The following is a 57,185-nucleotide window of genomic DNA, read 5'->3' on the forward strand; positions in this document are numbered from 1 at the left end:
CGGCAACGCGGTCGCCGCGCGCGTGGCCGCCTACGCGGCCGCCCACCGGGAGGACTACCGCCTGGTGGTCACCACCCAGGACTGGCACATCGACCCCGGCCCCCACTTCTCGGACACGCCGGACTTCGTCGACACCTGGCCGCCCCACGGCGTCGCCGGCACCGCCCAGGCCGAGCTCCACCCCGCGCTGGCCGGGCTCCATCCGGACGCGCGGGTCAAGAAGGGCCAGTACTCCGCCGCCTACTCGGGCTTCGAGGGCGTGACCGACGACGGTACCGACCTCGACCGGATCCTGGCCGGCGCCGGCATCGAGGCGCTCGACGTCGTCGGGCTTGCCGAGTCGCACTGCGTCAAGGACACCGCGCTGGACGGCCGGCGGCGCGGCTACGCCGTGCGCGTGCTCACCGACCTGACCGAGCCGGTGTCCCCCGAGCTGGGCGAGGCGGCGCGCGCCGAGATGCGCGCCGCCGGCGTCGAGCTGACCGCTTCGCGGTCGTGACCCGGGCGCGGGCCGCCGTCGGCCGGGTCCCCGGCGACGGCGGGCTCCTCAGGATCCGTCGGGCTCGCGGGGCGGCGGCATCGGGCGGTAGACGACCTGCTGGGGCGCCAGGCCGTAGGCGCCGGGCGTCGGCGGCGCGACAGGCGCGGCGCCGGGCTCGGCGGACGGCGCCGCACCGGCGGGACCCGGCGCGTCCGGCGGCCGAGGAGCGCCCGGCGCCGGACCGCTGACCGGGGCGCTCGGAGCAGGACGAGGCCGGCGCAGCCTGAGCACCAGGAGCCAGGGGGAGGCGACGATAATGAGCAGCACGGCGACGATGCCCGTGGCGCCCGCGGCCAGGGCAAGGTGGAAGGAGCGCCTGGACTCGGGGGACACCGTTGCGGTGTCGAAGATGATCTCGCCGGTGCCGCTGCACGAGACGCTGTAGAGGCCCGCCTGCGTGGAGCGGAAGCCGAGGACCTGGAGGGGGGAGTGGGCGGAGCTCCTCACCGTGCTCGACAGGGCCAGGGACTCGCCCGCCGGGTCCACCACCTCGCATGTGAGGCTGTAGTCGTCGGAGTAGAAGCCGTACGGGGTGTTCTTCAGGAGAGTGAAGCCCCGCGTGCTGCCGTCGCCGGGGACGGTGACGGGGGAGCTCGGCGGCGTCAGGCGCACGGCCATGATGAGCGTCACAATGGCGATCAGCAGCAGGCCGAGACCTGCGCGGAGCAGGTTCCACGGGAGCCGCCTGGCCCGACGGTAGGCGGTGAGCGGGGCGGTCAGGCCGCCGGGGCCGCTGGGAGGCGGCTCGGCGGCCGGGATCGCCGGCGCCGCCCCGCGGTCCTGCTCCTGCGGCCGGCCCCAGGCCGTCATGGCTGCCCGCCTCCGCTGTACTCGACGACGACCCGCTTCCGAAGAGCGACCTTGCCGCGCGGGCCGCGCGAGAGGAACCACACGAGGCCGATGATGAACAGGAGCACGCTGGCGATGAGGCCGAAGATGCCGGCGATGAAGCCGAGGATGGCGCCCACGAAGGAGCCCGCCTCGGCGTCGTCGCCGATGTAGGTGTCGGAGGAGGTGCAGGAGATCGTGTAGCTGCCCGAGGCGGTCGCGGTGAATATGCCGAACTCGTGCTCGTTGTTAATGGTGATATTCGAGGAGGGGCGCGTCACGGGGACGTCCCGGCCGTCGGGTCCCGTCACGGTGCACCTGGCGGAGTAGGAGCTGCTGTACAGCCCGTAGGCGGAACCGGCGGACAGCGTCCTGGTCGTGGCGCCGGTCGCGTCGATCGGGGACAGTGAGGAGTCGATGGTGGCGAACCGGCCTGCCGAGACGATCACGATGACCAGCGCCACCAGGCCGAGCACGAGGCCGCTGCCGAGCAGGATGGCCGGGGCCCTGCGGCTCTTGGCCTCGCGAGGCTGAGGACCGGGGAACGGTCCGGGCGCGCCGGTCTGGAAGCCGGGGCCGTAGCCGCCGGGACCCGCGCCGCCAGGGCCCGTGCCGGGACCCGCGCCGCCCGGGCCCGTGCCGGGCCCCGTGCTGCCGGGCCCCGTGTAGGAGCCGTAGCCGCCCGGGCCCGTGCCACCAGGATCCGCGCCCGCCGGGGCGCCGGGGCTGTAACCCCCCGACTGCGGGGCCGCGTCCGCACCCGCCGACCGGGACGGGTCGGTCGAGTACGGTGAACCTGAGGACGGCGGGTAGGTCATGGCAGAAAGCTCCTTAACGCAGAAGGTACGGCGAGCGGTGCGCTCCGCTCCCCTCCACCATACGGCGCCCGGGTCCGCGGGGCGCGGAGGAGCGGATAGGGTTGGGGCCATGAGCCACATCCTGTCCGCGGTCGCCTGGCCCTACGCCAACGGCCCCCGCCACATCGGTCACGTCGCCGGCTTCGGCGTCCCCTCCGACGTCTTCTCGCGCTACATGCGCATGGCCGGTCACGACGTCCTGATGGTCTCGGGCACCGACGAGCACGGCACCCCCATCCTGGTGGCCGCTGACGAGGAGGGTGTGACCGCCCGCGAGCTCGCCGACCGCAACAACCGGCTCATCGTCGAGGACCTGGTGGCTCTGGGCTTGTCCTACGACTTGTTCACCCGCACCACGGCCGGCAACCATTACCGCGTCGTGCAGGACATGTTCCGCACCGTGCGCGACAACGGCTACATGGTCCAGGAGATCACCCGCTCCGCGATCAGCCCGTCCACCGGCCGCACCCTGCCCGACCGCTACATCGAGGGCACCTGCCCCATCTGCGGCGCCCCCGGGGCGCGCGGCGACCAGTGCGACACCTGCGGCAACCAGCTCGACCCCACCGACCTCATCGACCCCCGCTCGCGCATCAACGGGGAGACCCCCGAGTTCGTGGAGTCCACCCACTGGTTCCTCGACCTGCCCGCGCTCGCCGGCGCGCTGGGCGCCTGGCTGGACGAGCGCGAGGCCTCGGGCACCTGGCGTCCCAACGTCATCCGCTTCTCCCAGAACATCCTGGAGGAGATCCGCCCCCGGGCCATGACGCGCGACATCGACTGGGGCATCCCCGTGCCCGGCTGGGAGGACCAGCCCACCAAGCGCCTCTACGTGTGGTTCGACGCCGTCATCGGCTACCTGTCGGCCTCCATCGAGTGGGCCCGGCGCACCGGGGACCCCGAGGCCTGGCGCGCCTGGTGGAACGATCCCGGCGCCCTGTCCTACTACTTCATGGGCAAGGACAACATCGTCTTCCACTCCCAGATCTGGCCCGCCGAGCTTCTGGGCTACGACGGCCGGGGCGAGCGGGGCGGTGCGCCCGGCGAGCTCGGCACCCTGAACCTGCCCACCGAGGTGGTCTCCAGCGAGTTCCTGACCATGGAGGGCAGGAAGTTCTCCTCCTCGCACGGCATCGTCATCTACGTGCGCGACTTCCTGGAGCGCTACCAGGCCGACGCCCTGCGCTACTTCATCTGCGCCGCCGGCCCCGAGACCGCGGACGCCGACTTCACCTGGGCGGAGTTCGTGCGCCGCACCAACGGCGAGCTCGTCGCCGGCTGGGGCAACCTCGTCAACCGCACCGCCACCATGATCCACAAGCGCTTCGGCGCCGTCCCCGCCCCCGGCGGGCTGGAGCCGATCGACGCCGCGCTGCTGGACTCGATCGAGGCGGGCTTCGACGCCGTCGGCGGCCTGATCGCCCGCCACCGGCAGAAGGCCGCGCTGGCGGAGGCCATGCGGCTGGTGGGCGAGGCCAACAAGTACATCGCCGACACCGAGCCCTTCAAGCTCAAGGGCCAGGACCCGGCCACCCAGGAGCGCCTGGCGACCATCCTGCACACCCTCGCCCAGGCGGTGGCCGACCTGAACCTTATGCTCTCCCCCTTCCTGCCGCACGCGGCCAACGACGTGGACCGGGCCATGGGGGGAGCGGGCGCCATCGCCCCCATGCCCGAGGTCCGCGAGGCCCGCGAGCTCGACCCGCAGGTCCTCCCCGAGGCCTTCGCCTCCCGCACCGGCTACCCGATCATCGCCGGGGACTACACCACCGCCCCCGCATGGGGCCGCCACGACGTCGTCATCGGCACGCCCGTGGCCAGGCCCGCCCCCGTGTTCGTCAAGCTCGACGAGGCGATCGTGGACCAGGAGCTCGCGCGCTACGCGGACCGCCTGCCCGACGACGTCACCGGGGCATGAGCCGCAGGCACCGCGACCGCTCCTGGCCTCCCGCCGACGCCGTCGCGCCGCTGGCCGGACCGGTGATCGACAACCACACCCACCTGCCCGTGCCCGGGCTGCCGGCCGAGGGCCCCGGCTCCGAGGCGCCGCTGGACGCCGCCGAGCTGGTCGCACGGGCCGCCGCCGCGGGAGTGAGCGGCATCATCACCTCGGCGTGCGAGACCCCCGCCTGGCGGGGCAGCCTCGAGCTCGCCCGCACCCTGCCGGGCGTGCGCGCGGCCCTGGCCCTCCACCCCAACGAGGCCGTCCTGCACGCCGGGGTGCGCGAGGTCGGCCCGGACGGTCTCGCCCCGGCCGTCCGCCCCCACCACGACGAGCCCGTCGATGCGGCCATGGCCCGGCTCGAGGACCTCGTGCGCGCGCACCGCGGCGCCGTCGTCGCCATCGGCGAGACCGGGCTCGACTTCTTCCGCACCGGGGAGCGCGGCGCCGCCGCCCAGCGCGAGGCATTCCGGGCCCACATCGCCCTGGCCAAGGAGACGGGGCTGCCGCTGCAGATCCACGACCGCGACGCCCACGAGGACTGCGTGCGGGTGCTGCTCGCCGACGGCGCCCCCGAGCGCACCGTGTTCCACTGCTTCAGCGGCGGGGCGGAGCTGGCCCGGGCCTGCGCCGAGCACGGCTGGTACGCCTCGGTCGCCGGCCCTGTGACGTATTCCTCCAATGACGCGCTCCGGGCGGCGCTGGCGCTCATCCCCGACGAGCTGCTGCTGGTGGAGACCGACGCCCCCTACCTGCCGCCCGGGGCCTGGCGGGGACGGCCCAATGCCTCCTATCTCATGGGGGAGACGGTGCGCTTCCTCGCCGGGCTGCGGGGGCTGGGCGAGGCGGATGCGTGCGCGCTCCTGACCCATACCACCCGATCCGTCTACGGGGCGTTCGACGGGCCGGACGTGATACGGATGTGACCTTTCGGTGTTGCTCGAATGGGGGTTCGTCGGCTAGCGTTTCAGACAGTCATCAACCACAAGGAGTTCTATCGTGGGTCGACACTCGCAGACCAGCTCGTGGAGCACGACGCTGGTCGAGCTCGGGGCACTGGCCTCCAAGAGCCTGCCCGGCTCCAACAACACCGGTGCTCGTGGCCGTCGTCGTGCTCAGGGTGCAGCCAAGACGTCCGTGGCCCCCATGATGTATCGGGCCGGAGGACTCGCCGCCGCCCTGTCCCTGGCGGTCTCGGGCGGCGCGTACGCCGCCACCCAGGTCGGCGGCGACAACAGCAGGCCCGTCAGCGAGACCGAGGCCAACCTCGCCGCCATCGGCAGCGGGCAGGTCTCCAGCCAGGCGTCCGGTCTGACCATTGAGGGGCAGTCCGACTCCGTCTACACCGTCACCGAGGAGACCACCGAGGCGCACGGCCGGGTCGAGAAGGAGACCGACTCCCTGCCCAAGGGCGAGACCAAGGTCGAGACCGAGGGCGTCGACGGCGTCGTGCGGACCACCTACGAGGTCAAGGCGAAGGGCGGCACCGAGGTCTCGCGCACGCCCCTGTCCAGCACGACGGTCACCGAGAAGGTCGACGAGGTCGTCCTGGTCGGCACGGGCACCGACTCCGGCTCCGGTTCGGACGCGCAGGCCTCCGGGGAGTCCGGCGGCGGTGGCGGCGAGGCCGCGCCGCCTGCGGCCAGCGCCTCGGGTGACGGCACCACTCCTGAGGGGGCGCAGGCCATCGCTCGCGGAATGATGGCCTCCTACGGCTGGGGGGACGACGAGTTCTCCTGCCTGCAGAGCCTGTGGAACCGTGAGTCGGGCTGGAACTACCAGGCCGAGAACGCCTCCTCCGGCGCCTACGGAATCCCCCAGGCGCTGCCCGGCTCCAAGATGAGCTCGGTGGCCGGCGACTGGGCGACCAACCCCGCCACCCAGATCACCTGGGGCCTGGGCTACATCCAGGGGCGCTACGGCACCCCGTGCAGCGCCTGGGCCCACTCCGAGTCCGTCGGCTGGTACTGATCGTCCGGCCTGGCGGCGGCCCGGACCGGGCGGCGGCTGCTGCTACGAGCGCGACCCGCGTTCTGTGAGGGCGCTCGCGCGTCCGTCGGCGCTGCCCGTTATTCTGGACCCCATGTCTCAGACTCTCGGCGCCGCCGGCGCCGTCGCGGCCGTGTGCGGCGCCGATGTGCCCGCGTCGGCCCCCGGGGGCCACCCGTCCGACGCAGTCGGGGGCGGCCTGCTCGGCCCTGCCCGGGTTCGGGGCCTCACCACGGCCCTCGGCCTGCGGCCCACCAAGACTCTCGGGCAGAACTTCGTCCACGACGCCGGGACCGTGCGGCGCATCGCCCGTCGGGCGGGCGTGCGCCCCGGTGAGACCGTCCTGGAGATCGGCCCGGGACTCGGCTCCCTCACCCTGGCGCTCCTGGAAGCGGGCGCGCGCGTGATCGCCGTCGAGATCGACCCGGTTCTGGCGCGTGCCCTGCCCGTCACCGTGGCCGATCGCATGCCCGGGGCCGCAGGCCGCCTGCGCGTCGTCCAGGCCGACGCCCTGACCCTCGACGGCCCCGGCGCGCTGGGCCTGGCGCCCGCCGACCCCGCCCCCACCCGGCTGGTTGCCAACCTGCCCTACAACGTCGCCGTGCCGGTGCTGCTGACCCTGCTCGCCTCCCTGCCGAGCCTGAAGACGATCACCGTCATGGTCCAGGCCGAGGTCGCCGACCGCCTCGCCGCGCCTCCCGGGTCGAGGACCTACGGCGTCCCCAGTGTCAAGGTCGCCTGGTACGCCTCCGCGCGCCGCACCATCACCATCGGGCGCAGCGTCTTCTGGCCGGCTCCCAATGTCGACTCCGCCCTGGTCGAGCTCGTCCGCCGCGAACCCCCGGCGACATCCGCCGGCCGCAGCCGGGTCTTCGCCGTTGTCGACGCCGCCTTCTCCCAGCGCCGCAAGACCCTGCGCCGGACCCTCGCGCCCCTCGCCGGGGGGCCGCAGGGGGCCGAGGCCGCCATCCGCGCCGCGGGCATCGACCCGGCCGAGCGCGGCGAGAAGCTCGACGTGACCGCCTTCGCCTCCCTGGCCGAGGCCCTCGCGGCCGACGGCGCCCCGACCGCTCCCGCAGCACAGGAGAACCGATGACCCACCTGCGAGCCGTTCCCGGCGCCGACAGCAGCGGGCCGTGCCCCACGCGCAGCTGCGGCGGAGCGACGACCGTGCGGGTCGAGGCGCCCGGGAAGATCAACCTCTTCCTGTCCGCCGGCGCCCCCGGAGCGGACGGCTACCACCCGCTGACCACGGTCTTCCAGGCCGTGCGGCTCATTGAGACCGTCACCGCCCGCAGCCAGTCCCGCGCGGCCCGCGGCAGCATCACGCTGACCCTGGAGAACGGCCCGCAGGAAGACGCCGCCGTCCCCACCGACTCCTCCAACCTCGCTGTGCGCGCCGCACGCCTGCTGGCCGAGACCACCGGCGTCACCGACGGCGTCGACCTGACCATCCGCAAGCGCGTGCCCGTGGCCGGGGGCATGGCGGGGGGCTCCGCCGACGCCGCGGCGACACTGACGGCCTGCAACATCCTGTGGGGCGCCGACCTGGGCCCGGACGAGCTGGGGGACCTGGCGGCCCGGCTCGGCGCCGACGTCCCCTTCCCCCTCCTGGGGGCCACCGCCGTCGGGCACGGGCGCGGGGACCGGCTCACCCCGCTCATGACCCGCGGCAGGTACCTGTGGGTCCTCGCCTTCGCCGCCCGGGGCGGCCTGTCCACCCCCGCCGTCTTCAGCCGCTTCGACGAGCTCGCCGCCGCCTCGTCCGGGGGCGGGGCCGCGCCCGCCGACGTGCCCGAGGAGATGACCGCCGCGCTGCGCGCCGGCAACGCCCGCGCCCTGGCGGCGGCGCTGCACAACGACCTCCAGGGGGCGGCCGTCTCCCTGCGCCCCGAGCTCGCCGAGGTCATCGGCATCGCCGAGGCCTCCGGGGCGCTGCGTGCCATCGTCTCCGGCTCCGGCCCGACGGTGGCGGCCCTCGTGCCCGATGCGGCCAGCGCCACGCGGGTGACCCGCGCCCTGACGGCGTCCGCCCTGGTGGGAGGAACGGCGCGCGTGGACGCCCCCGTGGCCGGGGCCCGGGCGGTGGGCTGATGGCGCACCTGCTCGGGGCGGAGTCCATCCGCATCTCGGTGGGCTCGCGCCTCCTGCTCGACGACGTCACCCTCGGCATCGACGACGGCAGCCGCGTGGGGGTCCTGGGCCCCAACGGTGCGGGCAAGTCGACCCTGCTCGCGGCCCTGGCGGGCGCGCGCGAGGTCGACGGCGGCCGCGTCACCCGCTCGGGGGGCACGCGCGTGGCCATGCTGCTCCAGTCCGACGGCTTCGCGCCCGGCGACACCGTGCGCACCGCCGTCCACGGCCGGGCCCCCGAGCACGAGTGGGCCTCGCGCGCCCAGGTGCGGGACATCCACGCCGGGCTGCTGGCCGACCTGGACCTCGACAGGCCGGTCTCCGCGCTGTCGGGCGGCCAGCGCCGCCGGGTCGCCCTGGCGGCGGTCCTGACCGCGCCGGCTGACGTCGTCATCCTCGACGAGCCCACCAACCACCTCGATGTCGAGGGCGTGGACTGGCTCGCCCGCCACCTCGGTGCGCGTTTCGCCGGGCGGCGGGCCTCCACCGGGGCGCTGGTCACCGTCACCCACGACCGCTGGTTCCTCGACGCCGTGTGCACCAACGTGTGGGAGGTCGTCCCCGGCGCGGACCCGGGCGGCGGGCGGCCCCAGGTCGCCGGGAGGGTCGAGGCCTACGACGGCGGTTACGCCGCCTACGTGCTGGCCCGGGCCGAGCGGGCCAGGCGGGCCGCCGTCGCCGCCGCCAAGCGCGAGAACCTGCTGCGCAAGGAGCTCGCCTGGCTGCGCCGCGGGGCGCCGGCGCGCACCTCCAAGCCGCGCTTCCGCATCGACGCCGCGGAGGCCCTCATCGCCGACGTGCCGCCGCCGCGCGACACCGTCGAGCTCGTGGCCATGGCCACTGCCCGCCTGGGCAAGAGGGTCATCGACCTGGAGGACGTCACGGCCGGCTACCCCGGGCCCGCCGGCGCGGCGGGCGGCGGGGACTGCGGGCGCGCCGAGGTGCTGCGCCGCGTCACCTGGCGCCTGGCGCCGGGCGAGCGCGTCGGCGTCGTCGGCGTCAACGGCGCGGGCAAGACCACTCTCCTGCGGCTGCTCGAGGGCTCGCTCGCACCCGCTCGGGGGCGCGTCGTGCGCGGCAGGACGGTCCAGGTGGCCGCCCTGTCCCAGTCCACCCGCGAGCTGGACGCGCTCGCGGACAAGCGCGTGGTCGAGGCCGTCGCCATGGTCGGCGAGCGCGTCGTCGTGGGCGGCAGGGAGCTGACCGCCGCCCAGCTCGTCGAGCGCCTCGGCTTCACCCGGCAGCGCGCCTGGACGCGGGTGGGGGAGATCAGCGGCGGGGAGCGGCGGCGCCTCCAGCTGCTGCGCCTGCTCATGACCGAGCCCAACGTGCTGCTCCTGGACGAGCCCACCAACGACCTGGACACCGACACTCTGGCCGCCGTCGAGGACATCCTCGACTCCTTCCCCGGCACCCTGGTCGTCGTCTCCCACGACCGCTACCTGCTGGAGCGGGTCACCGACCACCAGGTCGCCCTCCTGGGTGACGGCGCCCTGCGCGACCTGCCCGGGGGAGTGGAGCAGTACCTGCGGCTGCGGCGTGAGACCGCCCGGGAGCAGGGCGGGGCGCCGTCGGCGTCGTCCGGCTCGGGCGGGCCTGTGGCGGCCGGGACGGCCGGACAGACTAAGGCGACGGCGACCGGGGCCGGGAAGGGGCTGGGCGGCGCCGAGCGTCGGGCCGCGCAGAAGGAGGTCGCCGCGGTCGAGCGGCGCCTGGACAGGATCGGGAGCCGGATCGCCGCGCTCCAGGAGCGCATGGCGGCCCATGACCAGAGCGACTACGAGGGCCTGCGGGAGCTCGCCGAGGAGGCGCGGGCGCTGCGGCTCGAGTCAGACTCGCTCGAGGAGCGCTGGCTCGAGCTCTCCGACCGGCTCGAGTAGCGCCTCTGCCGTCCCCTGCGTCGAGATAGACATTCTCGTACGAGGTAGACGGTGCCACCGCCGACCTCGTACGAGAATGTCTATCTCGACGGGGTGGGGCGGGTGGTGGGCGGGGTCAGCCGCCGGCCTCGTCATGGTCGGTGCGCAGCGTCGGGGTGGGCTCCATGGCCCGCAGGCCGTTCCAGGCGAGGTTGACCATGTGCGCCGCCACCTTCTCCTTGCTCATGGTCCGGTTCTCCAGCCACCACTGCGAGGGCATGGCCACGATCCCCACCAGCATCTGGGCGTACAGCGGCGCCGGGCGCGGGTCGATGCCGTGGTCGGAGAACTGCGCGGCCAGCAGGCCCGAGACCTGGATGGCGACGTCGGCCAGGAACGTGGAGTAGGTGCCCGAGGCCCGGTCGTTGCCGCTGGAGAGGATCCGGAAGCCGTCGGGGGAGTCCTCGATGTAGGTCAGCAGCGCCAGCGCGGCCCGCTCCACCGTGACCGAGGCGGAGGACGAGGAGCTCAGCGCCCGGGTGATCGTCGTCGAGATGGTGTTGAGCTCGCGGTCCACGATGACGGCGTACAGCCCCTCCTTGCCGCCGAAGTGCTCGTAGACCACGGGCTTGGACACTTTCGCCCGGGAGGCGATCTCCTCGATGCTCGTGCCGTCGAAGCCCTTGGTGGCGAACAGGCCGCGCGCCACCTCGATGAGCTGCTTGCGCCGCTCGCCCGCGCTCATGCGGGTGCGCTTGCTCCCCTTGCCGGCCATAGGAGAATCATGCCGCGACTCCTCGGGCTCATCGCGCCGTGCGGCGCACGCGTGAGGAGACCCACTGGCCGGCCCGCCGCGACAGGCGGTGGCTCGGCGCCTCCACGTACCGGCGGAACAGCCACGTCAGCGGCGCCGTCACCGCCACCGCCACGGGCGCCACCAGCCACGGGGACCACGACGCCATCAGCAGGCGCGTGGCGACGATCACCGGCTCGTGAACCAGGTAGAGGGAGAAGGACAGGGCGCCGAGGTACTGCACCGCCCGGGACCGCAGGACCCCGCGCAGGGCCCCGGCGCGCACGGCCAGGGCGACCAGCGCCGCGACCGCCGCCAGGGACACCGCCGCCGCCAGGCGCCCCGCGACGGGCCCCTCAAGCCCCGGCCACCAGCCGATCGTGATCAGCACGAGGCAGGTCAGGGCGGCCGGGGTCGCCCACGGCGCCGGCCGCTCGGGGGCGATGGTCCCCAGGTGGCCCCAGCGCCACCCCGCGGTCGCCCCGAGCACGAAGACGGGCACGTAGACCAGCGTCCGGGTGTCCCCGGTGACCGCGGGCACGGCCAGGCAGGCCGCCGCCGGCAGCCACCACGCCCGCGCCCGGGCCGCCAGCGCCACGACGAGCACGACAAGCGGCAGCAGGAAGGAGAAGACGGCCTCGGCGTGCAGCGACCACAGCACCGTGTTGCGGTACGCGTAGCGCGGCTGCAGCGCGAGCTCGAGGAGCAGGTGGCGCGCGGACAGGCCCGCCGGGTGCGCCTGCGTCATCCAGGGGCCCAGCGAGGCGGCGGTGGAGCGGGGCACGAGCACCATGAGGGCGACGGCCAGGGCCGTGGAGGCCGCCGCCGGCAGCCACAGGCGCACGATCCTGCGCGGCACGTAGTCGATCCAGTCGAAGCGCCGCCGCTGGGCGTGCCGGCGCGCCACCGGGTAGACCAGCGCCGTGCCGGACAGGACGAAGAAGACCAGGACCGCCTCGTGCCCCGCCCACAGCAGGTGCAGCGGCGTCTGGGTGAGGATCCTCGCAGCGGGCTCCTCCGGCACGACCCCCGGCCACGCCCCGATCCGGGCGAAGGCCGGGACGGTCAGCAGGCAGTGGTGGATGACGACGACGACGGCGGCCAGGCCCCGGAGCCCGTCGAGCTCGATCAGGCGGGCGGAAGGGCCGGGACGGGGAGGCGGAGGGGAGCTGGGCACGCGCCCAATCCTGCCCGAGAAGGACCAGTACCGTCACCGCGGCCGGGGCCTTGCGGGCCCCTGCGGCCACCGCCGCGTGAGCGTCGTCGGGTTCTCGCGGGGACGCAGCCGTGAGACACTGGCGCCCGGCCGCGGGACCGGTGCGCCCGACCGCGGCGGTCCGCCCTGGTGTAGTGGTAGCACGCAGGCCTTTGGAGCCTTGAGGCCCGGGTTCGAACCCTGGGGGCGGAGCCGCGCCGATCCGATGCAATGATGCAGTACCGCGGCCGCGTCATGACGACACGCTGTGCCGGCTCGTGCCGCGGGCGACGTAGGATGAAGGCGCGCTCGTCGTCCTGTGTCGGGTGCACTCGGCAATCACCAGCGAGAAGAGGACCTGTGGCTTCCACCGCACCCGCCGCCGTCATTGTCATGGCCGCAGGCAAGGGCACCCGCATGCGCTCGGCCACACCCAAGGTGCTGCACGCCATCGGCGGGCGCAGCCTCCTTGATCACGCCGTCACCGCGGCCCGCGGCCTGCACCCCGACCACCTCGTGGTCGTCGTGCGACACGAGCGCGACGCCGTCGTCGCCCACCTGGCCGAGGTCGCCCCGGACGCCGTGGCCGCCGACCAGGACGAGGTCCCGGGCACGGGCCGCGCCGTCGCCTGCGGCCTGGCGTCGCTGCCGGCCGACCTCACCGGCCCGGTCGTGGTGACCAGCGGGGACGTGCCGCTGCTGGACACCGCCACCCTGGCGGACCTGCTCGCCCAGCACGCCAGGCGCGGCGACGCCGTCACCCTGCTGACGACAGTCCTGGAGGACCCCACCGGATACGGGCGCGTCGTGCGCGAGGCCGACGGCCCCGACAGCCCCGTGTCGGCCATTGTCGAGCAGCGCGACGCGAGCCCCGAGCAGCGCGCCATCACGGAGATCAACGCCGGCGTCTACGTCTTCGACGCCGCCCACCTGCGCCGGGCCCTGACCACCCTGGGCACGGACAACGACCAGGGCGAGGTCTATCTCACCGACGTCGTCGCGCGCGCCCGTGCCGCGGGCCTGTCCGTCTCCGCCCTGGTGGCGGCCGACCACTGGCTCGTGGAGGGCTGCAACGACCGCTCCCAGCTCGCCGAGCTCGGCGCGGAGCTCAACCGCCGCACGCTGGCGCGCTGGATGGAGGCCGGGGTCGGCGTGGTCGATCCGGGCGGCACCTGGGTGGACGTGTCCGTCGAGCTCGCCCGGGACGTGATCCTGGAGCCCGGCGTCCTCCTGCGCGGCGCGACCCGCATCGGCGAGGGCGCTCGCGTGGGCGCCTACGCCATCCTGACCGACGTCGAGATCCCCGCGGGCGCGGTCGTCGCGCCCTTCAGCCAGCTCGACGGCGATACTCCCACGGGCACCGGGACGAGCACCGAGACGGGCACGGACAGGCACCGAGATAGGCACTGAGACGGGCGCCGACAAGCACTGAGACCACCGCACCCACCATCGAGGGCCCTACCGGCCGTCAGAGAGGAACCACGTCATGACGGGCATTATCACCAGTGGTGAGAAGCGACTGGTCATTGTCTCGGGCCGGGCCCATCCCCAGCTCGCCAAGGACGTCGCCAGGGAGCTCGGCACGCAGGTGCTCTCCTCGACCGCCTACGACTTCTCCAACGGGGAGACCTACGTGCGCTTCAACGAGTCGGTGCGCGGCTGCGACGTCTTCGTCGTGCAGTCCCACGGCGACCGCGTCAACGACTGGCTCATGGAGCAGTTCATCATGGTCGACGCCCTCAAGCGGGCCTCCGCCAAGCGCATCACCGTGGTCGCGCCCTTCTACCCCTACGCCCGCCAGGACAAGAAGCACCTGGGGCGCGAGCCCATCTCCGCCCGGCTCGTCGCGGACCTGTACAAGACGGCGGGCGCGAACCGCATTATGAGCATCGACCTGCACTCCTCCCAGGAGCAGGGCTTCTTCGACGGGCCCTGGGACCACCTGTGGGCCCAGCCGGTGCTGGTGGACTACATCCGACGTCGCATCGACACCTCCAACGCGGCCGTCGTCTCCCCGGACGCCGGCCGTATTCGTGTCGCCGAGCGCTGGGCCAACGCCCTGGGCGGCACGCCGCTGGCCTTCGTCCACAAGACGCGCGACATCACCCGGCCCAACGAGTCGGTGGCCAACCGCGTCGTCGGCGCCGTCGAGGGGCGCTCCTGCGTGCTGGTGGACGACATGATCGACACCGGCGGCACGATCGCCAAGGCCGTCCAGGTGGTGCTGGACGCGGGCGCGAAGGACGTCATCGTGGCCGCCACGCACGGCGTGCTCTCCGGCCCGGCCGTGGACCGGCTGTCCACCTGCGGGGCCCGCGAGATCGTCGTCACCGACACCCTGCCGATCCCCGAGTCCAAGCGCTTCGAGCGCCTGACCGTGCTGCCGATCGCGCCGCTGCTGGCCCGCGCCATCAAGGCGGTCTTCGACGACGGCTCGGTGACCCGCCTGTTCGACTCCGAGGGAGTCTGACCGGAGGCCCGCCCGGGCGCGCCCCAGGGGCCCGCGGTGACCCGCCGCCCTGAGGGCCGGTCGTCAGGCGCATTGCAATTCGGTTACACCGCATTGCAGTTCAATTACGCATGACGGTAGCGTGGTGGTACCCCACATCCACCTCCCTTACAAGCAGAAGGGCACCCCCATGCATTCTGTTGCTCAACGCGTGGAGGCACCACCCCGCTGGCGTCCTCTCGTCGGCCTCACCACCTGCCTCGGGCTGATCGCCCTGGCCCTGGCGGCGGTGTCCCCCGGCACGGCGGCCAGGGCCGACGACGGTCAGGCCCCCGCGATCTCCGACGTCGCCCTGGTCAAGTCCGGCCGCACCGGCGAGGACTCCGCCGGCGGCCTGGCCCTCCACGACGTCGCCAAGCTCACCTACTCCTGGGACGCCGGCGACCAGGCCCGTGCCGGCGGCGCGATCACGATCGACCTCGGCGCCCACTTCACCAACCTGGAGCCCCAGTTCTCCTCGCCCGTGTCCGTGGCCCACGACGGCACGATGGAGCAGGTCGGCACCTGCGACCTGGCCGAGAAGACCATCACCTGCACCTTCAACGACAAGGCCGACGAGCTCCGCGGCGCCGGCTTCACCGACTTCAGGGGCAGGGGCGAGGCCCTGCTCCTCGCCGCCCGGCAGACGGGCGAGGCGACCACCACCATGCGGGTCAACGGCGCCGACGTCACGGTGAGCCTGCCCGGCGAGGGCGGAATCGAGGAGGCCGCGGCCCCCGCCGACGGCCCCTGGCAGCTGTCCAAGGAGGGAGGTGCCATCGACTCCTCCTCGACGGCCATCGACTGGAGACTCGACTTCGGCTCGGACTACGTCAAGGAGCAGCTGGCCGGGGGCGACTCGGAGATCGCCGCGGACGGCGCCACCCGGGACACCATCACCTTCAACGACACCCTCGGCGACGGCATGAGCTTCGGCTCCGACCCGTCCCAGTGGACCCTCTCCGCGCGCGGCTCGGCCGGCGCCGAGGGCGCGCTCCTCGCCAAGGGCGCAGCGGAGGCCGACGCCTCGAGCTCGAGCGGCGCCGTCGGGGGCTTCGCCCTGACTGTGACCACTCGCGGCCAGACCGCCACCATCAGGGCCACCGGCCCCTTCGCCCCGGGCGCCGGCTACGAGATCGCCTACCGGACGGGATTCGCCTCCCAGGACGGCAAGGCGGTCATGGGCGCCCGCTACTCCAACAGGGCCGCTCTCAACGGCGCCGGCAAGGAGGTCAGCGGCGAGAGCAGCTACGCGCAGCCCTTCAGCCTCACCGTCGGAATGGCTCCCGGCTTCGGCGGCTTCGGGGTCGTCAACGCCCTGACCGGCTCGGCGATGGACGCCGTCCCCGCCGGCACCGCCTTCAGTGTCAGAGTGGGCTACAAGCTGCCCGAGGCGGCCGGCACCTACACCGGCTGGACCGCCCCCGGAGAGCTCAACGACGACGGCGTGAGCGGCTCGGCCGTCATGAAGAGCGAGATCGGCAAGACGACCGTCTTCCCCGGCGCCTTCCCCAGGGGCACGGTCGTCACCCTCAGCGAGGACCTCACCAGTGTCTCGCCGGCCCCCGACGGCTACAGCTGGGGCTCGCCGACCTACTCCGTGGACGGCGCCGAGACCTCGAGCCTGACCATCGGCTCCCAGACCAGCGCCTCGGTCTCGCTGACGAACCGCGCCTCTGCGACTCCCCTGGGCACCTTCCAGGTTCAGCAGAAGGCCTCGGGCGCGGACGTCTCCGGCAAGGAGTACAGCTTCGTCTACGAGTGCTCCGACGACCAGTTCGGAGCCGTGACCGTCAAGGGCAACGATGTCGCCGCCGCCCCTGACAAGACCTTCGCGGAAGGCACGAGCTGCACCGTGAAGGAGGACGAGGAGATCGCGGCCATCGACGGCTACGACCTGTCGGTGCCGGAGGAGCGGACGGTCGTGATCACGACCGGGGCGACCCCGACGCTCACGTTCACCAACATCTACCTGCCGGCCGGGACGCTTCCGAGGACGGGCCCGACGGAGCCGGCGCCCACCGCCTCCGCGGCAGGCGGGGCCCCGGCCGTGCAGGCCGCCCCGGCCTCCGAGGACCCGGGGGCGGCGCAGGCGGCTCCGGCGAAGGCGTCGCTGGCGAGCACCGGCGCCGCGGTGCTGGTGCCCCTGGTCATTATGGTCGCGGCACTGATCGGCGGCGCGGTGATGCTGCTGATGCGCCGTCGCGGCCCCAAGGACGACGACTGACCGCTGCCCCCACCGCCGAGATCGGTCCGGTTCCGGCTCGATCTCGGCGAAGGGGGTGGCGGGCGCGCGGCCCGCCCCGCGGCCCTGCACCCCTGCTGAAACCAACCACTAAACTGCACGCCGTGCGTCTGACCGCCCTCCTTCCCCCGCTGCTCGCCGACCCGACGATCGCCGACCTCGTCGCCGCTGCCGGCAGCCGCTCCCGCACCGACCGCACCGTCGTCGTCGCACCGGGCGCGCGACCCGCCGTCCTGGCCGCCATGGCGCTGGGAGCCTCCGGCATCGCCCGCGCCACCGGCTCGGCCCCGTCCCGCGCGGAGCCCGCCGCCGCGGTCACCGACGACGGCACCCCGCTGCTCGTCGTCACCGCCACCGGGCGGCAGGCCGAGGAGACCGCCGCCGCCCTGACCTGCTACCTGCCCGCCACCGACGTCGCCGTCTTCCCCGCCTGGGAGACCCTGCCCCACGAGCGGCTCTCCCCGCGTGCCGACACCGTCGCCACCCGCCTGGCGGTCCTGCGCCGTCTGGCCCACCCCGAGGACGGGCAGGCCGATAATCCTGTGTCTTCCGGGGTGCCGGACCCTGCGTCTTCCGGGGTGCCGGACCCTGCGTCTTCCGGGGTGCCGGACCCGCAGCGCGGCCCCATCCGCGTCCTCGTCGTCCCTGTGCGCGCCCTCCTGGCGCCCGTCATCGACGGGCTCGGCGAGCTCGAGCCCGTCCACCTCGCCAAGGGCCTGGAGGCCGGTCTGGAGGCCACCGCCGAGCGCCTGGCCGCAGCCGCCTACACGCGCGTGGACATGGTGGAGAACCGTGGCGAGTTCGCGGTGCGCGGCGGCATCCTCGACGTCTTCCCGCCCACCTGCGCCCGGCCCGTGCGCGTGGACTTCTTCGGCGACGAGATCGAGTCCGTCTCCACCTTCGCCGTGGCCGACCAGCGCACCATCGAGGAGATCGGTGCCGTCACCGCCACCGCCTGCCGCGAGATCGTCCTGACCGACGCCGTGCGCGAGCGCGCCCGCGCCCTGACCGGCGTCATCCCCGGCGCCGCCGACATGCTGGAGCGGATCGCCGCCGGGATCCCGGTGGAGGGCATGGAGTCCCTGGCCCCCGTCCTGGTGCCCCGCATGGTGCCGCTGCTCGACCTGGTCGGCGACCGCCTCGTCGTCGGCCTGGAGCCCGAGCGGCTGCGCAGGCGCGCCGAGGACCTCGTGGCCACCACCGCCGAGTTCCTCGCCGCGGCCTGGACGTCGGCCGCCTCCGGCGGCACCGCCCCCATCGACCTGTCCGCCGCCGCCTTCGCCCACCTCGCCGAGGCCCGCGCCCTGGCCCTGTCCACCAACCACGGCTGGTGGTCCCTGCCCTCCTTCGCCCCCTCGCCCGACGCCGCCGAGCTGCCGCTGCGCGACCCCAAGGGCTACCGCGGCCGCCTGGAGGAGGCTGTGGCCGACCTGGGGGCGCTGGCGCGCGAGCGCTGGAGCGTCGTCGTCGCCACTGACGGCCCCGGCCCCGGGCGCCGCATGGCCCAGCTGCTCGCCGACGGCGGCGTGCCCGCACGCATCGTCACCCAGCTCGACGAGCCCGCCGACCTGGGCCGCGCCGCAGGAGCCGCCGACGCCGATGCCGACGCTTCCACCGCCACCGGCGACGGGGTCGTCCGCGTCACCCAGGCCGCCGCCGGCCACGGCTTCGTCGCCGAGGGCCTGCGCCTGGCTCTCATCGCCGAGTCCGACCTCACCGGCCGCGCCGGGTCGGGCCCGCGCGAGCGCAAGGCCGTCCCCGCCCGCCGCTCCCGCAGGAGCGTCGACCCGCTGTCCCTGCACCCCGGCGACCTCGTCGTCCACGCCCAGCACGGCATCGGCCGCTTCGTCGAGCTCATGCGCCGCAGCGTCGGATCGGCCAGGAGCGCGGCCAATCCAGCAACCCGCGAGTACGTCGTCATCGAGTACGCCCCCTCCAGGCGCGGCCGGCCCGGCGACCGCCTCCTGGTGCCCACCGACTCCCTGGACCAGGTGACCAAGTACATCGGCGGAGACTCCCCCGCCCTGAACAAGATGGGCGGGGCCGACTGGGCGCGCACCAAGTCCAGGGCCCGCAAGGCCGTGCGCGAGATCGCCGGCGAGCTCGTGCGCCTCTATGCCGCCCGGTCCGCCACCACCGGCCACGCCTTCGGGCCCGACACCCCCTGGCAGGCCGAGCTGGAGGAGGCCTTCCCCTACACCGAGACCCCCGACCAGCTCGCCACCATCGACGACGTCAAGCGCGACATGGAGGCCTCCCAGCCCATGGACCGCCTCATCTGCGGCGACGTCGGCTACGGCAAGACCGAGATCGCCGTGCGCGCCGCCTTCAAGGCCGTGGCCGAGGGCAAGCAGGTCGCCGTGCTCGTGCCCACCACCCTGCTGGTGACCCAGCACGCCGAGACCTTCACCGAGCGCTACGCCGGGTTCCCCGTGCGCGTCGCCCGGCTCTCCCGCTTCCAGTCCGACGCCGAGTCCGCCAGGGTCCTGGCCGGGCTGGCCGACGGCACCATCGACGTCGTGGTCGGCACCCACCGCCTCATCACCGGCCGCATCCGATTCAAGGACCTGGGGCTGGTGGTCATCGACGAGGAGCAGCGCTTCGGGGTGGAGCACAAGGAGACCCTCAAGGCGCTGCGCACCGACGTCGACGTCCTGGCCATGTCCGCCACCCCCATCCCCCGCACCCTGGAGATGGCGGTGACCGGTCTGCGGGAGATGTCCACCCTGGCCACCCCGCCCGAGGACCGCCACCCCATCCTCACCTACGTCGGCGCCTACGAGACCAGGCAGGTCGGCGCCGCCATCCGCCGCGAGCTGCTGAGGGACGGCCAGGTCTTCTACGTCCACAACCGGGTGGAGGACATCGACGCCGTCGCCGCCCGCCTGGCCGAGCTCGTGCCCGAGGCGAGGGTCGCCACCGCCCACGGCCAGATGAGCGAGTCACGCCTGGAGAGGGTCATCGACGACTTCTGGCACAAGGAGATCGACGTCCTGGTGTGCACCACCATTGTCGAGACCGGCCTGGACGTGTCCAACGCCAACACCCTCATCGTGGACCGGGCCGACCGCATGGGCCTGTCCCAGCTCCACCAGCTGCGCGGGCGCGTGGGGCGCGGGCGGGAGCGGGCCTACGCCTACTTCCTCTACCCCGCCGACAAGCCGCTGACCGAGACCTCGCTGGAGCGGCTGCGCACCATCGCCTCCAACACCGACCTGGGGGCCGGCATGCAGGTGGCCATGAAGGACCTTGAGATCCGGGGCGCCGGGAACCTGCTGGGCGGAGAGCAGTCCGGGCACATCGCCGGGGTCGGCTTCGACCTGTACGTGCGCATGGTCTCCGAGGCCGTGGCCGCCTACAAGAAGGCCCTCAAGGTCGGCGGGGCCGGCGGGGCCGCGGGCTCCGGGGACGACGCCGAGGCCGGGATCGATGACGACCTGCGCGTCGAGCTGCCCGTGGACGCCACCATCCCGGAGGACTACGTGCCTCACGAGCGGCTGCGCCTGGAGGCCTACACCAAGTTCGCTGCCGCCCGCAGCGAGAACGACGTGCGCGACATCCTGGAAGAGCTCACCGACCGCTACGGGCCGGTGCCCGAGGCCACGGCGCGCCTGGCGGCCCTGGCGCGGCTGCGGGCGCTCGCGGCCCACCTGGGGGTGCGCGAGGTCGTCGCCCAGGGCAAGTCGATCCGCTTCGCCCCGGTCGGCCTGCCCGAGTCGGCGCGCATGAAGGTCACCCGCCTCTACCCGGGCACCATCCTCAAGCCCGCCACCCGGACGATCGTCGTCCCCGCGCCGGGCACCGCCCGCATGGGCGGGGGGCCGATCGAGGGCGAGGAGCTGCTGCGCTGGGCCGAGGTGCTCCTGCGCGCCGTCGTCGCCGGGGACAAGGACTACGAGGTCGAGGCCACCAGGTACCGGCGGCGGTGAGGCCGGGCCGGGCGGTGCCCGAAGCGGTTGGCGCTGTCGAGGCGGCGATTTTACTGCTCCACCGAGATCGGTCGTATTCCGCGCCGAGATCGGTCCGCTTCCGGCTCGAGACCGGTCCGCTTCCGCGCCGAGATCGATCCGCTAAGCGCCCTGCCCGTCGAACAGGGGTGGTTCGCACATGGGAGAAAGGGGGCCTGACGGGACGGATGCTGGTTTTCGTTGAGGCTCCGCGGTTCTGCTCGGATCATCAAGGTTGGTTGACGCGCTCCCATGTGCGCACAGGGGGGTCTGTGCACATGGGAGCGCGTCGACTCATCTCGACTGATATCTAAAAACCGCGGAATCACGCGGAAAGCAGGTACCCGTGCCGGCAAGTCCCTTCCCTCCCATGTGCAACTTCCTCCCCGTGGCCGGCCGGCGCCCCGTTCCGCACCCCCATCCGCCCCGCACGCCTCGGGCAACGTCTTACCGCCTGTGCCCTTCTCAGCCTATCGGTCCTGCTGACCGGGTACCGGCGCCCGTCTCGCGAGAGCCGGCCAAGACAGCTCCTGCCGTCCAGTCCTCCAGCCCCGGGAGGGGGCTGACAGGCGGGCGACCGGGCGGAGCACGCCGGAACGTGAACGTATCTTCGCGTTGCAGACCACCGTTGATGTCGGGCGTGCCGCATCTGGCCCGGCTGCTGTTGATTGTGGGTCAGACAGTGGCGAGCCTCGAGGGGTCGAGGGTGCGTGCGGCAATCGTCGAGTCCGGAGCCGAGCGGAGCGTGAACCGGAGGGAGTACCTCAGGTTCGGCAGGAGCTTGACGAGGTAGGGCTCATCGCTGGAATGGATGTGTAGCTGGCGGCACAAGTCAGTGAGAGGGAGCTGCGCGTTGAGATCGAGGATCTCGATGCCGACGGCGACGCCGTACTCGTTGAGATCGACGAGAACGTCGTCCGAGAACTCCTCGGTTCGAGTAACGGGACAGTCCGAGAGCGCGATGTAGCAGGCTCCGACCGACGTATCGACGGTGATCGTGCGACTCTTCATCTTGGTCGTCTCCTTCGCGGGGACTCCACCATAGACCGCCCTCTCAGGACTGCGAGCGGTAGTAGCACGTGACGATTGTGACACACCCGGTGGGGCTGGGAGGATCGGAGGCGATGACGACGGGCTGAGTCCCGTCCTTGTGCGGGCGTCCGACGTACTTGCGCTTGCCCGGCCCATCGGCGGGCATCTGGCTGGCCGGATCGTTGACGGCGTCCTCTATCCGGGAGGTGTCGATGCCGCGTTGGCGTGCCCGCTCCAGGGCGTGCCAGGACATCGAGACGGAGATCGCCACAGCTCACTCCTCGTCCTGAGGACGGAGTACCTCGAACTTGAGGGTGCGGTCAACACCGTCAGTCTCATCAAGGTCGACCTCGACGGTGTAGGTTCCTTCCTCCAAGACGGGAAGGTTGACCTGGACGGCGAAGACGATGCCTCGCCGATGCTTGTCGTACGGATGATTTGCCTTCTCAGAAGCATCCAGCGCGTTGACGGCCTCGATGGTCGTCGGCTCCGCTCCTGGGGAGGTGATCCTCAGCGTCACGTTGATCGTGTTCCGATCGGGCTCGTCGCATCGGATGCGGCCTGCGACCCCCAGAAGCGCAAAGGTCGGATACTCGGTGACGACCATCCGGGTGAATGATGCCCCCACAACAGTGAGTGTATCGTCCTGGATAGTGGCGAAATCGGCCAAGAACGCGTAGTCGAGCTCAAGCATGTTCTATATCGTAACGATGCCGGTGCGGCGGCAGGGGCCTTTGGTTCCCGGCCTACGGGTCGCGGATGAGGCGGGGCAGCAGCCGCGCATAGACCACCATGACGAGGAGCTCCACGAGCGTCTGGGTGACGACGACGATCGGCGCCAGGGCGTCCGGGAGCGCGAGCGCCAGGGGCAGGACCACCAGGGAGTTGCGGGTGGTGCCGGAGAAGGCCAGGGCCAGGCGGGACCCCGCGTCCTGACGCGCCAGGCGCCCGACGGCGTTCCCCACCGCCGGCATGATCGCGGCGAAGAGAAGGTAGAGCGGGATGACGCGCACGAGAGTGCCCAGGTGGGAGGCGACCGCGGAGATCTGAGAGGCGACGACCACGGCCAGGGTGAACATCATGAGTGGGACCATGAGCGCCGTCGTCCCCCTCTCGACCCGGGCCGCCAGGCGGTGGCGGGCCGAGGCTCGCTGGGTGAGGGCCGACAGCCCCAGTGGCAGGGCGATCATGAGGACGAAGGCCGCTGCGAATGGCCGCCGGCTGACGGACGCGACCCCGGGGCCCGCGAGGACGACCAGCCACACCGGCAGGAGGAGGGTCTGGGCGAGCATGAGCACCGGGGAGGCCGCCAGGATGCGCTCCCAGGCGCCGCCCGCGATCCGGGTGAAGACCATGACGTAGTCGACGCAGGGCGCCAGGAGGACGAGCAGGAGTCCTGTAAGAAGGGCGGGGGAGTCGGCGACCCGGCGGGACAGGACCGCCACCAGCAGCGGCGCCAGGATGAAGTTGACGACCAGGAGCGCCGCCACGAAACGGGCGCCGGTGAGGGCGGCGCGCAGACGCGTCAGGGGCACGCCGAGGAAGGTCGCGTACAGCAGTGCGACCAGGACCGGGTTGATGACGGGCTCAAGGGCGCCCGCGGCCGCCGGCAGAGCCAGCCCCGTCGTCGCCCCGAGCGCCAGGGCCGCAAGGTAGAGGGGCGCCTGATGGCGCTCCATCCATGCGACCGCACCCGCCGCCCCGCGTCCGCTCACGGTCGAACCGTACCGCCGCCGTCGGCCCGGGCCTCGGGGGCCGGGCGCCCGCGACCGGTTATGAGCAGGGGCAGCAGCAGGCCCGCCATGACCAGGGTGCTCAGACGGTTCTTCAGCAGGTCCTCGCCCGGCGACGCGGCGGGCCACCCGTAGCCCAGGACGGTGACGAAGACCAGGAAGCCGAGCATCGCCCAGGCGGAGAGGGTGGCGGTGCGCCTGCGCAGCATGCCGGCGCCGCAGGCGATCTCGAACAGGCCCAGGGTGATGGTGAGCTGGCCGATGTTCGGCATGACGAAGGAGCGCCACAGGTCGCTCAGCCAGGGCAGCAGCGCGGTGTCGGCGAAGGCCGCATAGCTGTCTGGCATCAGCCTGCCGAAGAGGAAGTGGCAGACGCCCCCGCCGATGAAGGCCGCCGCGTACAGCGCCCTGATCGTCCTGCGGTACAGCCGCATCATGCCTCCCTCAGGTGGGTGCGCCGGAAGTGCCGGATGTGGCCGGCCAGGAGGGCGTCGGCCCGTCGCTCGTCGCTCTCCGCGAGCCCGATGAGCAGGTGGACCGGCCCGAAGAACGCCAGGGCGACCTGCTCGGGGTCCAGGCCCTCGCGGAAGTCGTCGGTGGCGAGCAGGGAGCGGAAGAGGTCGGTCTGGAGGGCCAGGGGCCGGGCGATGAAGTAGTCGTGGTAGCGGGCGGCGGCGTCGGCCTCGCGGTACTGCTCGACGGTCAGGAGGCGACGCAGGAGCGCGAGCTGGGGGTCGTGGAGGACGACGTCGAGCATGCCGCGCGCGATCGCCAGCAGCGACTCCTCGCTCGCGGCCTCGTAGGCGGCGGCTGCGTCGGCGCCCGCGGCGGTGGTCGTGCCGAGGTCGGCGGCCGCCGCGCCCAGGCGCTCGTCGGCCCGCTCGATGAGGGCGTCGAGGATGGCCTGCTTGGAGGAGAAGTGCTTGTAGACCGAGCTCTCCCGGATGCCGACCGCCCCGGCGAGGTCGCGGATCGAGGTGCCGCCGAACCCCTTGCGGGAGAACTGGTCGAGGGCGGCGTCCAGCAGGGCCTCGCGGGTGTCCCGGGAGGCGCGGCGCGCGCGGGAGGCCGTGCGGCGGGGTCGGGAGCCCTCGGCGGCTAACGATCGTTCGCCTCTCATGGTGGGAGGGTAGCACGCCCGCGTCTGCCGCCATCCGCGGAGCCCGCTGCTCCCACAGCGGTCCGCTGGGCGGTAGCCTGCTTGCCATGAGTGTGCTCAGTCTGGGTGTCGTGGATTACGACCCGCTCGTGCTCTACGCCCTGCGGGACCTGGTGCAGCGCTCGTCGGAGAGGATCCGCCTGCTGTGGTCGGTGCGCAGCCGCCGGGCGGCTCTTCACCATCTTGCCGCGGACGAGCCGACGCCCGACGTGATCCTGGTCGATACCGTGTCCGATCGCTCGGAGGAATCCGCTCCGCTGGAGGAGAAGGCGTCTCAGGCCGGAGCGGCGGTTGTCGCAATGTCCGCCTCCGGTGCGTTGGACCGCCAGGCGCCGCGCTCCGAGGATGGGGATGAGCCCCGGGCCGTAGTGCCCAAGGCGGCGCTGCTGCTGGGCGGAGGGGCGATACGGCAGGCGCTGCGGCGTGCGGCTGCGATGCCGGCGCCATCAAAGGAGACCGATGACGGCGACGGCGGGGCTGCGGAGGCGCTGGGGGCTGCCGACTCTTCTGTGGCGAGGCCCCTCAGCGCCCTTCTCAGCGACAGGGAGCGCCGCGCGATTGATCTGTACGCGCAGGGAATGACGACTCAGTCAGTGGCTCATCGGATGTCCGTGTCGGAGACCACGGTGAAGACCTATGCGCGCCGGGCCTACAAGAAGCTCGGGGTCGGCTCCCGCGCGGAGGCGGTGGCGGTGCTCGCCCGTCGGGGCGTCATATGACTACCCGCGCCTCCGGGGCGGTCTGCCTGCGGGCGTGCGGGCGTGCGGGCGTGCGGCGCCCCCGTCGAGATAGACATTTTCGTACGAGGTAGACGGTGACACCGCCGATCTCGTACGAAAATGTCTATCTCGACGGACGAGGATGCGCCGGGGCGCGCCTTCAAGCCGTCAGGCTCCCGTCGGTCATGGTCAGCACGCGGTCGCAGCCGCTCGCGACCCGGGGGTCGTGCGTGGCGATGACCAGGCAGCCGCCGGCCCGACGCGCCTGCGAGACAAGCAGCGACGTGATGTCCTGGGCGGTCTGCGAGTCCAGCGAGGCGGTCGGCTCATCGGCGAGTATGCATCGCGGATGATTGACCAGCGCCCGCGCCACGGCCACCCGCTGACGCTCCCCTCCGGACAGCTGCGACGGCCTCTGGGTGCCGGCCCACTCGATCCCGACGTCGGACAGCGCCTTTCTCGCCCGCTCTTTCCTCTCTCGCCGGCCGACGCGCGGGCGGGCGTACTCCAGGGGGAGCGAGACGTTCGCCAGCGCGGTCAAATGATCGACGACGGCGTAGTCCTGCGGGATCATGCCGATCAGACGGTTCCGGGCGCGCGCTCTGGGCGTGCGCCCAGTCGGCGCGCGCCCGGAGTCGATGAGCAGGGTGCCGCCGTCGGGCCGGATCGTCAGCCCGAGAACGCCGAGCAGGGTGGACTTCCCGCACCCTGACGGCCCCATGACCGCCACCGACTCGCCCTCATCCACCGACAGCGACGCGGAGCGCAGCGCGTGCACGGTGCTCCGGCCGCGACGGTAGTCGACGCTGATGTCATGCAGCTCGAGGACATGCGCCATAGCGCTTCTTTCATCATGTTGCCGTTCAAGGTTGCTCATTCATCTGTCTCTTCGCCGTCTGCTGCCAGTGCTGGAGAAGGTCCTGGATATCCTGCGCGTCGTCTGCGCCAAGAGTGCGAGGTAGATCACTAGCAGTGCGACCTCGGCTGCGGCCGCGGCGGTTGTGATCGGCGGCCCCGCAAGGGAGAAGAAGAGGATTGCGCATGTCGGCAGCACGAGCATGGTGGAGGCAAGGAAGACGGCGACCCGCACGCGTATCTCGGCGGTGGTGGCGCCGTACTGGTGGCGGAGGAGAAACTCTGCCCTCTCCTGGCGGAGCGTTGACCTGACCGAAGTGCTGTACGCGAACAGGATGAGCACGGTCAGCGCCAGCAGGCTGAGCCCGTACAGTCCGGCCCTGGTCATAATGTCCCTGTAGCGCTCCGGCTGGTCGGCGGCGATGCGGTGGGGGACGAGAGCGAGGTACTCATCTTCGTTATCGATATCATACAAAAACTGTACGACGTCTTCATCCGTGGGGGCGAACAGGACCGTTCTGGTCAAGGCTTCTTCCTGCTCCGTATCGTTCAGATGGTCGAGGCTGCTCGTAGGGAGGTTGATGAGGACCGTGGAACCCAGGTCGATTCCTGTGGCATTCGGATCAAAAAGCGTGGCCGTCGAGGGGGTGCGCGCTACAACGGGGACGGTCTGGCCGCCAATGTAGAGCGGACCGTCGAACTCGTTCTTAATGTTCTCTCCGACCATGGCGCACGGTGCCGGCGAGCATACCTCGACCCCGGAGACTGCTGCCTGCGCCGAGTCCCCGATGAGAATGACGGTGCGATTTCCTCCAGCGAAAGAGTGGTTCTCGATCTCCACATTGCCAAGGACCGCTGTGTACGCTGCACCGCTGTCGATCCTCTCACCGAGATTTTCCATAATGGCGGTGCTCGGGTCCATGGGCCTCAGGCTTGTATGATAATAAGTCGTGAATGTCACCGCATCGCGCTGGCGAAGGTTTCTGGCGCCGATAATGACTGATGTCTCCATAATAACATCTGACAGTGCCACGGTGAAGATCGCGCATACGGCGGTGACCATGAGCGCGACACCCACGGCGCTCCGTCGGTGACGCCACGCGGTTCGGAATCCTCCCGATATCTCTGTGCTGATCATGAGACGACTCGCTTGAGATAGGAGGGCAGGACGAGCGCAAAGGTCGCTTGTCGAGCGATCCACATGACTGTCCCGCCTGTGAGCGCCCCCAACATCACCACGACGAGTTCCCGGTTGCCGGGGGCGCTGACAGAGATGAGCGAGGTGGTTGCCAGCGCGACTCCTGAGCCGATCATGGTCCCGGCGAGGGCGGGAACCAGCTCTCGGGAGGCGTGGTCCCGGACCAGTTCCAGCCCGGTCGCGCCGACTAAGGCGCGCAATCGGATCTCCTCGCGCTGCTCGGGCAGTCTTAGGGCAAGAGACGCCATAACGCAGACGAGACCTAAGGATGCGAATATTGTTGAGATCGCGACAGGTGCGTCATGGACCAGTGAGGTCAGCAGTGGCGGTTGCTGCTTGACGCTTTGCAGGCGCGAGCCCTGCGCTTCCACTAGCTCGACGATGCGCGCTACTGCATCCGGGTCGGTTGTCCCCAAGTACATCGTTCCTGTGCCGAAAGGAGCGGCTCCGGGAGTCTCAACGAATTGGAGATTGCTGTTCGATGGCGTTAAGCCAGAAACCTCGACACTGCCGAGTACGTCGAGTCCCTGTGGCACGAGCGGCGCCCGCCCCGAGGATGCCCACGTTCTGTCCGAGTAGGATCCGGTAATGGTGTACACCCCGGGCTCTGGATCTACGGTACTGCTGGCGGCATCGAGTGAGTTGGTCCAACCGATCTTGTGGCCTGGGTCGAAGACCACGAGGGCCGGAGGGCCATCGCCATTCGAGACCTTGATCATACTGATGTCATTCTCGGAGAGGAATGTGCGCAACTCGCGTGCGGCGTCCGTCTGCTGCTCCTCAGTGACGGAGCGGCCGCTATTCATCAACGTGATTGTGGTCATTGGTCCGCTCATTCCGTAAGTGATCTCGGACCTGTTGTCTGTCCACCACATGAGTGCAATTGCGAGAAAAGCGACGAGAATCCCATAGGCGACAGCCAGAAGCCCGTCTATCGGGAGATCGTAAGTAAATTCAATCGACGAAACTATGTGGTTATTGCGATCTTGGGTGCGCTGGCGGTGCTTATGGCGTCGGTTCGCAGGCGTCGCAATAGACATCATAATATACAAGTTTGGTGCGGGGCTCTGCGCGCAAATTCAGGGCATTGGATCAGAAGTAATCAATGCTCCAGTGGTAGGAAGTGACGTAGTCGTCTCCCCATAGCGGCGAGTCCCACACCCAGTCGGTGCGCGAGTAGATATTGGAGTCGTTGGAGTCTGAGGCGGGGTCAGTGCATAGCCGGCCTGTGTTCAGGGTGGGACCGGCTGGGCGTGTGAAAGTGTGGCAGCCTTTCCACGCGTGAAGTCCGTCGTCATCGTATGAGGCCTGTATCTGGACATAGCCGTTCACCTTGGCTCCGAAGAATCCACTTTCCCAGGAGGTGCCGTAGTTCTGTCCATCGGCATATGCGGCTCCGGCTGTGGCTGCGGCTCCGATGATCGCGAGACCGGCTATCGCGCCGAGCGCCTTGGCTTTCTTCGTGGTCGTGCCTCCTCTGACTTTTCCGGGCAGTCGTTATAGGCTGGAAGCAGTTCGCTTACGAACTGACAAGCACTGCAATACGTCCATGTTATCTATAGTGTGACCCTGCTGGCGCTGTCGCAAGCGTCTACGGCCGGGGCCGACCGTTCGGACGACAAGCCGCCCGCCCCTTCGCGCGCCCCTTCGCTTGCCCGGTGCTCCCTTCGCCGAGATCGGTCGAGTTCCGTGTCGAGATCGGTTCACTTCCGCACCGAGATCGGTCGCGGCCGGTGCGGGCGGCCGGAGCAGGGCCGGCACGGGCATTCGGTGCAGGCGTCCGGCGCGGGCGCGAATGCGGGACGCGACGTCAGAAACCCCGGCCGCCGGGCTACCATGGACCCGGACCGCAGGTCCCGCCCGGAGGCTGTGACAGGCCTCCGGCAGTCCGCCGACACCCGCCAGCCCACGACAGGGAGCCCACAGTGACCCAGCCCGTTTCGCGCGCCGCACGTCTCCTCGCCGCAGCCGCCGCTGCGGCACTGGCCGCAGGGGCGCTCGCGGGGTGCTCCGACCACCCGGGCAAGGCGTACGTCGGAACCTACGCGGACGCCGGCGGCACGACCCACACCATCTCTGTGTCCGAGAGCGACGTCCAGACCGCGGCTGCAGAGCTCTCCAAGGTCCCGGGCATGAGCGCCGATGTGGTCCTGGCAAGCCTCGTCAACCTGCAGCCGCTTGAGGGGGTCGCCGAGGAGTACGGCCTCACCGTGACCGACGACGACGCCCAGGAGGCCATCGTCCAGACGGTCGCGGCTGCTTCTGGTCAGCCCGATGATCGCTCCTACTCCCGGGTCAGCATTGACGTCGCGCGCTCCGCGCTCATCAGTCAGGCGCTGAGCTCGGCGAATCGGAACCCTCAGCTCCAGCCCGCCGCGGAGGCCGCCAGGGCCGTGCAGGCGTCGCTGGCCGGCAAGGCCTCGCCGCGGTACACCCTCAAGCAGGGTGACTGGCTCGTCCCGAGCAGCGCCGCGGCTCCCACCCTGGGCGGCTCGCGCTCCTCCTGACGCCGTCGGGCGCCCTCTGGTGCCCGCCCACCGCGCCCGACGGCGTCGGCCTGGTGCTCGCCGGGCGTGAACAGTCCGGTAAATGGGGACCAACGCCCTCGAAGTCACGGACGGCGACCGGTAGGCTGAACCTTGCGTCCGGATCACCTCGATCGATCACAGAACAAGGAGCACCAAGTGGCCCTCATCGAGACAGTTAAAGCCCGCGAGATCCTCGACTCCCGTGGCAACCCGACCCTCGAGGTCGAGATCCTGCTTGAGGACGGCGCCTCCGCTCGCGCAGCCGTCCCCTCAGGCGCCTCCACCGGCGCCTTCGAGGCCGTCGAGCTGCGCGACGGCGACAAGTCCCGCTACGGCGGCAAGGGCGTCGAGAAGGCCGTCGCCAACGTCAACGACATTATCGCCCCCAAGGTCATCGGCTTCGACGCCGCCGACCAGCGCGGTCTCGACCGCCTCATGATCGAGCTCGACGGCACCCCCAACAAGGGCAAGCTCGGCGCCAACGCCATCCTCGGCGTCTCGCTGGCCGCTGCTCAGGCCTCCGCCGTCTCCGCCGATCTCAACCTCTTCCAGTACATCGGCGGCCCGAACGCCCACGTGCTGCCCGTCCCGATGATGAACATCATGAACGGCGGCTCCCACGCGGACTCCAACGTGGACATCCAGGAGTTCATGATCGCCCCCATCGGCGCCAGCACGTTCCGCGAGGCTCTGCGCATGGGCGCCGAGGTCTACCACACCCTCAAGGCCGTCGTGAAGGAGCGCGGCCTGTCCACCGGCCTGGGCGACGAGGGCGGCTTCGCCCCCAACCTCGACTCCAACCGCGAGGCCCTGGAGCTCATCGTCGAGGCCATTGAGAAGGCCGGCTACAAGCCCGGCAAGGACGTGGGCCTGGCCATGGACGTCGCCTCCAGCGAGTTCTTCGACGACAAGACCAAGACGTACAAGTTCGAGGGCGAGGCCCGCGACAACGACTACATGGTCAAGTACTACGAGCAGCTCATCAAGGACTTCCCGATCGTCTCCATCGAGGACCCCCTGTCCGAGGACGAGTGGGAGCACTGGAAGGCCCTCACCGAGGAGATCGGCGACAAGGTCCAGATCGTCGGCGACGACTTCTTCGTCACCAACCCCGAGCGCCTCGCCAAGGGCATCGGCATGGGCGCCGCCAACGCCCTGCTGGTCAAGGTCAACCAGATCGGCTCGCTGACCGAGACCCTCGAGGCCGTCGAGATGGCGCACCGCGCCGGCTACAAGACGATGACCTCGCACCGCTCCGGCGAGACCGAGGACGTCACCATCGCCGACCTCGCGGTGGCCACCAACTCCGGCCAGATCAAGACCGGCGCCCCGGCCCGCGGCGAGCGTATCAACAAGTACAACCAGCTCCTGCGCATCGAGGACGCCCTGGGTGAGGACGCCGTCTACGCCGGCGCCGCCGCCTTCCCGCGCTTCAAGGCCTGAGCCGGGGCTCTGCTCCGGCTCGGGGCGGGCACGGCGCTGGGTCGCAGCCTGAGCCGGGGCTCTGCTCCGGCTCGGGGCGGGCACGGCGCCCAAGCGGCGGTGTGCCCGAGGTCTGACTGGCAGCGCGCCCAGCGGGGTGCGGCGGAGATCTCCGCCGCACCCCGCCGTCGTCGTTTGTGAACGGAGTGCGCCGGCGGTACGCCCAGGGCGAGCGACCCGCCGACGCCGGTGCCCGGCCGCCCCCGGGACCAGGGGGCAGGATCAGCCCCATGACGCCGCGCCGACCCGCACCTGCTCGCCCGGGAGCCCGCCCCGGTGCGCGCCGCACCGCGCGCACCACGCCCAGGCAGGGCCCAGGACCGCAGGCAGCATCCTCCGATGCCGCCTCCCCCTCGAGCCCGGACCCGGCCGCCGACCCCGGCGAGGCCCCCGAGCGCAACACCGTGCGCATCGTCGGCACCGACGGGCTGGCCGCGCCCACCCACGCGATCAGCCTGGTCGTCGTCCTCCTGCTGGCCTTCGTCGTCACCTTCCCCTCGCTGCGCGGCTACCTGTCGCAGCGGGCCAGGTACGACGCCGTCGTCAGCGACATCGCCCGCGCGCAGGCGACATCCGCCGCCCTGGAGGAGGAGCTCGCCCTGTGGCAGGACGACGACTACGTCAAGTCCCGCGCCCGCGAGCGCCTGGCCTACGTCATGCCGGGGGAGACGACCTACGTCGTCGTCGGCGCGGACCGGTTCAAGGACGACACCGCTGCCGGGACCACCGGTGCGGGCTCCACGGAGCACCGCCCCTGGTACGACGTTGTGCGGGAGTCCGCGCGGGTGGCCGGCGGCACCGAGGCCGCCCCGACGGCGACGCCCACCGCCGAGCCCACCGAGCGGGGCCGCTCCACCCCGGCGCCTACCGCGCCCGCATCCTCCGGCGCTTCCGGGCCCGCCGACGCCGCGCCCGCGGGCGCCCCGACGCAGTCGTCGGGAGCGACCCCGTGACCCGGGACTCCCGCGCCGCGGCTCCCGAGGTCGCCGCGGCCGACCTGGACGCCCTGCGCGACCAGCTCGGCCGCGCGCCCCGGGGCGTGGTCGGCATCGCCGCGCGCTGCGTGTGCGGCCGCCCCGCCGTCGCGCGCACCGCGCCGCGTCTACCCGACGGCTCTCCCTTCCCCACGACCTACTATCTCACGCACCCCGCGGCGGTCAGGGGCTGCTCCACTCTTGAGGCCGAGCACCTCATGGAGGACTTCAACGGGCGCCTGGCGGCCGATGAGACGCTCGCTGCAGCCTACGCCGCCGCCCACGAGGACTACCTGGCCCGTCGAGCCGAGCTCGGCCGCCCCGAGGAGATCGACGGCGTCTCGGCCGGGGGCATGCCCACCCGGGTCAAGTGCCTGCACGCCCTGGTGGGGCACTCGCTGGCGGTCGGCCGCGGCATCAACCCGATCGGGGACCTCACCATCGCCGTCCTCATCGAGCGCGGTTTGTGGGATCCTGCTCAGTGCTCGTGCTGAACTCGCGCCGAGCGCCCCGAACCGACCCAGGAGCACCCGACCATGACACGCGTCGCCGCCGTCGACTGCGGCACCAACACGATCCGCCTGCTCGTCGCCGACCTGATCCGGGAGGAGACCGGGCGCCCCCGCCTGGAGCCGCTGCGCCGCCGCAACGAGATCGTCCGCCTCGGGCAGGGGGTGGACCGCACCGGCCTGCTCGACCCCGCCGCCCTGGAGCGCACGCTCGCCGTCGTGGAGGACTACGCCGCCGACTGCGCCGAGTTCGGCGTGGAACCGGGCCGGGCCGCCCGCCGCTTCGTGGCCACCTCCGCCACCCGCGACGCCCGCAACCGGGGGGACTTCGCGGCCGGCGTCCGTAGCCTGCTGGGGGTGGACCCCGAGGTGGTCTCCGGGCAGGAGGAGGCCCACCTGTCCTTCGCCGGCTCCCTGCTGGGCGCTCGGGGGGCCGACGGCGGGGCGCCGCGGCTCGTCGTCGACCTCGGGGGAGGCTCCACCGAGCTGGTCCTGGGCGTGGACGCCCCGGCCGCCGCCATCAGCCTGAACACCGGCAGCGTGCGCATCACCGAGCGCTACCTGGCCGACGGCGTCACCCCCGCGGCAGAGGCCGCCGCCCGCGCCGAGGTGCGCGGCCTGCTCGACCGCGCCGCCCAGGCCGTCGACCTGGCGGCCACCGGCCGCCTCGTGGGGCTGGCCGGCACCATCACCACCGTGACCGCCCACGCCCTGCCTCTGGCGGACTTCGACGCCGAGGCCATCGACGGCGCCGAGCTGGCCGTCGGGGCGGCCCTGGCGTCCTGCGACGCGATCGTGCACTCCACCGCCGCCGAGCGGGAGTCCTGGGCCTACCTGCGCCCGGGGCGCCGCGACGTCATCGCCGCCGGGGCGCTCGTGTGGAGCGAGGTGATCGGCCGTGTCGTGGCCGAGACGACCGCGGCGGGGCGTCCGCTGGCCACCGTCGTCACCAGCCTGCACGACATCCTCGACGGGATCGCCCTGTCGCTGGCGGTGCCGGTGCCGTGAGTCGTCTGAGTCGCCTGAGCCGCCTGCTCCCCGACGACGGGCGCGTCGCGGTCGCCGTGGCCACGACCGGGGCCACGGCCGCGGCCTGCCTGGCGCAGGGGCGCGCCGCCGCCGAGGCCGGGGCCGACGTCGTCGAGCTGCGCGCCGACCTGCTCGACGCCGGGGCGGGGGCACCGGCCCGGCCGGCCGCGCGGGACCTCGTCAGGCTCGGCGGCGCACTGGCGGGCGAGGCGGGCACGCCCGTGCTCCTGACCGTGCGGACCGCCGCAGAGGGCGGGGGAGCGCGGCTGGACGACGGCGCCTACCGGGAGCTCCTGCGGGCGCTCGCCGAAGGGCTCGCCGCCCTGCCCGAGGCGCGGCGCTCTGGTGCGGGCCGCCCCGAGGCGCGGCGGCCCGCGGCCCTCGACATCGAGCTCGCCCGGGGGCGGACGGCCGAGCTCGTCGCGCGGGCGCACGCGGCGGGCCTGGACGCGGTCGTCTCCTGCCACGACTTCGAGGCCACCCCGCGGGACGCCGTCATGCTGGGGCGCCTGCGCGCCATGGCCGAGGCGGGCGCGGACGCGGCCAAGCTCGCGGTCATGCCGCGCAGCGCGCACGACGTCGCGCGGCTGCTGGGCGTGACGGCGCGGGCGAGCGAGGAGCTGGACGTGCCCGTGGTGACCATGTCGATGGGGGCGCTCGGGGCGGTCAGCCGGGTGAGCGGCGCTGTGTTCGGCTCGGCCCTGACCTTCGCCACCGCCGGCGGCGCGTCCTCGGCCCCCGGGCAGCTGCCCATCGGCGAGGTGCGGGAGGTCCTGAGGCTGCTCGGCTCCCCCACTTCTCCCGCTCGGAGTACGACCGATCTCACCGGCGCCGGCCTCGCCGGGCCCGGGCTCCTCGCATAGACTCGCCGCGTTGCCCCGGCGAGGGACGCGCCCGGTGGCGCGCATCCGTGATCGACGTGGTGGTGCCGCACAGCGCCGCGCGCCGTCGCCCCGCGCCGGACCACCAGCCCGCGGGGCACCGCCCCGCCACAACCGCCGCGGGGCGCCGCCCCGCCCTGACCGAGGAGAACCCCATGGCCGACAACGCCATCACCCTCAAGGCCACCGTCCGCACCACCTTCGGCAAGGGATCCTCCCGCCGGGCCCGGCGCGCCGGCCAGGTCCCCGCCGTCGTCTACGGCCACGGCACCGACCCGCGCCACATCCTCCTGGACGAGCACGACACTCGTCTCGCCCTGCGCGGCACCGACAACGCGCTCATCGAGCTCGACATCGACGGCGAGAGCCTGCTGACCCTGACCAAGGAGGTCCAGCGCCACCCCATCCGCCCCGGCGTGCAGCACGTCGACTTCCTCCTGGTCAACCGCAACGAGCGCGTCGATGTCGAGATCCCCGTGAGCGTCGTCGGCGACGCCGTGCCCGGCACCATGCACATTATCGAGCTGCCCCACGTCGTCGTCTCCGCGCCGGCCGTCTCGATCCCCGAGTCTATCGAGGTCGATATCACCGGCATCGGGGCCGGCACCGCTGTGCGCGTGTCCGACCTGGTCCTGCCCGAGGGCGTCGAGGCCGTCACCGACGCCGAGGTCGACGTCGTCAACGTGGCCGCCGAGGCCGCCGTCGCGGACACGGCCCCTGCGGCCGACGCCGCCGAGGGCGAGGCTGCCGACGCGGCCGCGGAGTGACCTCCCGGCCCGGCACCTGAAGGAGCCCCCATGAGCGAGGCCTGGCTCGTCGTCGGGCTGGGGAACCCCGGGGACCGGTACGCCCGCAACCGCCACAACGTCGGCCACATGGTCATCGACGTCCTGGCCGGGCGCACCGGGTCCCGGCTGACCAGGCACAGGGCGCGCGCGCAGGCGGCCGAGGCGCGCCTGGGCGTCCTGCCCGGGGGCGCGCCCGGCCCCCGGGTGGTCCTCGCCGAGCCCGCCGGCTACATGAATGCCTCGGGCGGCCCGGTCGAGGCGCTCGTCCGCTTCTACGGCATCGACCCGGCCTCCCGGCTGCTCGTCATCCACGACGAGCTCGACCTGCCCGCCCACCAGCTGCGCCTCAAGCGCGGCGGCGGCGAGGGCGGGCACAACGGCCTGCGCTCGATCAGCCAGGCCCTGGCCACCAGGGACTACGCGCGCCTGCGCGTGGGGATCGGACGTCCCCCGGGCCGGCAGGACGCGGCCGACTTCGTCCTGTCCGACTTCCCGGCCCGGGGGCGGGACGCGCTCGCGGTCACGCTCGAGCAGGCGGCCGACGTCGTCGAGGACGTCGTCACCCGCGGCTTCGAGGGCGCCCAGCAGCGCCTTCACTCCGCCTGAGGCCGGTCGCGCGCGGGCCGGGCCGCCGGCCGCCTCAGGCCGCCATGAGGCCGGTCTCGTAGGCGACGACGACGGCCTGGACGCGGTCGCGCACGTCCAGCTTGGCCAGGATGTTGCCCACGTGCGTCTTGACGGTCGTGGCCGAGACGACCAGGTGGGCGGCGATCTCCGAGTTGCTCATGCCCTGGGCCATGAGCACGAGGATCTCCCGCTCGCGCGGCGTGAGCGAGGCGATCCGGGGGTCCTCGTCGACCTGCCGGCCGCCGCCGTCGGGCAGGTGGGAGGCGAACATCTCCAGCATGCGCCGCGTCACGCGGGGGGAGACGACGGCCTCGCCGCCGGCCACGGTGCGGATCGCCTCGGCCAGCTCGGCCGGCCGGGTGTCCTTGAGCAGGAAGCCGCTGGCGCCGGCGCGCAGGCCCGCGAAGGCGTACTCGTCCAGGTCGAAGGTCGTCAGGATGAGGATCTTCGTGCTGGGGCACTGGGCGGTGATGGCCGCCGTCGCGTCGATGCCGTTCACGCCGGGCATGCGCACGTCCATGAGGATGACGTCGGGGCGCAGTGCGCGCGCCTGGGCCAGGGCGGAGGCGCCGTCGGAGGCCTCGCCGACGACCTCGATGCCGTCTTCGGCGTCGAGAACCATGCGGAAGCCCATGCGCATGAGCGCCTGGTCGTCGGCCAGCACCACCGTGACCGGCGCGTCCCCGGGTCGGTCGGTGGAGGAGTTCACAGCGGAAGCTGCCACGGAGAGGTCCCTTCGTCGTCTTCGTCCCAGCGCAGGACGGCGCGCACGCGCCACCCCGTGGCGGTCGGCCCCGCCTGGACACTGCCACCATAGACGGCCGCGCGCTCCCGCATCCCGATCAGGCCCTTGCCCGACCCGTGCACGGGCCTGGACCCCGGGGCCGCGTCGTTGTCGACCGTGAGCACGGCCGTTCCCGCGTGGCGGTCCACGCGCACCGTGACCGCGCGCGTGGTGGGAGCGTAGCGCAGCACGTTGGTCAGCGACTCCTGGGCGATGCGGAACACGGTCAGCTGCAGGCCCTTGTCGTCGGGCAGCGGCCTGCCGTTCCACGTGTAGGCCACGGGCACCCCGGCCGCCTCGAATCGGGAGACGAGCGCCGCCAGGTCGGCCTGCTCGGGTGCGGGCGCCATGGGCGTGTCGCCCCGGGACGTGTCGGCCCGCGTGTCGGTGGCCTCGCGGCGCAGGTTTGCGATCTTCTCGGTGGGCTCGACGGGGGCGACGGTGCCCGGCGGCGCGAACTCGGGCACCGGCAGGTCTTTGATCACCGGCGTCGGGCGGGCGCCGACGGGTGAGTTCTTGCGGATCGGGCGACGAGGGAGCCCGCCGGACGGGGCTGGGCCGACCGGTGCCGGGGGCGGATGCGGGGACGCCTGCGTCGGCGGGGCCGGCGGCGCCGATGAGGCCTCGGGGTCGTCGCGCAGCACGCCGACCAGCCGGCGCGTGTCGGCCAGGGCGGAGCGCCCGGTCTCCGCGAGCGTCCCGAGCGCCTCCCTGGCCATGCCGGGGTTGCGGTCGATGGCCGCGGCGGCGCCGTCGGCCATGGTGATCATGACGGCCAGGGAGTGGGCGACGACGTCGTGCATCTCGCGGGCGATCCGGCTGCGCTCGTTGGCCGCCGCGAGGAGGGCCTCCTGCTCCCGGGCCAGCGCCAGCCGCGCCGAGCGCATCCTCATCTCGCTCAGCTGGACCTCCTGGGTCCGCATGATCATGCCGATCAGGGTGGCGATGACGCAGATGAGGCTGTAGAGGAGGTAGACGAACCACGCCTGGCTCGGGGGCGCGCCCTCCATCCAGACCCCGGCGATCGCGGGCGGCACCCCGGAGGCGAAGGCCGCCGCCCAGGTTCGGGCGACATGGTGCCGCATGGCCAGCGCCGTCAGGCACAGAGGGGTTCCGATCAGGCCGTAGGCGCTCAGGGAGTTCGCGATGATCGCGAAGGCGTCCGATCTGAAGCCGCAGACGGAGTAGATGATGACGTCGTGCAGCAGGGGGACGACGACGGTGGCCGCCCACGCCGTGGCCGGGCGGACGCGCCGTACGCACAGGGCGGCCGTGCACAGGACGGTCGCCGTGATCGTGACCGGCAGCCAGGACGCGGTGGAGGGCGGCCCCGCGGTCAGCGCGGGGACCAGCCCCAGGAGCGTGTCGAGGACGAGCACCATGGCCCCAAGGACGGAGTCGGACAGGATCCGGTGCCTGTTGTGCCAGCGCATGAGGCGCATGGCGGTGGGGGGCATGCTCATCGCCGTTGCTCCGTTCCGGCCCCGGGGCGGGTTGTCTGCGTGGTCCACGGGGTCATTGTGTCCTCAGGGCCTTGTGCGGTCGGCGGGCGCGCCGACGGCGCCCGGGGCGGTGTGCCCGTTGGGCGCCATCGGCGGGTCGGGTCCGTGAGCGGCGGGCGGCCGGGCGGGCCGGGGCTCAGGTGTCGCGCCTGGAGAAGACGGGCCAGCCGATCAGCATCGGGATGAGGGCCCAGGCTGCGAAGACGAGGATCGCGTGGCTGTGCTCGAGGAAGCTCGTGGCGCCGCCGGCCTGGGAGCCCCATGTCTGGGTGAGCTGGAAGGGGTCCGTGACGGCGCCGGCGACCCTGCCGGGCAGGAGGCCGATGATCTTGGTCGCCCACTCCCACTTCATGGCCATGAGACCCAGGGGGATCTCGATGACGAAGAGGAGCACGGTGACCACGGTGAGGGATCCGGCGGTGGAGCGAAGCAGGAACCCGAGCCCCAGGGTCATCAGGGCGATACCGGCGTAGGCCAGGCCCGAGCCCCAGAAGAAGCCGAGGTAGTGGGCGTCAGTCAGGGAACCCGCGTGCTCTCCCAGGAAGGGGGCGGAGATCGCCCAGGACAGGAGGGTGGACAGGCTCCCCAGGAGGAAGGCGACGAACGAGATCACGAGCGCCTTGGCCCACAGCAGGCGCCCGCGGTGGGGGACGGCCGCCAGCGAGGAGCGGATCTGCCCCGAGGAGTACTCCCCGGTGATCACCAGGGCGGCCAGGACCGCCACTACGATCTGTCCCAGAGTGGTGCCGGCGATAAGGGAGTAACGGGCGGTATCGGCGTACTCCGCGGTCTTGCCCATGCCGATGGTCAGCCCCGCCCCGATGAGGACGGAGGTGACGATGGCGATGGCGGAGGTGATCCAGGTCGAGCGCAGGGAGCGGATCTTGATCCACTCCGAGCCGACGGCGCGGGCGAAGGTCTGGCGGCCCTGGATGCGGGTGCGCAAGGGGCGGGCGGCGCCCTTGCCTTTGAGTGCGGCCGCGGGACTCGTGGCGGGGGGTGCGGCGGTTGTCATAATGAGGCCTTTTCGTGAGTGTGCGTGCGGAGTCTGGAGGGGTGTCGTCAGGGGGGGCGGCGAGTGGGCGGGGCGGCGTCAGGCCACCTTGAGGCGGGTGCCCCGCCCGGCGGAGCCGCTCCGGGAGCCGGTCCGATCGGAGGCGTCGGTGCGGTACTCCACGGAGTCGCTGGTCAGCGCGAGGTAGGCGTCCTCCAGGGAGGCGTGGATGGTGGTGAGCTCGTGCAGGACGATCCCGGCGGAGGCGGCGGCCTCGCCGATGGTGGCGGCATTGGCGTTGGTGGTCTCCAGAACGCTGGGGGAGACGGCCGTGGCGGACAGGCCCTGGCGGGCCAGCAGCTCGGCGAGCCGGGCGGCCTGGGGCGAGGCCACGCGAACCCTGTCGGTGGTGGCCGAGGCGATGACCTGGTCCACGGGCCCGGAGGTCAGGATGCGGCCCTGGCCGATGACGATGAGGTGATCGGCGGTCTGGGCCATCTCGCTCATCAGGTGGGAGGAGATGAAGACGGTGCGGCCCTCGGCGGCCAGGTGGCGGCAGGTCTCGCGGACCCACTTCACACCCTCGGGGTCCAGGCCGTTGACGGGTTCGTCGAAGATGAGGACTCCGGGGTCGCCCAGGAGGGCGGCAGCCATGCCCAGGCGCTGGCCCATGCCGAGGCTGAAGCCCTTGACGCGCTTCTTGGCCACGTTCGTCAGACCGGTGAGCTCCAGGACCTCGTCCACGCGCGTGGTCGAGATGCCGTTGGAGGCGGCCAGCTGGCGCAGGTGGGCGCGGGCCGACCGCGACCCGTGCAGCCCCTTGGCGTCCAGCAGGGCGCCGACCTCGCACAGGGGGGCGGACAGCTCCCGGTAGGGGCGGCCATTGACCGTCACCGATCCCGTCGTCGGCCTGTCCAGCCCCATGATCATCCGCATGGTGGTGGACTTACCCGCGCCGTTGGGGCCCAGGAAGCCGGTGACTGTGCCGGGCTCGACGGTGAACGAGACATGATCCACGGCGGTCTTGGCGCCGTACTGCTTGGTCAGGTTGACGGCCTCAATCATGGGGAATCACTCTTCTGTAGGGGCTGAGTCTGTCGGTGAGGGGCGGCGCCCCCGCAGTGACTTCAGGCTAGGAGCCGCACGGATCCAGCCCATCGGCCCGGGTGACGAACCTTTCTCGGCGGCGGGCTCCTTCTGGAGGATGAGAGGCCTCGGCCCGGGCGGTGAGCCGGAGGGCGTGAGCCGGGGCCCGCCCGCGTCCCGGTGGGGCCTTGAGCCCTGCCGGGCGGCCGCCCACCGCCTCACGGTCACGCCGATCCGCATCCGAGCCTCAGGAGCGCGCAGGACAGGCGCTTCCCCGTCGACGGGCGGCCCAGGTCCCGCCCCGGATGGCCCGGTATGTCCAGGTCTGGCGCAGACGCTGCGACCGGGCACTGGGGCGCCGCGCCGAACCGTTGTTGATGACCGGGGCACGGCCCGCCTGAGCCGCCCTGCACCGTCTCGGAGCCGATCATCTAGGCAACAGAGGGAATCTTGGGCAGGATGGGGGTGTTACACATGCCGTACCAGTGTCGGAAGGCGCCGGTGCGCACCGGCATCCACCTTCGTCCCCTCCGAGAGGACATCACGTTGAGCAATCCATTCTTCTCCCGCAGCGCGGCCTTCAACGGCGGCGCCGCCGTCGCCGCGCCGTCAAGGCCGGTGACGCCCAACGGCTACCCGACGATGCCCGGGTACCAGCCGGGGCAGTCCAGCCAGTACGGCCAGGCGGGTTACGGTGTCGGCTACAGCCGGCCCGCCCAGGCCGGCTACGGCCAGCAGGGCTACGGATACGGCCAGCCGGCTCAGGCCGGGTACGGCCAGGTCTCCCCCGAGCAGCTCGCCGGCCTGGAGAGCCAGTACGGCGCGCCGAGCGCCACCAACGTCGACCGCGGCCGCATGACCTACGACGACGTCGTCGTGCGCACCGCCGGCATGTTCGCCATCATCCTCGGCGTCGGCGCCGTCTCCTGGATGCTCGCCACCAACCCGGCCACGGCGGGCCTCGGCTCCCTCGCCATGATCGTCGGCTGCATCGGCGCCCTCGTCCTCGGGCTCGTCAACTCCTTCAAGAAGGAGCCCAGCCCCGTCCTCATCATGCTCTACGCCGCTTTCGAGGGCGCCATGCTCGGGGCGATCTCCGGCATCATGGAGTACGTCGTTCCCGGCATTGTGATCCAGGCGGTGCTTGCGACCGGTGCGACCTTCGCCGTCATGCTGTGCGCCTACAAGTTCGCCGGCTTCCGCGTCTCGGGCAGAGTGGCGCGCATCGTCCTGATCGCCATGGGCGGCTACCTGCTGTTCAGCGTCGTCAACTTCGCCCTCATGGTCACCGGTGTCATCGACCAGCCGTGGGGCCTGCGCAGCGTGGAGGTCTTCGGGATCCCGCTGGGCCTGATCGTCGGCCTGGTGGCCGTCGTCCTGGCCGCCGTCAGCCTCGCCATGGACTTCGAGGCCATCCAGCGTGGTGTCGAGCAGGGCCTGCCGACCAGGTACGCCTGGGCGGGCGCCTTCGGGCTCGTGGTCACCCTCGTATGGCTCTACCTGGAGTTCCTCCGCATCCTCGCCATCCTGTACGACAACTGAGCCGGGCCGCACCGGCGGCCGCCTTCAGGGGCCGCCGGTCGACTGCCGTGCGGGGCCGGGACGGATCCTCGCGATCTGTCCCGGCCCCGCGCCGCCCGCGGATGAGGGCCCGGAGGAAGTCGGCCTCGGTGCGGGTGTCGAGGCCGGCCGTGGGCTCGTCGAGCACGAGCACGGCGGGGTCGCGCAGCAGGCCCCGGGCCAGGCCCAGGTGCTCCCCTCCCGACCATGCGGCTCCGCGCTCGGCCAGCACCGTGTCCAGGCCCTCGGGCAGCGAGCGCACGTGCTCGGCCAGGCGGGCCGCCTCCAGGGCGGCCCGCGCCTGCGCGTCCGAGGCGCCGGGCGACAGCAGGTTGTCGCGCACGGAGGCCCTGAAGACGTGAGTGTGCTGCCTCACCAGGATCAGGCGCTCGCGGGTGCGCTCGGGGGGGGGGCGTCGGCCGTGTCGGCGCCGTCGACGACGATCCGTGAGGAGGCGGTCGAGGCGGTCTAGGCCTGCGGGCGCGCCGGATCCCCGTGGGAGGGCGGGCGCGGATCCTGGCGGAGCGGTGAGCGTGCGGACGTCCGCCTGCGAGGCGGGCGCCGCAGTTCGCGCTGGGCCGAGGGGCGGCGGCAGGGAGAGCCGGGCGGCCTCCCGTAGGCTCCGCAGCATGATCAACACCAACATGCCCTCCGTCCAGGGCGCCAAGGGAACCAAGCCCGTCCTCACCTTCCCCGGGCCCGACGCCCCCGAGGGGCTCCAGGTCCAGGTCCTCGACGCCGGTGACGGCCGGGTCGTTGAGGCCGGCGACAACATTGTCGCCCACTACCTGGGCCAGACCTGGAATGGGGACGTCTTCGACAGCTCCTACGACCGCGGCCGGCCGCTGGACTTCCAGGTCGGCGTCGGCATGGTCATCCGCGGCTGGGACGACGGCCTCATCGGCCAGCGCGTCGGCTCGCGCCTCCTGCTGTCTATCCCCGCCGAGCTCGGCTACGGGGACCGCGGCGTCCCGCAGGCCGGAATCAAGGGCGGGGCGACCCTCGTCTTCGTCACGGAGATCCTCGGCGTCATGTGACGCCGGAGGGCCCTGAGGAACCGGGCGGGCCGCAGGCTACGGCCGGGATCCGGATGATCCTGCATATGAGGAGCGGGCCCTCGCCGCGTCCCCGAACGGGAGATCACGGTGAGGGCCCGCCCGCATCGGCAGGGTTGGGCCAGGGTTGGGCTCGGTGGGGCCGCCGGGCCCATGGAACGGGGCGGGGCGCCCCGCGGTCAGGGGCTCAGGCGCGGCGGCGCGAGCGCTTGAGCACCAGGGCACCCGCCGTCATGAGCAGCAGCGCCGCGCCCAGCGCGCCGGCGGCCTCGGCCCCGGTCTTGGGCAGCCTGCCCGGGCCCTGCGCCCCGGGGGCCGTCGTCCGGCCGGGATCCGGGACGGCGGGATCCTGGGAGGCGTCGGTCGGCGCGGCGGACGCGCTGGGGGAGCCGCTCGGCTCGGACGTCGCCGTGGCGGTGGGCCTGGGCTCCGGCTCGGGAGCGGCCGCCCTGGTGGTGATGCGGAAGGAGGGCGCCTCCACCTCCGCGCCGTCCACGGTGACCTTCGGGGCGTGGGTGGCCTCGGCGCCGTTGGCATCGGGCGCCCGGCGGGTGACGGGGGCGGTGGCCTTCCACGCCCCGTCCTCCATCGCCCCGGTCACGGTCTTGCCGTCGACGGTGACGACGGGCGGGGTGCTGGGTGCCTGGGCGGCCGGCGGGCTCGGCGGCGTCTGGGAGTCGAGTGTCCAGGCGGCCAGGTACTCCCCGCCGAAGTCTCCGCGGCGGTAGGCCTTGAGCAGCGCGCCGCCGTCGGGAACCGTGCAGGTCACAGTCGTCTGCTCCCCCGGGTTCAGGTTCTGCTCCTCGGGGGTGCACGTCCCGTCGGGCAGGTCCGCCCCCGCGGCGTCGGTAATGTGGAAGCGCATGTCCGCGGGGTTGGCGAACAGGCCCTCATTGTTCTTCACGAGCATCGAGACCGTGCGCGGTGCGCTCGGGTCGGCCTGCCAGGGGATCTCGACCCCGTAGCTCCTGGTGACCTCGCTGCTCGGCTCGACGTCCAGGGCGTCGGCGGGGGAGTCCAGTATGCCGATCTTCGGGGTGCCCCAGACCGTGGAGGGGGCGGGCTGGGCGTCGGTGTAGGAGGCCGTGAGGGTGCCGGGGCGACCCGGGCCGCCGCACATGAAGCCGTCGCCCGCGCACTGCAGGATCGGCTGGTCGGCGGCGGCGGTGGGGGCCAGGACCACGCTGCCCGCCGCAATGGCAGCAGCGGCCGCGGTCGCTGTGAGTGAACGACGAAGGCTCATATAAGTCTCGTTTCAGAATGTGGGAACGGAACGGGATAAGGGAAGGGTAACCAAGAATTGGGGCTGTGAGGAACCCCGGCCGAATGACTCACGTCACTGAGCTGTCGGAGCGGCGTCCCGCCGGGCAGCGGGCGCCGCGCCCCAGAGCGGGCTCGCACCGGCCGGGGCCCGCACCAGGGCGCCCCGGGAGGGCCGGAGCCCGGGCCGCCCCGTCCAGGCGGGCGCAGACCGCCGGAGCGCCCGAGTCCGGCGGCCAGGGCCGGCAGCAGGTCCTCGCGGCCCGTGCGCGCCACGAGCTGGGCGCCGATTGGCGGCCCGTCTGACGTGAAGCCGGCGTGGACGGAGATCGTCGGGTGCCCGAAGACATTGACGATCGCCGTGTTGGACACGATCGGCGTCGAGGCGGGCGTGGCCGCCGCCCGGCCCTTGTCTCTCAGGTCGTGGGCGCCGCCGGGGGCGCCGCAGGCGGAGGCGGGGATGCGCAGGGACCCGCCGCTGTCGGCCCCCATGGCGACGGGCACCATGCCCGTGGCCACCGCGACGGCGGAGCCGCCCGGGGAGCGGAGGCGTCCCAGGGGTTGAGGCACGCGCCGTGCAGGGCGGACTCGGCGGCGGGGAACTGGCCGAGCTCGGGCATGTTCGTGCGCCCCGCGACGACGGCCCCGGCGGCGCGCAGCCGCCGGGAGTCCAGGCCTGTTGCGAAAGGCGCGGGAGCGGGGCGGGCTCCGCCGTCGGCCGGGCGGTTCCAGTGACCGGTCCGGCCCAATGAGGTGACGCCGTGACCGCTAATGTGGCCACGCCGAACCACTCGTCCCAAGGAGACGCTCTCATGCCCCGCTACCGCAGCGCTACCTCCACTTCCGGCCGCAACATGGCCGGTGCCCGCGCCCTGTGGCGCGCCACGGGCGTCAAGGACTCCGATTTCGGCAAGCCGATCATTGCGATTGCCAACTCCTTCACCCAGTTCGTGCCCGGGCACGTGGGCCTGCGCGACGTCGGCCGCCTGGTCGCCGCGCAGATCGAGGACGCCGGGGGCATCGCCAAGGAGTTCAACACCATTGCCGTGGACGACGGCATCGCCATGGGCCACGACGGCATGCTCTACTCCCTGCCGTCGCGCGACCTCATCGCGGACTCCGTGGAGTACATGGTCGGCGCCCACTGCGCCGACGCCCTGGTGTGCATCTCCAACTGCGACAAGATCACCCCCGGCATGCTCATGGCCTCCCTGCGCCTGAACATCCCCACCATCTTCGTCTCCGGCGGACCCATGGAGTCGGGCAAGATGGTCGCCGCCGACGGCGCGACCCGCAAGCTCGACCTCATCGACGCCATGATGGACGCCGCCGATCCCACTGTGGCCGACGAGACCATCAGCGCCATCGAGCGCCTGGCCTGCCCGACCTGCGGCTCCTGCTCGGGCATGTTCACCGCGAACTCCATGAACTGCCTGACCGAGGCGCTCGGGCTGGCCCTGCCCATGAACGGCACCCTGCTGGCCACCCACGCCGACCGCGGCGAGCTGTTCAAGGAGGCGGGCCGCCAGATCGTGGAGATCACCCGGGCCTACTACGAGGACGACGACGCCTCCGTCCTGCCGCGCTCCATCGCCACCAAGGCCGCCTTCGAGAACGCCATGAGCCTGGACATCGCCATGGGCGGGTCCACCAACACCGTCCTCCACCTGCTGGCCGCCGCCCAGGAGGGCGGGGTCGACTTCCGCATGGCGGACATCGACCGGCTCTCCCGCCGGGTCCCGCACCTGTGCAGGGTCGCGCCCTCGACCGCCGTCTACCACGTCGAGGACGTCCACCGCGCCGGCGGGATCATGGGGATCCTCGGCGAGCTCGACCGCGGCGGCCTGCTGGACACGACGGCGTCGACGGTGCTGCGCGGCACCCTGGCCGACTCCCTGGCCGCCTACGACATCGCCCGACCCGGCGCCGACTCCGTCCCCGGGTCGGGGGTCCGCGAGGCGATCCGCACCCGCTACCTCGCCGCCCCCGCGGGCGTGCGCACCACCACCATGTTCGGCCAGGCCTCGCGCTGGGAGTCCCCGGACACCGACCGCGCCTCGGGCTGCATCCGCGACGTCGCCCACGCTTACTCCGCCGACGGAGGCCTGGCGGTCCTGTTCGGCAACATCGCGGAGAAGGGCTGCATCGTCAAGACCGCGGGCGTGGACGCCTCGATCCTCACCTTCGCCGGCCCCGCCGTCGTCTTCGAGTCCCAGGACACGGCGGTGGAGGGGATCCTCGGGGGGAGGGTCAGGGCCGGCGACGTCGTCGTCATCAACCACGAGGGCCCGCGCGGCGGCCCGGGCATGCAGGAGATGCTGTACCCGACCACCTACATCAAGTCCATGCACCTGGGCAGGCAGTGCGCGCTGCTGACCGACGGCCGCTTCTCCGGCGGCACCTCGGGGCTGTCCATCGGGCACGCCTCCCCCGAGGCGGCCGCGGGCGGGCTCATCGGCCTGGTGCGCGACGGCGACCGCATCGAGATCGACATCCCCGCCCGCCGCATCGAGCTCATGGTCGACGACGGCGAGATCGCCCGCCGTCGCGCCGCCGAGGAGGCCCGGGGCGGCGAGGCCTGGTCGCCGCACGCGCCGCGCCCCCGCAGGGTCAGTGCCGCGCTGCGCGCCTACGCCATGCTCGCCACGAGCGCCGACGTCGGCGCGGTGCGCGACCTGTCCAAGCTGCCGAGGTACTGAGACGGCACCGGCCAGGCGCGGAGCCCCGCTCGGCGGCGGCGCCGATGAGGTCCTCCGGCTCGTCCCGCGCCCGGCCGCGCGCGGAGCCCCGGCTGAGTGGGAGATGCATGTTCACTTAACGTTGCTTAACACGCAACCGGCATTCTAACTTGGCGCCACGGCCAATCCTTACAAGGACGTGAGAACCGTGGCTACCGTTTCCCCGGGCAGCGTGCCCGTACCCACTCGTTCCCGCACGTGTACGGCTGCTGATATTGCGCGCAGCCTCGGGGTGTCCCGCGCAGCGGTCTCCTATGCCCTCAACGGCCGCCCGGGAATATCCGACACGCTGCGTCACCGGATTCTTGAGGAGGCCGCCAAGAACGGGGTTGAGGCCAAGCCGGCCGCGGCGGGGCTCTCGGACGTCATGCTGGGCCTCATTCTCGCCGACGTGGGAAACCCGTTCTACTCCGAGCTCGCCGTCTCGTCCTCCGACGCCGCCCGCGCCCGTGGCTGCGAGATCATTATGTACCACACGGCGGACGAGCCGGAGGCCTTCATCTCCTCGGTGAAGATGATGCTGAGCCACGGAGTGGCCGGAATCATGACGACAGTCGTCAGTGCCGATGGGATGGAGGCCTCCCGGATCCTGCGCTCCTCCGGAGTTCCGTGCGTGCAGGTCTCCCGCCGCGTCAAAGGATTTCCGGGCGCGTTCGTCGGAATGAACGACTACCTCGCCGGGCGCGAGATCGTTCAGCATCTGTTGAGGCACGGCTACCGCAGCATCGGTATCGCCTGCGGACCGGCATCGTCGTCGTCCTCGGCGATGCGTGAGCGGGGAATGCGCGAGGCCCTCAAGGCGGCCGGCATTCGTTCCCGCGCCGACTGGATGGTCAACACCCGGCTGAGCATCGACGGCGGAGAGATGCTGGCGCGCCACCTCCTGTCGCTGACCGAGCTGCCGCGGGCGGTGGCCTGCGGGACCGACGCGATCGCCATGGGGCTCATGGACGGGCTCATGCGCGAGGGCCTGCGAGTGCCCGACGACGTCGCGGTGACGGGCTACGACGGCCTGCTCATCAGCCGCTCCGAGCTCGTGGGACTGACGTCCATTATCCAGCCCCGGGGCCGCATGGCCGCCCTCGCCGTCGACCTTCTCCTGTCGAGCGAGCCGATTACGCAGGTGTCGCTCACCTGCTCCCACCGACTGTCCATCGGGCACACCTGCGGGTGCCTGCCCGCCGCCAACCACGGGAAAGAGAGCACGTCATGACCGCCGAAGCCCTTAGCCCACGCCCCTTCGACGGCAGGGTCGCCGTCGTCACCGGTGCCGCGCGCGGCATCGGCCGGGGGATCGCCGAGACCCTCGCGGCTCGAGGCGCGCGGGTCGCCGTCGTCGACCTCGATCGGGAGGCGGTGGAGCCGGCCGCCGAGCAGATCGGCGGCGGCTCCATGGGCTTCGCGATCGACGTCTCCGACCCCGGTGCCGTGCGTGCGCTCGTCGCCGACCTGGTGGAGCGGGCCGGGCAGATCCACGTCCTGGTCAACAACGCCGGCATCAACCGCGACGCGATGCTGCACAAGATGACCGACGAGCAGTGGCACCGGGTCCTCGATGTGGACCTCTCCGGGGTCTTCTACACCTGCCGCGAGATAGGCGCCCATATGCGGGGCAACCGGTACGGCCGCATCGTCAATATCGCCTCGGCGTCGTGGATGGGCAATGTCGGGCAGACCAACTACGCGGCCGCCAAAGGCGGCGTGGTCTCGCTGACCCGCTCCATCGCCAAGGAGCTCGCCTTCAAGGACGTGACGGCCAACGCCGTCTGCCCCGGATTCATCGACACGGAGATGACCCGCGCAATGCCTCGGGACGCTCACGACGGCATGCTCGCCCGCATCCCGCTGCGGCGGATCGGAAGGCCCGAGGACGTCGCCCGCGCCGTGGCGTTCCTGGCCTCGGACGACGCCGCCTACATTACCGGCGAGGTCGTGAACGTGGGCGGGGGATTCCGGCTGTGAGCCCGCGGATCGTCACGGCCGACGAGGTCGCCCCGCTCATCGCCGACGGCGCGACGGTCGCCTCCGACGGATTCACCATGATGTCGGTGGCCGACGAGATCTACCTCGCCGTCGAGCAGTCCTTCCTGTCCACCGGTCACCCGCGCGGCCTCACCTGGGTGCACGCGGCCGGCCAGTCGAACCGGGTCGACGGGCTCGCCCGGCTCGCGCACGCCGGCCTCCTCAAACGCGTCGTCGGACCGCACTGGGGCCTGAACCCGCCGATGGCGGAGCTGCTGGGCGGCGACGAGGTGGAGTGCGTCTGCCTGCCGCAGGGCCAGATCTCCACCCTGTACCGCACCATTGCCGCCGGGCGTCCGGGACAGCTGTCAACAGTCGGCCTGGGCACCTTCGTGGACCCGCGCCTGGACGGAGGCCGCCTCAACGAGAGGACGCGGCGCCGTGTCGCCGCCACCGAGTACGTCGACGTCGTCGAGCTCGACGGCGAGGAGTACCTGCGGTACAAGCCCTTCCCCATTGACGTCGCCATTGTCCGCGGCACCCGGATGGATGCCGGCGGCAACATGAGCCAGGACGACGACCCCACGATCCTCGACTCCCTGGCGATCGCCCAGGCCGTCCACAACAACGGCGGCGTCGTCATCGCCCAGGTCAAGGAGATCGTGCGGCCCGGTGGAATCCCGGCCCGGCTCGTCAACGTTCCCGGCGTCCTGGTGGACGTCGCCATGGTCTGCTCGGACACGAGCCGCTTCCACCGCCAGTCCCACTCCTTCCCCCAGGTCGATATGTCGCTGATCACGGGGCACGCGACAGCGGAGGAGATCGCGGCGGCCCTGGACAAGGGGGACCTGAGCGAGCAGCGGGCCTCGATCGGCGCCCGCGGCGTCGGCCTGGTCGAGGCCGGCGACGTGGTCAGCCTCGGGACGGGCATCCCCGGGGACACCGTGGGTGTCGCCCTGGCCCGCTCCGGGCTCATCGCGGACGTGCACCTGACCATCGAGTCGGGCACCTACGGAGGGGTCCCGCTCGGCGGCGTCGACTTCGGGTGCGCCTACCACCCCGACGCCCTCATCCCGCACCCGTGCCAGTTCGACTTCTACAACGGCGGGGGCTGCGACATCACCTTCATGGGGGTCGGGCAGGTGGACCGGCGGGGCAATGTCAATGTCTCCGCCCTCGGCGGCAGGGCGATCGGCTGCGGCGGGTTCATGGACATTGTCGACGGGGCCAAGAAGGTCTGCTTCCTCATGTCCGTCGCCTCCAGGCACCCCAAGTGGGTGGAGCAGGTCGACCAGCTCACCTTCTCGGGCGCCGCTGCGCTCCACAGGGAGCAGAAGGTCTACCTGTGCACGGAGTACTACACGCTGGAGCTCGCCGCGGACGGCTGGGCCGTCACGGACGCGGACGAGGGCGCCGAGGCCCGCAGCGCGCTGGCCGCAGCGGGCCTCCCCGGCTGAGACCCGGCCCGGCCTCTACGAATCGGCCTCCAGGAACCTCCAGGAACCTCCAGGAAAAGGAACCTCGCAGGAGAGGACTTATGGACAACAGCAACAAGATCGTCTTCGTCTCCGGGGCGCGCACGCCGGTCGGCCGCTTCGGCGGCAGCCTGGCGGGCACCGAGAACCATGTCATGGGCGCCCACGCGCTCAGGGCCGCCCTGGAGCGCGGCGGCGTGCCCGCCGGCGCCGTGGACGAGGTCGTCATCGGCTGCGTCGGCCAGGTAGGCGGCGACGCCTTCCTCGCGCGCCGCATTGCGCTCGCGGCAGGCGCGCGGCCGGAGTCGACCGCCGTCACAGTCAACCGGCTGTGCGGATCGGGCGTGGAGGCCATCCGCTCGGCGTCTCTTGAACTGCGCACCGGCGGCTCCCGGATCGTCGTCGCCGGCGGCTCGGAGAACATGTCGCGCCAGCCCTTCATGGACTTCGACGCGCGCAACGGCCGGCGACTCGGCCACCACCGGCTCGTGGACGGGACCCTCTCGCTCGTGACCGATCCCTTCGGCGACTACCCGATGGGTGCGACGGCGGAGAACGTCGCCCGCCGCTTCGGCGTGTCCCGACGCGACCAGGACGAGTTCGCGGCGCGCTCGCAGAGCCGGGCGGCCGCCGCCCGGGAGGGCGGGCACCTCGATGCGGAGATCGAGCCGATCACGGTACTCGAGCGAAGGAAGGAGCGGGTCTTCGACAGGGACGAGCACCCGCGCCCTGAGACCACCGTCGAGTCCCTGAGTGGGCTGCGTCCCGCCTTCGCCGCGGACGGAACGGTGACGGCGGGCAATTCCTCGGGCATCAACGACGCCGCGGCCGCCCTGGTCATGACCACGGAGGCGACCGCGAAGGAGATGGGCCTGCCTGTCATGGGCGAGCTGGTCGCCTGCGCCAAGGCGGGGCTGGAGCCCGAGATCATGGGCTACGCGCCGACGCTCGCCGTGGAGCGGGTCATGGAGCGCACGGGCATGTCGGTGACGGACATGGGGTGGATCGAGCTCAACGAGGCCTTCGCCGCTCAGGCCGTCGCCGTCATGCGGGCGCTGAGGCTCGACCCGGAGGTCACCAACCCGCTCGGCGGCGCCATTGCTCTCGGCCACCCGGTGGGCGCCACCGGCGCCATTCTCACCATCCGCACGCTCGTCCAGCTCAAGCGGGTCGGCCGGGAGCTCGGACTGGTCACCATGTGCATCGGCGGCGGCCAGGGCGTCGCCGTCGTCGTCCGTGCGAGGTGACGTCGCAGCCGCGAACCGGAAAGAGGCTCTGCAGGGACTGCAAGCACTTTCCCCATTGGCGTGACGACAACGAGTCGCTCAAGGTGGAGCGACTCGCCAAGTGAAAGGTATAAAGTATGAGGATATCAACGGTGATCGACCTCAAACCAAAGCTTGGGGAGGGGCCGATCTGGGACGTGCGGACCGGGCGTCTGTGGTGGATCGACTCCCAGGACGGTCGAGTCTTCAGCAATGACGCCGACGGCGGCGGGCTCAGGGTGTGGGACGTGCGGGAGAAGATCGGCTCCATGGCCCTGACCGAGGACGACGACGAGATCATTGTCGCGCTCCAGAGCGGTCTCTACTCCTACAACCTCGTCTCGGACGCACGCGAGCTCATTGCTGCGCCCGAGCCGGGACTGCCGAGTAACAGGCTCAATGACGGCAAGGTCGATGCGGTCGGGCGGTTCGTCTTCGGCTCGATGGACACAATGGAGGAGAAGGCCGGCGGGCGCCTCTACTCCCTGAGCGTGGACAGGGAGCTGACGGTGCTCGACGAGGGGATCATCTGCTCCAACGGACCCTGCTGGAGCCCTGATGGCGGCACCTTCTACTTCGCGGACACGTGGACCGGTGATATCTGGGCCTACGACTACGACCTCGCCACCGGGGAGGTCTCCAACCGGCGGGTCTTCGTCACGGTGGACACCTCCGACGGCGGCGCCCGCGACGGCATGACGGTGGACGCCGAGGGGTTCGTCTGGCAGGCGCACGTGTACGGGGGCAAGGTCAACCGCTACGACCCCGACGGCACGCTCGAGCGCCAGATCGAGATGCCCGTCCGCAAGGTCACGTGCCCGGTCTTCGGAGGGGACGACCTGGATCGGCTCTACGTGACGACCATGGCGCGGCCCCCGCTTCCGCGCTTCCCCGAGGACGGGGCGCGCAGAGGGGCGCTGCTCGTCATTGACGGCCTCGGCGTCCGCGGCTACGAGACGCCCCGCTTCGGCGCGGCTGCCCAGGGGTGAGCGTCGTGGCGCATGACACGCTCGCGAAGGGGGAGGCGCCGCTCCGCCTCGTCCCCGCCGGCTCCTGGGTCGCGCTCGGCGTCACCTGGTTCATCTGGGTCATCAACGCCTTCGACCTCGAGGTCATCCTCCGCCTGGGCCCATCGATCACCACCCACTTCCGGCTGAGTGCCGAGAGGTGGGGGGCCATCACCTCACTGGTCATGCTCGCACTCGCGGTCATGCCGATCGCCGGATCCAGGATGAGCGACAGGCACGGCGTGGGGTGGAGGCGCGCGTTCTTCCAGGTCCCTCTCGTTATCGCCTACAATCTCCTCTCCGCGCTGACCGGCATCAAGGCGATCGCCCACAGCTTCGTGGTGTTCGTGGTTCTGCGCGTCGGCGTCAACCTGGGCGCCGGGTGGGGCGAGCCCATCGGGATCTCCAATACCGCCGAGTGGTGGCCCAAGGAGCGCCGGGGCTTCGCACTCGGGGTCCACCACACCGGCTACCCGGTGGGGGCGCTGTTCTCCGGCATTGTCGTCTCGGCGATGCTCAGGATGCTCGGCGACGAGAACTGGATGTACGTTTTCTTCGTCGGACTCATCGCCTCGATCCCGATCATGCTCTTCTGGTGGAGGTACTCCACCGAGGCCCGCCTCGACGAGACCTGTGCGAAGATCGCCGACCGCGGTATGACGGTGCCGCTGTCGAAGACCGAGGCGCAGGAGCACAGGGAGGCCAAGGGCGCCGTCCGCCTCTGCCTGCGCAACAGGGTCGTCATGCTGACCTCGGGAACAACCCTGCTCACGCAGATCGTCTACATGGGCATCAGCTACGTGCTGCCCCTGTACCTGGCGAACATCGTCGGCCTGGACTACGCGGCCGCTGCCGCCTACTCCATCGTCTTCACCCTCACGGGCGTCCTCGGGCAGATCTTCTGGCCGACCGTCTCGGACTACCTCGGCCGTCGCACGACGATCGTCCTCTGCGGGGCCTGGATGGCCGTGGGCGTCGGCGCCTTCTACTTCGCCACAGCCATGCCGATGTATATCGGCCTCCAGCTCTTCTTCGGTCTGGTGGCCAATGCGGTATGGCCGATCTACTACGCCTCGGCCACCGACCACGCGCCGAAGGGGGCGCACGGCACGGCCAACGGATTCATCACCACCGCCATGTTCATCGGCGGGGGCATCGCTCCCGTCCTTATGGGACGGCTCATCGGCCTCGGCGGCGGCTGGGAGGCTGTTACCGGATACCGGCTCACATTCGTCGTGATGGCGGTCTGCGCCGCTCTCGGCGTGGTCTTCCAGCTCTTCGTCCCCAAGCGGGCGGCCGGCACGACCGAGCACGACGCCTGATCGGCTGCCCGCGTGCGGGAGGCTCCGCCACCCGCGTCAGAACCCGCTGCCAGCCAAGACACGGCTCCGGCGGGGAGAACGCGTCACCATCTCCCCGCCGGGCCCGACGCCGGCACCATCGACTGAAAGGAACACCCATGGCAACGACGCCGCCCCAGGATAACATCGGCTTGCGGTTGAGCGCGCAGGAGGACGCATGCTTGGCCCGTGCGACGCGAACCAATTTCGGGCGCCTGATGCCGCTTCTTGTGGCCGCCTACATCATTGCGTTCATCGATCGGACGAATATCGGCATGGCGAAGGAGTCGCTCGAGACCTCCATTGGGCTGAGCGCCGCCGCGTACGGACTCGGAGCCGGGCTCTTCTTCGTCTGCTACGCGGTCCTCGAGATCCCCTCGAACCTCATTATGCACAAGGTGGGGGCGAGATTCTGGATCGCTCGGATCATGCTGACGTGGGGACTCATCTCCATGGCCATGGCATTTGTGTGGAACGAGGGCTCCTTCTACGTCCTGCGTGTTCTCCTCGGTGCGGCCGAGGCCGGTCTCTACCCGGGAATCATCCTGTACCTCTCGTACTGGTTCACGCAGAAGGACCGGGCGAAGGCGACCGGTCTCTTCCTGCTGGGCGTGTCCTTGGCGAACGTGATCGGCGCCCCTCTGGCGGGCGCGCTTCTGCGGCTTCACGGCCTGCTCGGGATTGAGGGGTGGCAGTGGATGTTCCTCATCGAGGGCGTCCCCGCCGTCGTCCTGTGCTGGCTCGTCTGGTACACGCTGCCGAACCATCCGCGGGACGCGAAATGGCTGTCGCCCGAGGACAAGAACCTGCTTCAGCGCGTCATCGACGCGGAGGACCAGGGGAGGGCGTCGGAGCATCACGACCTGCGCGCCCTGCTCCCCGTCCTGCGCGACCCGCAGATCTGGCTCGTCGTCGCGATCTACTTCACCCACCAGATCGCCGTCTACTCGCTCTCGTACTTCCTACCCACAATGATCAAGTTCTACGACGCCTCGATGAGCACGATGGCCGTCGGCCTCATCACGGCGCTGCCATGGCTTGCGGCGGCAGTCGGCTCCACGGCGCTTCCGCGGTACGCGACGTCGATAGGCCGTGCTCGCACCTTCGTCTCCGGCGGGCTCGTCTGCGTTGCCGGCGGACTGCTCATCGCCCGGGTCTCGTCAAACCTGTGGACGGCCGTGTGCGGGTTCGCCATCGGAGCCCTCATGCTTTTCGTCATCCAGTCGGTCCTGTTCACCTTTCCGGCGAACCGCCTGTCCGGTGCCTCGGCAGCATCGGGTATCGCGTTTGTCAACATGTGCGGTCTGGTGGGCGGATTCCTCGGGCCGACTATATGCGGTCGGCTCGAGACCTCGACCGGCGACAAGCTCGCCGGTCTGTGGATGATGATCGGCCTGACAGTCATCGGCGCCCTGCTCGCTCGAGGCCTTGAGTACCGCAAGCCGGATTCCGGTGCCTGACGTCCTGGATATCGGAATGTGTGGTGGCGGCACCGCGGGACAGCCGCCGGCGCCGCCACCAGTACCGAGGAGAAACGATGCGGATTGTGATCGCACCAGATTCCTTCAAGGGATCTCTTGACGCCGCCGGCGCGGCGGATGCCGTGAAGGCGGGCGTGCATGACGTGAGGCCGGACATCGAGTGCTGTCTCGCTCCGGTGTCCGACGGCGGGGAGGGCATGCTTCAGGATCTCGGAGCCCGCCTGGCCGACGAGAACGACGACGAGCTTGTCGGCAACCCGGCGGGGATCGGCTCGATCTCGCACCTCGAGCTGACTGATATGAGCGCATGGTCCGGCATTGAGCCGCTGATCGCCTCCGACGTCGACAATCCCCTGTGCGGACCCGAAGGGGCGTCCAGGGACGAGGCGCGGCGCGACGCGGCCCGGAGTGCGCGGGCGGCGTCGGCCTCGTGGATCCGCCGTCATCCGGGGGCGCGCCGGTCGGGGACCGCCAACAATGCGCCGGCTGCGCGCGAGGAGGTATAGGCGGTGCTGCGAGGCGAGGACTACTGGCCCAGGTCCGTGACGGAGGACCTCGAGCCGGTCGAGGTCGACGGACGTCGCCGGCTCGGTTATCGCGGGGCGCCGGTGAGTCTCTACGACGCAGTCCGGAAAGCGGCGGAACGCCATCGCGACGACATCGCCGTCGTCGATGAGACCGGGGAGAGCCTCACGTACGCAGCGCTCATGGAGCGCGTGACCGCCGCTGCGGCCGCACTGGCGCGCCACGGGATCGGACGCGGGCGCCGCCTGGGCTGCCTCATGGACAACTCCGCGGACTTCATTGTCGTGTTCCTGGCGGCCGGCGCCTGCGGGGCGGTCTTCTGCCCTTTGCCGGGCAAGCTCCGGCGCCAGGAGGTGGTGCCGCTGGCGGTCCGGGCCCGCCTCGATCTCCTGGTCTGCGAAACCGGCAAGGCCGAAGATCTCCGGGCCGCTCTGGGCGGCGTGAAGGTCGTGACGCCCGACGTCCTGCTTGAGCAGGGCGACGAGGACGGCGAGGTCCGCGCCGGCGTTCCGGGGGATCCGGAGAGCACCGCCATCCTCATGTTCACCTCGGGCACAACCGCTCGGGCCAAGGCGGTGCTGCTGTCCAACCGGGCGGTGGTGCACGCGGTGACCTCCTATGAGCGCCTCCTTAACGTCACCGATCGCGATCGCTCGATCATCGCCGTGCCGATGTATCACATCACGGGGCTGGTGGCGATTATCGGACTGATGCTCTCCGTCGGCGGCCGTCTCTACATCCACCGGCGCCTGCGCCCGGCCCCCTGCCTCGACACGCTCGCCGGGGAGCGGATCACCTTCATCCATGCGTCCCCGACCGT

At 71.7% G+C, this 57,185-nt stretch carries 52 protein-coding genes and 1 tRNA gene (2 of these 53 cut by a window edge); 34 read left to right on the forward strand and 19 right to left on the reverse strand.

Translation table 11 applies throughout. The features are described 5' to 3' along the window. Positions 1-499 carry the 3' portion of an isochorismatase family protein gene (locus AIF0345_RS02680; protein WP_285297061.1) on the forward strand. The gene continues 86 nt to the left of window position 1, outside the view, so only the last 499 of its 585 coding nucleotides appear in the window; the start codon falls outside the window, past its left edge; the stop codon is at positions 497-499. Positions 500-547: 48 nt separating this feature from the next. On the opposite strand, the gene AIF0345_RS02685 is transcribed toward AIF0345_RS02680, so the two are convergent. Beyond that, a complete protein-coding gene (locus AIF0345_RS02685; RefSeq protein ID WP_285297062.1) occupies positions 548-1,351 on the reverse strand; it encodes a hypothetical protein in 804 nt (267 codons plus the stop codon). Next, complete coding sequence (locus AIF0345_RS02690) at positions 1,348-2,187, reverse strand: hypothetical protein (protein ID WP_285297063.1); 840 nt, start codon at positions 2,185-2,187, stop codon at positions 1,348-1,350. The genes AIF0345_RS02685 and AIF0345_RS02690 overlap by 4 nt, the downstream gene beginning before the upstream one ends. A 109-nt stretch (positions 2,188-2,296) precedes the next feature. On the opposite strand from AIF0345_RS02690, the gene metG reads away from it, so the two are divergent. From metG to AIF0345_RS02720, 6 genes are all read left to right on the forward strand, one after another. After that, positions 2,297-4,144, forward strand: a complete 1,848-nt coding sequence (metG, locus tag AIF0345_RS02695; RefSeq protein WP_285297064.1) for a methionine--tRNA ligase — start codon at positions 2,297-2,299, stop codon at positions 4,142-4,144. Then, positions 4,141-5,094 carry a TatD family hydrolase gene (locus AIF0345_RS02700; RefSeq protein WP_285297065.1) on the forward strand — a complete coding sequence of 318 codons (954 nt, stop codon included), beginning with the start codon at positions 4,141-4,143 and terminating at the stop codon, positions 5,092-5,094. The genes metG and AIF0345_RS02700 overlap by 4 nt, the downstream gene beginning before the upstream one ends. 73 nt (positions 5,095-5,167) lie before the next feature. Continuing rightward, the gene (locus AIF0345_RS02705) at positions 5,168-6,139 is read left to right on the forward strand and encodes a G5 domain-containing protein (protein WP_285297066.1); all 972 of its coding nucleotides are present in this window, start codon (positions 5,168-5,170) and stop codon (positions 6,137-6,139) included. A gap of 112 nt (positions 6,140-6,251) precedes the next feature. Then, the gene (gene rsmA, locus AIF0345_RS02710; RefSeq protein WP_285297067.1) at positions 6,252-7,253 is read left to right on the forward strand and encodes a 16S rRNA (adenine(1518)-N(6)/adenine(1519)-N(6))-dimethyltransferase RsmA; all 1,002 of its coding nucleotides are present in this window, start codon (positions 6,252-6,254) and stop codon (positions 7,251-7,253) included. Next, the gene (locus tag AIF0345_RS02715) at positions 7,250-8,251 is read left to right on the forward strand and encodes a 4-(cytidine 5'-diphospho)-2-C-methyl-D-erythritol kinase (protein ID WP_043563025.1); all 1,002 of its coding nucleotides are present in this window, start codon (positions 7,250-7,252) and stop codon (positions 8,249-8,251) included. The genes rsmA and AIF0345_RS02715 overlap by 4 nt, the downstream gene beginning before the upstream one ends. Next, entirely contained in the window at positions 8,251-10,170 is a 1,920-nt protein-coding gene (locus tag AIF0345_RS02720; protein ID WP_285297069.1) for an ABC-F family ATP-binding cassette domain-containing protein, read from the forward strand. The genes AIF0345_RS02715 and AIF0345_RS02720 overlap by 1 nt, the downstream gene beginning before the upstream one ends. Before the next feature lie 115 nt (positions 10,171-10,285). Here the strand turns inward: AIF0345_RS02720 and AIF0345_RS02725 are convergent, their stop codons facing one another. Continuing rightward, positions 10,286-10,924, reverse strand: coding sequence for a TetR/AcrR family transcriptional regulator (locus AIF0345_RS02725; protein ID WP_285297070.1), 639 nt, complete (start codon positions 10,922-10,924; stop codon positions 10,286-10,288). A 28-nt stretch (positions 10,925-10,952) separates the two neighbouring features. Next, the gene (locus AIF0345_RS02730; protein WP_285297071.1) at positions 10,953-12,119 is read right to left on the reverse strand and encodes an acyltransferase family protein; all 1,167 of its coding nucleotides are present in this window, start codon (positions 12,117-12,119) and stop codon (positions 10,953-10,955) included. Between the two features lie 159 nt (positions 12,120-12,278). Here AIF0345_RS02730 and AIF0345_RS02735 point away from each other — a divergent pair. From AIF0345_RS02735 to mfd, 5 genes are all read left to right on the forward strand, one after another. Beyond that, a tRNA-Gln gene (locus AIF0345_RS02735) sits at positions 12,279-12,350 on the forward strand. Positions 12,351-12,497: 147 nt separating this feature from the next. Continuing rightward, a complete protein-coding gene (locus tag AIF0345_RS02740; RefSeq protein WP_285297072.1) occupies positions 12,498-13,547 on the forward strand; it encodes a bifunctional UDP-N-acetylglucosamine diphosphorylase/glucosamine-1-phosphate N-acetyltransferase GlmU in 1,050 nt (349 codons plus the stop codon). Between the two features lie 76 nt (positions 13,548-13,623). Next, positions 13,624-14,607 (forward strand): ribose-phosphate diphosphokinase, encoded by a 984-nt coding sequence (locus AIF0345_RS02745; protein WP_043563021.1) that lies wholly within the window; start codon positions 13,624-13,626, stop codon positions 14,605-14,607. 190 nt (positions 14,608-14,797) lie between these two features. Then, positions 14,798-16,852, forward strand: coding sequence for a DUF7926 domain-containing protein (locus tag AIF0345_RS02750; protein ID WP_285297073.1), 2,055 nt, complete (start codon positions 14,798-14,800; stop codon positions 16,850-16,852). 122 nt (positions 16,853-16,974) lie between these two features. Then, positions 16,975-20,799 carry a transcription-repair coupling factor gene (gene mfd, locus AIF0345_RS02755; protein ID WP_285297074.1) on the forward strand — a complete coding sequence of 1,275 codons (3,825 nt, stop codon included), beginning with the start codon at positions 16,975-16,977 and terminating at the stop codon, positions 20,797-20,799. Between the two features lie 693 nt (positions 20,800-21,492). Here mfd and AIF0345_RS02760 read toward each other — a convergent pair. From AIF0345_RS02760 to AIF0345_RS02785, 6 genes are read right to left on the reverse strand one after another with little or no spacing between them, the layout of a single operon-like run. Further along, positions 21,493-21,828: a DUF2283 domain-containing protein gene (locus AIF0345_RS02760; protein ID WP_043564350.1), complete on the reverse strand. Its 336-nt coding sequence runs from the start codon at positions 21,826-21,828 to the stop codon at positions 21,493-21,495. Positions 21,829-21,871: 43 nt separating this feature from the next. Then, positions 21,872-22,120 (reverse strand): DUF4258 domain-containing protein, encoded by a 249-nt coding sequence (locus AIF0345_RS02765; RefSeq protein ID WP_285297075.1) that lies wholly within the window; start codon positions 22,118-22,120, stop codon positions 21,872-21,874. A 3-nt stretch (positions 22,121-22,123) separates the two neighbouring features. Continuing rightward, positions 22,124-22,543, reverse strand: coding sequence for a DUF6941 family protein (locus AIF0345_RS02770; RefSeq protein ID WP_285297076.1), 420 nt, complete (start codon positions 22,541-22,543; stop codon positions 22,124-22,126). A gap of 52 nt (positions 22,544-22,595) precedes the next feature. Continuing rightward, positions 22,596-23,564, reverse strand: a complete 969-nt coding sequence (locus AIF0345_RS02775; RefSeq protein WP_404975968.1) for an arsenic resistance protein — start codon at positions 23,562-23,564, stop codon at positions 22,596-22,598. Continuing rightward, a complete protein-coding gene (locus AIF0345_RS02780; protein WP_285297078.1) occupies positions 23,561-24,019 on the reverse strand; it encodes a hypothetical protein in 459 nt (152 codons plus the stop codon). The genes AIF0345_RS02775 and AIF0345_RS02780 overlap by 4 nt, the downstream gene beginning before the upstream one ends. Further along, positions 24,016-24,702, reverse strand: a complete 687-nt coding sequence (locus AIF0345_RS02785; protein ID WP_285297079.1) for a TetR/AcrR family transcriptional regulator — start codon at positions 24,700-24,702, stop codon at positions 24,016-24,018. Before AIF0345_RS02785 ends, AIF0345_RS02780 begins: the two co-directional genes overlap by 4 nt. A gap of 86 nt (positions 24,703-24,788) precedes the next feature. Between AIF0345_RS02785 and AIF0345_RS02790 the strand changes: the two genes are divergently transcribed. Next, on the forward strand, positions 24,789-25,460 hold the full coding sequence (locus tag AIF0345_RS02790) for a helix-turn-helix transcriptional regulator (RefSeq protein WP_285297080.1): 672 nt from the start codon (positions 24,789-24,791) through the stop codon (positions 25,458-25,460). A 160-nt stretch (positions 25,461-25,620) separates the two neighbouring features. Here the strand turns inward: AIF0345_RS02790 and AIF0345_RS02795 are convergent, their stop codons facing one another. From AIF0345_RS02795 to AIF0345_RS02805, 3 genes are read right to left on the reverse strand one after another with little or no spacing between them, the layout of a single operon-like run. After that, positions 25,621-26,298 (reverse strand): ABC transporter ATP-binding protein, encoded by a 678-nt coding sequence (locus AIF0345_RS02795; protein ID WP_268918435.1) that lies wholly within the window; start codon positions 26,296-26,298, stop codon positions 25,621-25,623. 39 nt (positions 26,299-26,337) lie between these two features. Continuing rightward, on the reverse strand, positions 26,338-27,453 hold the full coding sequence (locus tag AIF0345_RS02800) for a hypothetical protein (protein WP_268918436.1): 1,116 nt from the start codon (positions 27,451-27,453) through the stop codon (positions 26,338-26,340). After that, a complete protein-coding gene (locus AIF0345_RS02805) occupies positions 27,450-28,337 on the reverse strand; it encodes a hypothetical protein (RefSeq protein ID WP_268918437.1) in 888 nt (295 codons plus the stop codon). Before AIF0345_RS02805 ends, AIF0345_RS02800 begins: the two co-directional genes overlap by 4 nt. Positions 28,338-29,438: 1,101 nt before the next feature. On the opposite strand from AIF0345_RS02805, the gene AIF0345_RS02810 reads away from it, so the two are divergent. The 8 genes from AIF0345_RS02810 (at position 29,439) to pth (ending at position 36,310) form a co-directional block, all read left to right on the forward strand. After that, on the forward strand, positions 29,439-30,020 hold the full coding sequence (locus tag AIF0345_RS02810; RefSeq protein WP_043564335.1) for a hypothetical protein: 582 nt from the start codon (positions 29,439-29,441) through the stop codon (positions 30,018-30,020). A gap of 177 nt (positions 30,021-30,197) precedes the next feature. Next, on the forward strand, positions 30,198-31,484 hold the full coding sequence (gene eno, locus AIF0345_RS02815) for a phosphopyruvate hydratase (protein ID WP_043564333.1): 1,287 nt from the start codon (positions 30,198-30,200) through the stop codon (positions 31,482-31,484). A 269-nt stretch (positions 31,485-31,753) separates the two neighbouring features. After that, on the forward strand, positions 31,754-32,476 hold the full coding sequence (locus AIF0345_RS02820; RefSeq protein WP_268918214.1) for an FtsB family cell division protein: 723 nt from the start codon (positions 31,754-31,756) through the stop codon (positions 32,474-32,476). After that, complete coding sequence (locus AIF0345_RS02825; protein WP_285297081.1) at positions 32,473-32,991, forward strand: DUF501 domain-containing protein; 519 nt, start codon at positions 32,473-32,475, stop codon at positions 32,989-32,991. The genes AIF0345_RS02820 and AIF0345_RS02825 overlap by 4 nt, the downstream gene beginning before the upstream one ends. Positions 32,992-33,033: 42 nt before the next feature. After that, positions 33,034-34,014, forward strand: a complete 981-nt coding sequence (locus AIF0345_RS02830) for a Ppx/GppA phosphatase family protein (RefSeq protein WP_285297082.1) — start codon at positions 33,034-33,036, stop codon at positions 34,012-34,014. Next, entirely contained in the window at positions 34,011-34,898 is an 888-nt protein-coding gene (locus tag AIF0345_RS02835; protein WP_285297084.1) for a type I 3-dehydroquinate dehydratase, read from the forward strand. The genes AIF0345_RS02830 and AIF0345_RS02835 overlap by 4 nt, the downstream gene beginning before the upstream one ends. Before the next feature lie 173 nt (positions 34,899-35,071). Next, entirely contained in the window at positions 35,072-35,683 is a 612-nt protein-coding gene (locus tag AIF0345_RS02840; RefSeq protein WP_043563854.1) for a 50S ribosomal protein L25/general stress protein Ctc, read from the forward strand. 30 nt (positions 35,684-35,713) lie between these two features. Beyond that, positions 35,714-36,310 carry an aminoacyl-tRNA hydrolase gene (gene pth, locus AIF0345_RS02845; protein ID WP_268918218.1) on the forward strand — a complete coding sequence of 199 codons (597 nt, stop codon included), beginning with the start codon at positions 35,714-35,716 and terminating at the stop codon, positions 36,308-36,310. A 34-nt stretch (positions 36,311-36,344) separates the two neighbouring features. Here the strand turns inward: pth and AIF0345_RS02850 are convergent, their stop codons facing one another. The 4 genes from AIF0345_RS02850 to AIF0345_RS02865 form a co-directional block, all read right to left on the reverse strand. Next, positions 36,345-37,040, reverse strand: coding sequence for a response regulator (locus AIF0345_RS02850; RefSeq protein WP_043563843.1), 696 nt, complete (start codon positions 37,038-37,040; stop codon positions 36,345-36,347). Then, positions 37,037-38,578, reverse strand: coding sequence for a sensor histidine kinase (locus AIF0345_RS02855; RefSeq protein ID WP_285297085.1), 1,542 nt, complete (start codon positions 38,576-38,578; stop codon positions 37,037-37,039). Before AIF0345_RS02855 ends, AIF0345_RS02850 begins: the two co-directional genes overlap by 4 nt. 175 nt (positions 38,579-38,753) lie before the next feature. After that, positions 38,754-39,632 (reverse strand): ABC transporter permease, encoded by an 879-nt coding sequence (locus AIF0345_RS02860; RefSeq protein ID WP_273166855.1) that lies wholly within the window; start codon positions 39,630-39,632, stop codon positions 38,754-38,756. 78 nt (positions 39,633-39,710) lie between these two features. Then, the gene (locus AIF0345_RS02865) at positions 39,711-40,676 is read right to left on the reverse strand and encodes an ABC transporter ATP-binding protein (protein ID WP_285297086.1); all 966 of its coding nucleotides are present in this window, start codon (positions 40,674-40,676) and stop codon (positions 39,711-39,713) included. A gap of 567 nt (positions 40,677-41,243) precedes the next feature. On the opposite strand from AIF0345_RS02865, the gene AIF0345_RS02870 reads away from it, so the two are divergent. Then, positions 41,244-42,239, forward strand: coding sequence for a Bax inhibitor-1/YccA family protein (locus tag AIF0345_RS02870; RefSeq protein WP_285297087.1), 996 nt, complete (start codon positions 41,244-41,246; stop codon positions 42,237-42,239). Here the strand turns inward: AIF0345_RS02870 and AIF0345_RS16620 are convergent. Then, positions 42,178-42,903 carry an ABC transporter ATP-binding protein gene (locus tag AIF0345_RS16620; RefSeq protein WP_353962059.1) on the reverse strand — a complete coding sequence of 242 codons (726 nt, stop codon included), beginning with the start codon at positions 42,901-42,903 and terminating at the stop codon, positions 42,178-42,180. The two genes, AIF0345_RS02870 and AIF0345_RS16620, sit on opposite strands and share 62 nt — an antisense overlap. Between AIF0345_RS16620 and AIF0345_RS02875 the strand changes: the two genes are divergently transcribed. Continuing rightward, a complete protein-coding gene (locus tag AIF0345_RS02875; protein ID WP_043563833.1) occupies positions 42,887-43,294 on the forward strand; it encodes an FKBP-type peptidyl-prolyl cis-trans isomerase in 408 nt (135 codons plus the stop codon). The two genes, AIF0345_RS16620 and AIF0345_RS02875, sit on opposite strands and share 17 nt — an antisense overlap. A gap of 205 nt (positions 43,295-43,499) precedes the next feature. Here AIF0345_RS02875 and AIF0345_RS02880 read toward each other — a convergent pair whose 3' ends face one another. Continuing rightward, positions 43,500-44,555, reverse strand: a complete 1,056-nt coding sequence (locus AIF0345_RS02880) for an LPXTG cell wall anchor domain-containing protein (protein ID WP_285297088.1) — start codon at positions 44,553-44,555, stop codon at positions 43,500-43,502. 83 nt (positions 44,556-44,638) lie between these two features. Between AIF0345_RS02880 and AIF0345_RS02885 the strand changes: the two genes are divergently transcribed. The 11 genes from AIF0345_RS02885 to AIF0345_RS02940 all read left to right on the forward strand — a co-directional run. Further along, a complete protein-coding gene (locus tag AIF0345_RS02885; protein WP_268918225.1) occupies positions 44,639-44,878 on the forward strand; it encodes a hypothetical protein in 240 nt (79 codons plus the stop codon). A 506-nt stretch (positions 44,879-45,384) separates the two neighbouring features. Beyond that, complete coding sequence (gene ilvD / locus AIF0345_RS02895; RefSeq protein WP_285297090.1) at positions 45,385-47,271, forward strand: dihydroxy-acid dehydratase; 1,887 nt, start codon at positions 45,385-45,387, stop codon at positions 47,269-47,271. 187 nt (positions 47,272-47,458) lie between these two features. After that, a complete protein-coding gene (locus AIF0345_RS02900; RefSeq protein ID WP_169740362.1) occupies positions 47,459-48,523 on the forward strand; it encodes a LacI family DNA-binding transcriptional regulator in 1,065 nt (354 codons plus the stop codon). Further along, the gene (fabG, locus tag AIF0345_RS02905; RefSeq protein ID WP_285297091.1) at positions 48,520-49,272 is read left to right on the forward strand and encodes a 3-oxoacyl-ACP reductase FabG; all 753 of its coding nucleotides are present in this window, start codon (positions 48,520-48,522) and stop codon (positions 49,270-49,272) included. The genes AIF0345_RS02900 and fabG overlap by 4 nt, the downstream gene beginning before the upstream one ends. Then, positions 49,269-50,729 (forward strand): CoA-transferase, encoded by a 1,461-nt coding sequence (locus tag AIF0345_RS02910; protein WP_285297092.1) that lies wholly within the window; start codon positions 49,269-49,271, stop codon positions 50,727-50,729. Before fabG ends, AIF0345_RS02910 begins: the two co-directional genes overlap by 4 nt. Positions 50,730-50,809: 80 nt before the next feature. Beyond that, positions 50,810-51,994, forward strand: a complete 1,185-nt coding sequence (locus tag AIF0345_RS02915) for a thiolase family protein (RefSeq protein WP_285297093.1) — start codon at positions 50,810-50,812, stop codon at positions 51,992-51,994. A gap of 116 nt (positions 51,995-52,110) precedes the next feature. Further along, positions 52,111-53,001, forward strand: coding sequence for an SMP-30/gluconolactonase/LRE family protein (locus AIF0345_RS02920; protein WP_285297094.1), 891 nt, complete (start codon positions 52,111-52,113; stop codon positions 52,999-53,001). Positions 53,002-53,006: 5 nt separating this feature from the next. Continuing rightward, positions 53,007-54,341, forward strand: coding sequence for an MFS transporter (locus tag AIF0345_RS02925; RefSeq protein WP_285297095.1), 1,335 nt, complete (start codon positions 53,007-53,009; stop codon positions 54,339-54,341). 236 nt (positions 54,342-54,577) lie between these two features. Beyond that, positions 54,578-55,819: an MFS transporter gene (locus AIF0345_RS02930; protein ID WP_285297097.1), complete on the forward strand. Its 1,242-nt coding sequence runs from the start codon at positions 54,578-54,580 to the stop codon at positions 55,817-55,819. Between the two features lie 86 nt (positions 55,820-55,905). Further along, on the forward strand, positions 55,906-56,346 hold the full coding sequence (locus tag AIF0345_RS02935) for a glycerate kinase (RefSeq protein ID WP_285297098.1): 441 nt from the start codon (positions 55,906-55,908) through the stop codon (positions 56,344-56,346). Between the two features lie 3 nt (positions 56,347-56,349). Then, a protein-coding gene (locus AIF0345_RS02940) for a class I adenylate-forming enzyme family protein (protein WP_285297099.1) crosses the window boundary here: on the forward strand, positions 56,350-57,185 show its 5' portion. The gene runs 754 nt beyond the window's last position; the window shows 836 of its 1,590 coding nt (coding positions 1-836); its start codon is at positions 56,350-56,352; its stop codon lies off the right edge, out of view.

The organism is Actinomyces israelii (assembly GCF_030253495.1).
Classification (GTDB): Bacteria; Actinomycetota; Actinomycetes; order Actinomycetales; family Actinomycetaceae; genus Actinomyces; species Actinomyces israelii.

What these genes read in the sequence shown, in the direction of transcription:
- AIF0345_RS02685 (WP_285297062.1), bottom strand. Translation starts at nt 1,351, where the DNA reads ATGACGGCCTGGGGCCGGCCGCAGGAGCAGGACCGCGGGGCGGCGCCG.
- AIF0345_RS02690 (WP_285297063.1), bottom strand. Translation starts at nt 2,187, where the DNA reads ATGACCTACCCGCCGTCCTCAGGTTCACCGTACTCGACCGACCCGTCC.
- metG (WP_285297064.1), top strand. Translation starts at nt 2,297, where the DNA reads ATGAGCCACATCCTGTCCGCGGTCGCCTGGCCCTACGCCAACGGCCCC.
- AIF0345_RS02700 (WP_285297065.1), top strand. Translation starts at nt 4,141, where the DNA reads ATGAGCCGCAGGCACCGCGACCGCTCCTGGCCTCCCGCCGACGCCGTC.
- rsmA (WP_285297067.1), top strand. Translation starts at nt 6,252, where the DNA reads ATGTCTCAGACTCTCGGCGCCGCCGGCGCCGTCGCGGCCGTGTGCGGC.
- AIF0345_RS02715 (WP_043563025.1), top strand. Translation starts at nt 7,250, where the DNA reads ATGACCCACCTGCGAGCCGTTCCCGGCGCCGACAGCAGCGGGCCGTGC.
- AIF0345_RS02720 (WP_285297069.1), top strand. Translation starts at nt 8,251, where the DNA reads ATGGCGCACCTGCTCGGGGCGGAGTCCATCCGCATCTCGGTGGGCTCG.
- AIF0345_RS02725 (WP_285297070.1), bottom strand. Translation starts at nt 10,924, where the DNA reads ATGGCCGGCAAGGGGAGCAAGCGCACCCGCATGAGCGCGGGCGAGCGG.
- AIF0345_RS02745 (WP_043563021.1), top strand. Translation starts at nt 13,624, where the DNA reads ATGACGGGCATTATCACCAGTGGTGAGAAGCGACTGGTCATTGTCTCG.
- AIF0345_RS02760 (WP_043564350.1), bottom strand. Translation starts at nt 21,828, where the DNA reads ATGAAGAGTCGCACGATCACCGTCGATACGTCGGTCGGAGCCTGCTAC.
- AIF0345_RS02770 (WP_285297076.1), bottom strand. Translation starts at nt 22,543, where the DNA reads ATGCTTGAGCTCGACTACGCGTTCTTGGCCGATTTCGCCACTATCCAG.
- AIF0345_RS02780 (WP_285297078.1), bottom strand. Translation starts at nt 24,019, where the DNA reads ATGATGCGGCTGTACCGCAGGACGATCAGGGCGCTGTACGCGGCGGCC.
- AIF0345_RS02785 (WP_285297079.1), bottom strand. Translation starts at nt 24,702, where the DNA reads ATGAGAGGCGAACGATCGTTAGCCGCCGAGGGCTCCCGACCCCGCCGC.
- AIF0345_RS02790 (WP_285297080.1), top strand. Translation starts at nt 24,789, where the DNA reads ATGAGTGTGCTCAGTCTGGGTGTCGTGGATTACGACCCGCTCGTGCTC.
- AIF0345_RS02795 (WP_268918435.1), bottom strand. Translation starts at nt 26,298, where the DNA reads ATGGCGCATGTCCTCGAGCTGCATGACATCAGCGTCGACTACCGTCGC.
- AIF0345_RS02800 (WP_268918436.1), bottom strand. Translation starts at nt 27,453, where the DNA reads ATGATCAGCACAGAGATATCGGGAGGATTCCGAACCGCGTGGCGTCAC.
- AIF0345_RS02805 (WP_268918437.1), bottom strand. Translation starts at nt 28,337, where the DNA reads ATGACCACAATCACGTTGATGAATAGCGGCCGCTCCGTCACTGAGGAG.
- AIF0345_RS02820 (WP_268918214.1), top strand. Translation starts at nt 31,754, where the DNA reads ATGACGCCGCGCCGACCCGCACCTGCTCGCCCGGGAGCCCGCCCCGGT.
- AIF0345_RS02830 (WP_285297082.1), top strand. Translation starts at nt 33,034, where the DNA reads ATGACACGCGTCGCCGCCGTCGACTGCGGCACCAACACGATCCGCCTG.
- AIF0345_RS02840 (WP_043563854.1), top strand. Translation starts at nt 35,072, where the DNA reads ATGGCCGACAACGCCATCACCCTCAAGGCCACCGTCCGCACCACCTTC.
- pth (WP_268918218.1), top strand. Translation starts at nt 35,714, where the DNA reads ATGAGCGAGGCCTGGCTCGTCGTCGGGCTGGGGAACCCCGGGGACCGG.
- AIF0345_RS02855 (WP_285297085.1), bottom strand. Translation starts at nt 38,578, where the DNA reads ATGAGCATGCCCCCCACCGCCATGCGCCTCATGCGCTGGCACAACAGG.
- AIF0345_RS02860 (WP_273166855.1), bottom strand. Translation starts at nt 39,632, where the DNA reads ATGACAACCGCCGCACCCCCCGCCACGAGTCCCGCGGCCGCACTCAAA.
- AIF0345_RS02865 (WP_285297086.1), bottom strand. Translation starts at nt 40,676, where the DNA reads ATGATTGAGGCCGTCAACCTGACCAAGCAGTACGGCGCCAAGACCGCC.
- AIF0345_RS02875 (WP_043563833.1), top strand. Translation starts at nt 42,887, where the DNA reads ATGATCAACACCAACATGCCCTCCGTCCAGGGCGCCAAGGGAACCAAG.
- AIF0345_RS16620 (WP_353962059.1), bottom strand. Translation starts at nt 42,903, where the DNA reads ATGTTGGTGTTGATCATGCTGCGGAGCCTACGGGAGGCCGCCCGGCTC.
- AIF0345_RS02880 (WP_285297088.1), bottom strand. Translation starts at nt 44,555, where the DNA reads ATGAGCCTTCGTCGTTCACTCACAGCGACCGCGGCCGCTGCTGCCATT.
- AIF0345_RS02885 (WP_268918225.1), top strand. Translation starts at nt 44,639, where the DNA reads ATGACTCACGTCACTGAGCTGTCGGAGCGGCGTCCCGCCGGGCAGCGG.
- ilvD (WP_285297090.1), top strand. Translation starts at nt 45,385, where the DNA reads ATGCCCCGCTACCGCAGCGCTACCTCCACTTCCGGCCGCAACATGGCC.
- fabG (WP_285297091.1), top strand. Translation starts at nt 48,520, where the DNA reads ATGACCGCCGAAGCCCTTAGCCCACGCCCCTTCGACGGCAGGGTCGCC.
- AIF0345_RS02915 (WP_285297093.1), top strand. Translation starts at nt 50,810, where the DNA reads ATGGACAACAGCAACAAGATCGTCTTCGTCTCCGGGGCGCGCACGCCG.
- AIF0345_RS02920 (WP_285297094.1), top strand. Translation starts at nt 52,111, where the DNA reads ATGAGGATATCAACGGTGATCGACCTCAAACCAAAGCTTGGGGAGGGG.
- AIF0345_RS02930 (WP_285297097.1), top strand. Translation starts at nt 54,578, where the DNA reads ATGCCGCTTCTTGTGGCCGCCTACATCATTGCGTTCATCGATCGGACG.